Origin of the sequence: Microbispora sp. ZYX-F-249 (genome assembly GCF_039649665.1) — a bacterium.
GTDB lineage: Bacteria > Actinomycetota > Actinomycetes > Streptosporangiales > Streptosporangiaceae > Microbispora > Microbispora maris.
The window spans coordinates 1-55716 of record NZ_JBDJAW010000020.1 but is presented as its reverse complement, the minus strand read 5'-3'; the positions used below and the strand labels follow the sequence as shown (position 1 = coordinate 55716).

51 protein-coding genes and 1 riboswitch (1 of these 52 only partly in view) are annotated in these 55716 nt (G+C 72.6%); of the genes, 22 read left to right on the top strand and 29 right to left on the bottom strand.

Features of this window, described 5'->3' with window-relative positions; all coding sequences use genetic code 11:
- Nucleotides 1–1286, top strand: partial view of an aminotransferase-like domain-containing protein gene (locus AAH991_RS23270; RefSeq protein ID WP_346228010.1) — the 3' portion only. 118 nt of this gene lie to the left of the window's left edge; the window shows 1286 of its 1404 coding nt (coding positions 119–1404); its start codon lies beyond the left edge, outside the window; its stop codon occupies nt 1284–1286.
- A gap of 175 nt (nt 1287–1461) precedes the next feature.
- Nucleotides 1462–3117 (top strand): steroid-24-oyl-CoA synthetase, encoded by a 1656-nt coding sequence (casG, locus tag AAH991_RS23265; protein ID WP_346228009.1) that lies wholly within the window; start codon nt 1462–1464, stop codon nt 3115–3117.
- A gap of 69 nt (nt 3118–3186) precedes the next feature.
- Here the strand turns inward: casG and AAH991_RS23260 are convergent, their stop codons facing one another.
- The 6 genes from AAH991_RS23260 to AAH991_RS23235 form a co-directional block, all read right to left on the bottom strand.
- Nucleotides 3187–4821: a beta-1,3-glucanase family protein gene (locus AAH991_RS23260; RefSeq protein WP_346228008.1), complete on the bottom strand. Its 1635-nt coding sequence runs from the start codon at nt 4819–4821 to the stop codon at nt 3187–3189.
- A 157-nt stretch (nt 4822–4978) separates the two neighbouring features.
- Nucleotides 4979–5608 (bottom strand): PaaI family thioesterase, encoded by a 630-nt coding sequence (locus tag AAH991_RS23255; protein ID WP_346228007.1) that lies wholly within the window; start codon nt 5606–5608, stop codon nt 4979–4981.
- Nucleotides 5605–6474 carry a MaoC/PaaZ C-terminal domain-containing protein gene (locus tag AAH991_RS23250; protein ID WP_346228006.1) on the bottom strand — a complete coding sequence of 290 codons (870 nt, stop codon included), beginning with the start codon at nt 6472–6474 and terminating at the stop codon, nt 5605–5607. The genes AAH991_RS23255 and AAH991_RS23250 overlap by 4 nt, the downstream gene beginning before the upstream one ends.
- A gap of 80 nt (nt 6475–6554) precedes the next feature.
- Nucleotides 6555–8753 carry an acyl-CoA dehydrogenase family protein gene (locus AAH991_RS23245; RefSeq protein WP_346228005.1) on the bottom strand — a complete coding sequence of 733 codons (2199 nt, stop codon included), beginning with the start codon at nt 8751–8753 and terminating at the stop codon, nt 6555–6557.
- A 5-nt stretch (nt 8754–8758) separates the two neighbouring features.
- Nucleotides 8759–9931, bottom strand: a complete 1173-nt coding sequence (locus AAH991_RS23240; protein WP_346228004.1) for a steroid 3-ketoacyl-CoA thiolase — start codon at nt 9929–9931, stop codon at nt 8759–8761.
- Nucleotides 9924–11537 (bottom strand): acyl-CoA synthetase, encoded by a 1614-nt coding sequence (locus tag AAH991_RS23235; protein ID WP_346228003.1) that lies wholly within the window; start codon nt 11535–11537, stop codon nt 9924–9926. The genes AAH991_RS23240 and AAH991_RS23235 overlap by 8 nt, the downstream gene beginning before the upstream one ends.
- 195 nt (nt 11538–11732) lie before the next feature.
- On the opposite strand from AAH991_RS23235, the gene AAH991_RS23230 reads away from it, so the two are divergent.
- Nucleotides 11733–12665, top strand: coding sequence for a 3-oxoacyl-ACP reductase (locus tag AAH991_RS23230; protein ID WP_346228002.1), 933 nt, complete (start codon nt 11733–11735; stop codon nt 12663–12665).
- 288 nt (nt 12666–12953) lie between these two features.
- On the opposite strand, the gene AAH991_RS23225 is transcribed toward AAH991_RS23230, so the two are convergent.
- Genes AAH991_RS23225 through AAH991_RS23215 form a run of 3 tightly spaced genes read right to left on the bottom strand, consistent with a single transcriptional unit; the run spans nt 12954 to nt 15184 of the window.
- Entirely contained in the window at nt 12954–13730 is a 777-nt protein-coding gene (locus tag AAH991_RS23225; protein WP_346228001.1) for an SDR family oxidoreductase, read from the bottom strand.
- Between the two features lie 28 nt (nt 13731–13758).
- A complete protein-coding gene (locus tag AAH991_RS23220) occupies nt 13759–14505 on the bottom strand; it encodes an SDR family NAD(P)-dependent oxidoreductase (RefSeq protein WP_346228000.1) in 747 nt (248 codons plus the stop codon).
- Between the two features lie 49 nt (nt 14506–14554).
- A complete protein-coding gene (locus AAH991_RS23215) occupies nt 14555–15184 on the bottom strand; it encodes a TetR/AcrR family transcriptional regulator (protein ID WP_346227999.1) in 630 nt (209 codons plus the stop codon).
- 156 nt (nt 15185–15340) lie between these two features.
- Here AAH991_RS23215 and AAH991_RS23210 point away from each other — a divergent pair, with 156 nt between their 5' ends.
- A complete protein-coding gene (locus AAH991_RS23210; RefSeq protein ID WP_346227998.1) occupies nt 15341–16879 on the top strand; it encodes an FAD-binding protein in 1539 nt (512 codons plus the stop codon).
- Nucleotides 16880–16890: 11 nt separating this feature from the next.
- Nucleotides 16891–18093: an alpha/beta hydrolase family protein gene (locus AAH991_RS23205; protein WP_346227997.1), complete on the top strand. Its 1203-nt coding sequence runs from the start codon at nt 16891–16893 to the stop codon at nt 18091–18093.
- Nucleotides 18094–18144: 51 nt separating this feature from the next.
- On the opposite strand, the gene hsaA is transcribed toward AAH991_RS23205, so the two are convergent.
- A complete protein-coding gene (gene hsaA, locus AAH991_RS23200) occupies nt 18145–19311 on the bottom strand; it encodes a 3-hydroxy-9,10-secoandrosta-1,3,5(10)-triene-9,17-dione monooxygenase oxygenase subunit (RefSeq protein ID WP_346227996.1) in 1167 nt (388 codons plus the stop codon).
- A gap of 172 nt (nt 19312–19483) precedes the next feature.
- Here hsaA and AAH991_RS23195 point away from each other — a divergent pair, with 172 nt between their 5' ends.
- Genes AAH991_RS23195 through AAH991_RS23185 form a run of 3 tightly spaced genes read left to right on the top strand, consistent with a single transcriptional unit; the run spans nt 19484 to nt 21683 of the window.
- A complete protein-coding gene (locus tag AAH991_RS23195; protein WP_346227995.1) occupies nt 19484–20638 on the top strand; it encodes a 3-ketosteroid-9-alpha-monooxygenase, oxygenase component in 1155 nt (384 codons plus the stop codon).
- Nucleotides 20635–20889, top strand: a complete 255-nt coding sequence (locus AAH991_RS23190; protein WP_346227994.1) for a ferredoxin — start codon at nt 20635–20637, stop codon at nt 20887–20889. Before AAH991_RS23195 ends, AAH991_RS23190 begins: the two co-directional genes overlap by 4 nt.
- Complete coding sequence (locus tag AAH991_RS23185) at nt 20886–21683, top strand: SDR family NAD(P)-dependent oxidoreductase (protein WP_346227993.1); 798 nt, start codon at nt 20886–20888, stop codon at nt 21681–21683. Before AAH991_RS23190 ends, AAH991_RS23185 begins: the two co-directional genes overlap by 4 nt.
- Before the next feature lie 12 nt (nt 21684–21695).
- On the opposite strand, the gene AAH991_RS23180 is transcribed toward AAH991_RS23185, so the two are convergent.
- Both AAH991_RS23180 and AAH991_RS23175 read right to left on the bottom strand, forming a co-directional pair.
- Entirely contained in the window at nt 21696–22643 is a 948-nt protein-coding gene (locus AAH991_RS23180; protein WP_346227992.1) for an aldo/keto reductase, read from the bottom strand.
- An 85-nt stretch (nt 22644–22728) separates the two neighbouring features.
- Nucleotides 22729–23481, bottom strand: coding sequence for a TetR/AcrR family transcriptional regulator (locus tag AAH991_RS23175; protein WP_346227991.1), 753 nt, complete (start codon nt 23479–23481; stop codon nt 22729–22731).
- A gap of 112 nt (nt 23482–23593) precedes the next feature.
- Between AAH991_RS23175 and AAH991_RS23170 the strand changes: the two genes are divergently transcribed.
- Genes AAH991_RS23170 through AAH991_RS23160 form a run of 3 tightly spaced genes read left to right on the top strand, consistent with a single transcriptional unit; the run spans nt 23594 to nt 27736 of the window.
- A complete protein-coding gene (locus AAH991_RS23170; RefSeq protein WP_346227990.1) occupies nt 23594–24184 on the top strand; it encodes an NADPH-dependent FMN reductase in 591 nt (196 codons plus the stop codon).
- Nucleotide 24185: 1 nt separating this feature from the next.
- Nucleotides 24186–25913, top strand: coding sequence for an ABC transporter ATP-binding protein (locus tag AAH991_RS23165; protein ID WP_346227989.1), 1728 nt, complete (start codon nt 24186–24188; stop codon nt 25911–25913).
- Nucleotides 25910–27736 carry an ABC transporter ATP-binding protein gene (locus tag AAH991_RS23160; RefSeq protein ID WP_346227988.1) on the top strand — a complete coding sequence of 609 codons (1827 nt, stop codon included), beginning with the start codon at nt 25910–25912 and terminating at the stop codon, nt 27734–27736. The genes AAH991_RS23165 and AAH991_RS23160 overlap by 4 nt, the downstream gene beginning before the upstream one ends.
- A gap of 39 nt (nt 27737–27775) precedes the next feature.
- Here the strand turns inward: AAH991_RS23160 and AAH991_RS23155 are convergent, their stop codons facing one another.
- The 4 genes from AAH991_RS23155 to AAH991_RS23140 all read right to left on the bottom strand — a co-directional run bounded on the left by AAH991_RS23155 (nt 27776) and on the right by AAH991_RS23140 (nt 32101).
- Entirely contained in the window at nt 27776–28858 is a 1083-nt protein-coding gene (locus tag AAH991_RS23155) for an SUKH-4 family immunity protein (RefSeq protein ID WP_346227987.1), read from the bottom strand.
- Nucleotides 28859–28956: 98 nt separating this feature from the next.
- Nucleotides 28957–29706: an SDR family NAD(P)-dependent oxidoreductase gene (locus AAH991_RS23150; protein WP_346227986.1), complete on the bottom strand. Its 750-nt coding sequence runs from the start codon at nt 29704–29706 to the stop codon at nt 28957–28959.
- On the bottom strand, nt 29706–31178 hold the full coding sequence (locus tag AAH991_RS23145; protein WP_346227985.1) for an FAD-dependent oxidoreductase: 1473 nt from the start codon (nt 31176–31178) through the stop codon (nt 29706–29708). The genes AAH991_RS23150 and AAH991_RS23145 overlap by 1 nt, the downstream gene beginning before the upstream one ends.
- Before the next feature lie 8 nt (nt 31179–31186).
- Entirely contained in the window at nt 31187–32101 is a 915-nt protein-coding gene (locus AAH991_RS23140) for a VOC family protein (RefSeq protein WP_346227984.1), read from the bottom strand.
- Between the two features lie 52 nt (nt 32102–32153).
- Between AAH991_RS23140 and AAH991_RS23135 the strand changes: the two genes are divergently transcribed.
- A complete protein-coding gene (locus AAH991_RS23135) occupies nt 32154–32477 on the top strand; it encodes an SDR family NAD(P)-dependent oxidoreductase (RefSeq protein WP_346227983.1) in 324 nt (107 codons plus the stop codon).
- A 109-nt stretch (nt 32478–32586) separates the two neighbouring features.
- The gene (locus AAH991_RS23130; protein ID WP_346227982.1) at nt 32587–33390 is read left to right on the top strand and encodes an SDR family NAD(P)-dependent oxidoreductase; all 804 of its coding nucleotides are present in this window, start codon (nt 32587–32589) and stop codon (nt 33388–33390) included.
- A gap of 54 nt (nt 33391–33444) precedes the next feature.
- On the opposite strand, the gene AAH991_RS23125 is transcribed toward AAH991_RS23130, so the two are convergent.
- The 4 genes from AAH991_RS23125 to AAH991_RS23110 all read right to left on the bottom strand — a co-directional run bounded on the left by AAH991_RS23125 (nt 33445) and on the right by AAH991_RS23110 (nt 35603).
- Entirely contained in the window at nt 33445–33783 is a 339-nt protein-coding gene (locus AAH991_RS23125) for a TraR/DksA family transcriptional regulator (RefSeq protein WP_346227981.1), read from the bottom strand.
- Nucleotides 33770–34600, bottom strand: coding sequence for a rod shape-determining protein (locus AAH991_RS23120; RefSeq protein ID WP_346227980.1), 831 nt, complete (start codon nt 34598–34600; stop codon nt 33770–33772). The genes AAH991_RS23125 and AAH991_RS23120 overlap by 14 nt, the downstream gene beginning before the upstream one ends.
- Nucleotides 34597–34920, bottom strand: coding sequence for a TraR/DksA family transcriptional regulator (locus tag AAH991_RS23115; RefSeq protein WP_346227979.1), 324 nt, complete (start codon nt 34918–34920; stop codon nt 34597–34599). Before AAH991_RS23115 ends, AAH991_RS23120 begins: the two co-directional genes overlap by 4 nt.
- Before the next feature lie 317 nt (nt 34921–35237).
- Nucleotides 35238–35603: a hypothetical protein gene (locus tag AAH991_RS23110; RefSeq protein WP_346227978.1), complete on the bottom strand. Its 366-nt coding sequence runs from the start codon at nt 35601–35603 to the stop codon at nt 35238–35240.
- Between the two features lie 235 nt (nt 35604–35838).
- Between AAH991_RS23110 and AAH991_RS23105 the strand changes: the two genes are divergently transcribed.
- Both AAH991_RS23105 and secD read left to right on the top strand, forming a co-directional pair.
- A complete protein-coding gene (locus AAH991_RS23105; protein ID WP_346227977.1) occupies nt 35839–36297 on the top strand; it encodes a hypothetical protein in 459 nt (152 codons plus the stop codon).
- Between the two features lie 33 nt (nt 36298–36330).
- On the top strand, nt 36331–38577 hold the full coding sequence (gene secD, locus AAH991_RS23100; protein WP_346227976.1) for a protein translocase subunit SecD: 2247 nt from the start codon (nt 36331–36333) through the stop codon (nt 38575–38577).
- 48 nt (nt 38578–38625) lie between these two features.
- Here secD and AAH991_RS23095 read toward each other — a convergent pair whose 3' ends face one another.
- Nucleotides 38626–39348, bottom strand: a complete 723-nt coding sequence (locus tag AAH991_RS23095; protein WP_346227975.1) for a glycoside hydrolase family 25 protein — start codon at nt 39346–39348, stop codon at nt 38626–38628.
- Nucleotides 39349–39360: 12 nt separating this feature from the next.
- A riboswitch (cyclic di-AMP (ydaO/yuaA leader) is annotated at nt 39361–39505 on the bottom strand.
- A 364-nt stretch (nt 39506–39869) separates the two neighbouring features.
- On the opposite strand from AAH991_RS23095, the gene uppS reads away from it, so the two are divergent.
- Together uppS and AAH991_RS23085 are read left to right on the top strand one after the other, a co-directional pair.
- Nucleotides 39870–40586 carry a polyprenyl diphosphate synthase gene (gene uppS / locus AAH991_RS23090; RefSeq protein ID WP_346227974.1) on the top strand — a complete coding sequence of 239 codons (717 nt, stop codon included), beginning with the start codon at nt 39870–39872 and terminating at the stop codon, nt 40584–40586.
- Nucleotides 40583–42028, top strand: coding sequence for an oxygenase MpaB family protein (locus AAH991_RS23085; protein WP_346227973.1), 1446 nt, complete (start codon nt 40583–40585; stop codon nt 42026–42028). The genes uppS and AAH991_RS23085 overlap by 4 nt, the downstream gene beginning before the upstream one ends.
- 35 nt (nt 42029–42063) lie before the next feature.
- Here the strand turns inward: AAH991_RS23085 and AAH991_RS23080 are convergent, their stop codons facing one another.
- From AAH991_RS23080 to AAH991_RS23050, 7 genes are all read right to left on the bottom strand, one after another.
- The gene (locus AAH991_RS23080; protein WP_346227972.1) at nt 42064–43248 is read right to left on the bottom strand and encodes an acyl-CoA dehydrogenase family protein; all 1185 of its coding nucleotides are present in this window, start codon (nt 43246–43248) and stop codon (nt 42064–42066) included.
- Between the two features lie 8 nt (nt 43249–43256).
- On the bottom strand, nt 43257–44279 hold the full coding sequence (gene dmpG, locus AAH991_RS23075; RefSeq protein ID WP_346227971.1) for a 4-hydroxy-2-oxovalerate aldolase: 1023 nt from the start codon (nt 44277–44279) through the stop codon (nt 43257–43259).
- Between the two features lie 12 nt (nt 44280–44291).
- Nucleotides 44292–45185 carry an acetaldehyde dehydrogenase (acetylating) gene (locus tag AAH991_RS23070; protein WP_346227970.1) on the bottom strand — a complete coding sequence of 298 codons (894 nt, stop codon included), beginning with the start codon at nt 45183–45185 and terminating at the stop codon, nt 44292–44294.
- Nucleotides 45186–45222: 37 nt separating this feature from the next.
- Nucleotides 45223–46026, bottom strand: a complete 804-nt coding sequence (locus AAH991_RS23065) for a 2-keto-4-pentenoate hydratase (protein ID WP_346227969.1) — start codon at nt 46024–46026, stop codon at nt 45223–45225.
- Nucleotides 46027–46129: 103 nt separating this feature from the next.
- Nucleotides 46130–47164 carry a 2Fe-2S iron-sulfur cluster-binding protein gene (locus AAH991_RS23060; protein WP_346227968.1) on the bottom strand — a complete coding sequence of 345 codons (1035 nt, stop codon included), beginning with the start codon at nt 47162–47164 and terminating at the stop codon, nt 46130–46132.
- Nucleotides 47161–48819 (bottom strand): FAD-binding protein, encoded by a 1659-nt coding sequence (locus AAH991_RS23055; protein WP_346227967.1) that lies wholly within the window; start codon nt 48817–48819, stop codon nt 47161–47163. Before AAH991_RS23055 ends, AAH991_RS23060 begins: the two co-directional genes overlap by 4 nt.
- Nucleotides 48816–49682 (bottom strand): alpha/beta fold hydrolase, encoded by an 867-nt coding sequence (locus tag AAH991_RS23050; protein ID WP_346227966.1) that lies wholly within the window; start codon nt 49680–49682, stop codon nt 48816–48818. The genes AAH991_RS23055 and AAH991_RS23050 overlap by 4 nt, the downstream gene beginning before the upstream one ends.
- Before the next feature lie 228 nt (nt 49683–49910).
- On the opposite strand from AAH991_RS23050, the gene AAH991_RS23045 reads away from it, so the two are divergent.
- From AAH991_RS23045 to AAH991_RS23035, 3 genes are read left to right on the top strand one after another with little or no spacing between them, the layout of a single operon-like run.
- The gene (locus AAH991_RS23045) at nt 49911–50483 is read left to right on the top strand and encodes a flavin reductase family protein (RefSeq protein WP_346227965.1); all 573 of its coding nucleotides are present in this window, start codon (nt 49911–49913) and stop codon (nt 50481–50483) included.
- 57 nt (nt 50484–50540) lie between these two features.
- Entirely contained in the window at nt 50541–50699 is a 159-nt protein-coding gene (locus AAH991_RS23040) for a hypothetical protein (protein WP_346227964.1), read from the top strand.
- Nucleotides 50696–51139, top strand: a complete 444-nt coding sequence (locus tag AAH991_RS23035; RefSeq protein ID WP_346227963.1) for a Tn3 family transposase — start codon at nt 50696–50698, stop codon at nt 51137–51139. The genes AAH991_RS23040 and AAH991_RS23035 overlap by 4 nt, the downstream gene beginning before the upstream one ends.
- Here AAH991_RS23035 and AAH991_RS23030 read toward each other — a convergent pair.
- Nucleotides 51039–52607, bottom strand: a complete 1569-nt coding sequence (locus AAH991_RS23030; protein WP_346227962.1) for a carboxylesterase/lipase family protein — start codon at nt 52605–52607, stop codon at nt 51039–51041. The two genes, AAH991_RS23035 and AAH991_RS23030, sit on opposite strands and share 101 nt — an antisense overlap.
- A 91-nt stretch (nt 52608–52698) precedes the next feature.
- Between AAH991_RS23030 and AAH991_RS23025 the strand changes: the two genes are divergently transcribed.
- Nucleotides 52699–53319 carry a TetR/AcrR family transcriptional regulator gene (locus tag AAH991_RS23025; protein WP_346227961.1) on the top strand — a complete coding sequence of 207 codons (621 nt, stop codon included), beginning with the start codon at nt 52699–52701 and terminating at the stop codon, nt 53317–53319.
- Between the two features lie 501 nt (nt 53320–53820).
- Nucleotides 53821–55716: DUF222 domain-containing protein (locus AAH991_RS23020; protein ID WP_346227960.1), on the top strand; the 1896-nt coding region annotated here is incomplete at its 3' end.

Below are 55716 nucleotides of genomic sequence, written 5' to 3'. Positions count from 1 at the left end.
GGAACGTGCTGGTCGAGGGCGCCGCGCTGCCGCCGCAACGCGCGCTGGCCGCCGCGCTCGGAGTGTCCCGCTCGACCGTCGCCGAGGCGTACGCGGAGCTGGCCGCGCGGGGGCGGCTGACGTCCCGGCAGGGGTCCGGGTCGCGCGTGCGGCGCGGCCGGGGTGCGCGTGCGAGTGCGGGAGGGGATCATGTGGTCGAGGGACGGCTGGCGTCCTTCGGCCGCGCCCGCCGCCTCGTCGAGCTGGACCTGTCCAGCGGTGCCCTGCCCGCCCTGTCGCTGGTGCGGGACGCCGTGTCGGCGGTCGACCTGCGCGAGCTCGACGTCTATCTCGCCGATGACGGCTACTACGCCGCGGGGCTGCCCCGTCTCCGCACGGTCGTGGCCGAGCAGTACTCCACGCAGGGGCTGCCGACGGAGCCGGATCAGATCCTCGTCACATCCGGCTCCCAGCAGGCCGTCTGGCTGTGCGCGTCGTCCCTGGTCGCGCCGGGAGACGAGGTCCTGGTCGAGGAGCCGGGATACCGGGGTGCGATCGAGGCGTTCCGTACGGCCGGGGCGCGGCTGACGGGGGTGCCCGTACGGGAGGACGGCCTCGACCTCGATCACCTCGACCGGGTCGCCCATCGGGCCGCCCTGCTCTACTGCCAGCCCGCGGCGCACAACCCCACGGGGATCAGCCTGCCGGCGGCCGGGCGGGAACGGCTCAGCGGGATCGCCGGCAGGCACGGCGTGCTGACGATCGAGGACCGGTCCTGCGCCGACCTCGTCCTGGACGACCGCGGGGTGCGGCCGCCGCTGCCCGAACCCGCGAACCCCGGCCTGGTGATCCGGATCGGCACCGCCTCCAAACTGCTCTGGGGCGGGTTGCGGGTCGGGTGGATCCGCGCGGAACGTCCGGTGATCACGCGGTTGACGCAGGCCAAGGCGGCGCTGGACCTGGCCGCTCCGGTGATCGACCAGATGGTGACCGCCGAGCTCCTGACGCGGGCGGACCTGGCCCGGCGGGAGCGCACCCGGCGGCTGCGGGCCCATCTCGCCGACGCGGCGGCGGTCCTGGCCGGACTCCGCCCGGAGTGGCGGTGGACGCCGCCGCACGGCGGCACGGCGCTGTGGGTCGACACCGGAACCGACGCCGTCGCCCTGGCCGGACGCGCCCGCGAAAAAGGCGTGCTGGTCACCGCAGGCCCGGCCTTCTCCCCGGCGAACGCGCAGCGTTCCCGGCTCCGGCTGCCGTTCTGGCGGCCGGTGGACCAGTTCGCGCAGGCGGTCGAGCTGCTCGGATGACGGGTGCCGCCGGGGGCGACGGCGGCGGAGGGTCGCCCCGCGCCGCAGAACGACGGTCGCGCGTCCCGGTGACCGGGAGTCCCGGCGTGCCGCGCCCGGCCTTTACTCACAATTTCCGCCACGGACTGATGCCGGCTCGCGGTGCATCCCGGCCTGTGAAGGGGAGCTGATAGGCATGTCGACAGATCCGAGGCTCGCGGCGGCGGCGGTGCCGGCCGGGCTCACCGGCCCCGGAGGGGCGTTCGAGCTCGCGGAGGAGGAGGTCCTCGGCACGCGCATGACGGTCTTCAAGAACCGGTGCCGCAACCTCGGCGAGGTGCTCACCGCCTCCGCCGCGTACGGCGACCGCGACTACATCGTGACGGCGGACGAGCGGCTGAGCTTCGCCGGGCACGCGCGCCGGGTGGCCGCGCTCGCCGCCGCGCTGCGCGAGGAGCACGGCGTGCGCCCCGGCGACCGGGTCGCGATCAACGCCGCCAACCACCCGGGCTGGATCGTCTCGTTCTGGGCGGCGGTGGCCGCCGGAGCGATCGCGGTCGCGTACAACGCCTGGTGGTCACGCGGGGAGGTCGAGTACGCCCTCGGCCACACCGAGCCGAAGGTGCTGATCGCCGATGCCAAGCGGGCCGCGCTCGCCCCGGCGGGGACGACGGTCCTGACCATGGAGGAGGACCTCCCACGGCTGGTCGAGCGGTACGCGGGCGCTCCGCTGTCCCCGCACGCCGCCGCCGAGGACGACCCCGCGGTCATCATCTACACGAGCGGCACCTCGGGCCGTCCCAAGGGCGCGGTCCACACGCACCGCAACCTCACGTCGGTCGTCGAGTACCACCGGATGAACGACGCGCTCGGCCAGGCGTTCGGCGACCCCACGGACCCCGCGGACCGGCGCTACCTGCTGGCGCTGCCGTTGTTCCACATCGCGAGCCTGCACAACCTCGCGGTGCCCCGCCTCGCGACCGGCAGCGCCGTCGTGATGCACCTGGGTTCGTTCGACGTCGACCGGGTGCTGCGGCTCATCGAGCGGGAGCGTGTCACCAACTGGGGCGCGGTGCCGACGATGGCCAACCGGCTGATCGAGCACGGCGACCTGTCGGGCTACGACCTGTCGTCGCTGACCGCCTTCGCGCTGGCCTCGGCGCCGTCCTCCCCCGCGTTCAAGGAGCGGCTGCGCCAGGCGTTCCCGGTCGCCCGGCAGTCCCTGGTGGACAGCTACGGCCTGACCGAGTCGTCCACCGCGATCGCGGTCGCCACCCCGATGGACCTGCGGGAGGCGCCCGGCACGCTGGGCCGGCCGATCGCGACCGTGCGGCTGGAGATCCGCGACCCCGAGGGCAAGGCGCTGCCGGAGGGCGAGGAGGGCGAGGTCTGCGTCCGCAGCCCGTTCAACATGCTCGGCTACTGGCGTGATCCCGAGGCGACCGCGCAGGCCATCCGGGAGGACCGGTGGCTGCACACCGGCGACATCGGCGTGATCGAGGACGGGCGGCTGCGCCTGAGCACCCGCCGCTCCGATCTGATCATCCGGGGCGGGGAGAACGTCTACCCCGCCGAGATCGAGAACGCGCTGGCCGAGCACCCGGCGGTGGTGGAGTGCGTCGTGCTCGGCGCCCCGCACCTCGACCTCGGCCAGGAGGTCGTGGCCGTGGTCGTCACGGCGGCCGGGCAGGACGTGGGCGAGGACGACCTGCGGGCGTATCTGCGGGACCGGCTCGCCTACTTCAAGGTGCCGTCGCGGTGGCGGATCACGACCGAGGCGCTGCCCCGCAACGCCACCGGCAAGGTGCTCCGCCAGGCGGTCAAGCGCGAGCTCGGCATCGCCGACACCTGAGCCGTGAGGCGGGCGCGCTCCGGCCCGGCGGCGGACGCGCCACCGGGCCGGGCTGTCACCTCAGCGGGGTCACCGCATGACGAAGCGCTGGGCGGCGGTGCCGTTGCAGTCGTAGATCTGCAGGCGGGTGCCGTTGCCGGTCGCGCCGCCGGGCGAGTCGACGCACCGGCCCGACTGGGGATTGCGGATCGACCCGTCGGACTGCCGCACCCAGTTCTGCGCGCCGGTGTTGTTGCAGTCGTAGAGCTGCAACGGGGTGCCGTTGGCGGTGCCGCCGGACTGCACGTCGAGGCAGCGGCCGAGGGTGCGCAGCGTCTGCCCGCTCCAGGTCCAGAACTGGTCCTTGGCGTAGGACTGGCAGTCCCACAGCTGCACCGCCGTGCCGTTGCCGCCCGTGTCGTCGCCCGCCACGTCGACGCACTTGCCGCCGGGGCCGATGATGTTCGCGCCGCCCGGGCCGCCCGTGCCCCCGCCGGTGCCGAAGCTCCCGATCGTCATGCCGGCCGACGACGGGTTCGGCTGGTCGATCGTCGGGGCGAACCCGCCGACGTCGTCGTAGGAGAAGCCGTAGGCCAGGCCGTTCAGCGAGTTGGCGTGGATCGTCTTGCTGAACAGGTTCGACGCGGACTGCCCGTAGAACCTCGTCGCGTCCGTCGTCGGCTGGGTGTCGTACATGACCCGGCCGGCCGTCGAGAGCGTCGCGCGGTTGAGCGCGGCGCACACCCGCGCGCCGACCGCCAGGATGGCCGCCTGGTCGGGCTGGTTCGGCGGTTGCATGCCGCCGGAGCACGCGAAGACGTCGCTCGTGGCCGGTCTGGTGAGCGTGCCGATGACGGCGCCGGACGCGTTCCTGAACGTCCAGTTCGTGCCGCTGGTCGTGCCGGTGAAGGTGCCCAGCGACGTCTGCACGGTCAGCGGGTGCGTGGCGTAGTACGACCACACGCCGTTCACGTAGGAGTCGAGGTACGTCGAGGGGAACAGGCCCTTGGCGATGGCGTGCACGGGCGCGAGCACGCGCAGCGGAAGGCCGTCGGACGACCTCGTCGTCGTCAGGGCCGACCACGGCGACCCCAGACCGGCGAACGCGCCGAGTATGCCGGCGCGGTTGCCGGCGATGCCCTGCGTCTGGGTGGCGCCCGAGGCGTCGGTGACGCTGACCGTCACCGGGATGCTGAACATGTCGACCGTGGTCGAGTTGATGAAGATGCCCGTGCCGCCGTTGCTCGTCCGGGCGAACTCCGTCCAGTCGTAGAGGATGCCGGCGTTCGGGTCGCTGTCGACCCAGGGCGCGGGCTCGACCAGTCCGTTCGTGGTGAGGAAGAACCGCAGCTTCGCGCCCATGGCCACATAGACGCGGCCGCCCGACAGGTTCGGCGGCAGCGTGATGGTCGTGCCGGCGCCGTTGCCAGGCCCGGGGATCGAGATGTCCGGCGCGGGGACCGGCCCGTTGGGGATCGACGAGGGGAAGGAGTACGCGCGCCACGTGCCCGAGGCGTCCACGTATCCCTGCTGGCCGGTGACCGAGTTGCGGGCGACGACGTAGACGTACGTCGCGTCGCTCCGGCCGGAGTTGTTGGTGATCGTGAATGGCAACCGCGTGACGGCGGCGTCCGCCGCCCGCTGCCCGGCGGCGAGGACCACCGCCTGGGTCAGCAGGACGACGGCGAGCAGAGCCCGCCGCCATCGCCGTAAGGACATGTGCATCTCTCGGCTCCTCTGGGGGGTTCGGAGACAAGCCTTGAGAGCGCTCTCAGGAAAGTAACTTTACTGTTAACTGACCGCTCGTCAATACTTTCTGACGCCTATCTGACGCCAGGAGGAGCCGAAGCCGTGCGAGAGAGCGTTTCCCGACGAGGGGCGGTCAGCGGGGCCGGTCGAGCTGCTTGTCGATGAACAGGCCCTCGGCGCTGACGCACACCTGCCCGCCCGCGCTGATCGACCCCGTGGTGTGGATCTTGCGCCCGTCCACGGAGGTCTGCCGTCCGGTCACGGTCAGCGGCTCGAACAGCGGGGTGACCCGGTGGTAGCGCAGCGTCAGCGTGCCCGTCATCCCCGAGGTCCCCGCCCAGGCGTTCGCGACGCCCAGCGTGTGGTCGAGCAGCAGCGCCGACACGCCGCCGTGCACGCAGCCGGGAGGTCCCTGGTACGCCATGCCCAGCACGACCGTGCCCTCGATGGAGCCGTCGTCCTTGCCGTACAGGCGCAGCGGCGGGGCGATCGCGTTCTCCGGTCCCGTCACCGGGTCGTGCCGGGTCACGCCCTCCCCCCGCCACATGTCGACCATGCGCTCGCCCACCGTGGGGGCGTGCGCCTGCAGGTGGTCGGCCACGGCGTTCAGCTGCTCGGCGACCTGGGTCATCTCGACCGCCGACATGTCACCGGAGTGCAGCAGCGCGTCGATCACGCGGCGGGCCGCGGCGACCGCCGCGTCCACGCCCTCGTTGTTCGGGGTCGCCGTCAGCTCGGTCCGGTCGATCCGCGTCTCCGTCATGAAGTCTCCGCTGTCGCGTGGGTGAGCACGGCCGCGTCGCCGCGCTCCGGGCAGGTGGACCGGAACACCAGCCGGTCGCCCTCACGCCACACGCTGGTCCTGATCGTCTCACCGGGGAACAGCACCCCGGCGAAGCGTACCGACAGCCCGGTCAGCCCGGTCACCTCGCCCCCGAGTACGCCGTCCACGATCGCCTTGGCCACGACGCCGTACGACGCGAGGCCGTGCAGGATCGGTCGGTCGAAGCCGGCCGCCCGCGCGAACCCGGGATCGGCGTGCAGCGGGTTGAGGTCGCCGTTGAGCCGGTACAGCAGCGCCTGCCCGGGGGTGGTCGGCGAGTCGAGCACGAAGTCGGGCGCGCGGTCCGGCTCCGACCAGGGGGTCTCCGGCCCCGGCTCGCCGCCGAAGCCGCCCTCGCCACGCGCCCAGATCCGCATGGTCGTGGTCCACAGCGGGACGCCCTCGCCGTCCGTCGCGGACTGCTCCATCTCGATCACCGCGGCCTTGCCCTTGTCCCAGACGTTCGCGACGCGGGAGGACACGACGGCCCGCCCGGCGGCGGGCAGCGGCCGGTGCACGGTGAGCGCCTGCCCCGCGTGCAGGATCCGGCGCAGGTCGATGTCGATGCCGGGCATGCTCATCGCCGTCGGCGGCCGGTCGCCGGAGGAGACGCCCTGCCCGGCGACCATGGCGAAGGTGGGCAGCACGCGCAGCCCGCGCTCGTAGGTGTAGGACAGCTCGGGGTCGGAGGCGGCGTCCGCCCCCGCGCCCAGGCTGAGGTGGTAGAGCAGCACGTCCCTGCCGGTCCAGGCGATCTCCCGGGTCGCCGGCGGCGCCCCCAGCGCCTTGTCGACGTCGATCGGCATGGCTCAGTCCTCCTCGTCGTCTCGGCGGCCTTCGGCAGGGCCGCGTGCGCATATGCCGGCGCCCGCGGCGAACGCCCTGCTCATGCCCGCACCTCCGGGTCGCGGGGCAGGCCGAGCAGGCGCTCCCCGATGATGTTGAGCTGCACGTCGGTGGTGCCTCCGGCGATGGACATGCAGCGGGAGCTGAGGAAGCGCAGCGTGGGGTCGGACCACCGGTCCATGCCCTCGCCGGTCAGCGACTCCGGGCCGACCCAGTCCATCGCGGTCTCCCAGACCTCCTGGACGTGCTCGACCCCGATCAGCTTGGCGACGCTGGACTCCGCGCCGGGCTGCTGCCCCGTCAGCGACCGCAGCGTGGTCCGCAGCGCGAACAGTGCGCCGGACTGGGCGTCGCAGAGGATGCCGCCGAGCCGGGTCAGCCGCTCGTCGTCCATCTCACCCGGGCGTGCCGCGGCGAGGTCGAGCAGCGCCTCGCCGCCGCTGCCGAGCGAGGAGTCGTGCGACAGCGACACCCGCTCGTTGGCCAGCGTCGTACGGGCCAGCTTCCAGCCGTCCCCGGGCCGGGCGACGAGCATCTCGTCGGGGACGAACACGTCGTCGAGGAAGACCTCGTTGAACAGCGCCTCGCCGGTCAGCTCGCGCAGCGGCCGGATGTCGATGCCGGGACTGGACATGTCGAGCAGGAAGTACGACAGGCCCTTGTGCTTGGGGGCGTCCGGGTCGGTGCGGGCGAGCAGGATGCCCCACTGCGCCTCGCGGGCCATCGACGTCCAGACCTTCTGGCCGCTGATCTTCCAGCCGCCCTCGACCTTCTCGGCCCGGGTGCTCAGCGCGGCGAGGTCGGAGCCCGCGCCGGGCTCGCTGAACAGCTGGCACCACACCAGGTCGCCGCGCAGCGTCTGGGGCAGGAACCGGCCCTGCTGCTCGGGGCCGCCGTGCGCGATCAGGGTCGGCACCACCCAGGCGCCGATCACCATGTCGGCGGCGCGGAGCCCGCCGGCTCGCATCTCCTCGGCGATGACGAGCTGCGTGACCGCGTCGGCGCCCTTGCCCCAGGGTGCGGGCAGGTGCGGCGCGGTGTAGCCGTACTCGGCCAGGTACCGCAGCCGGTCCCGGCCGTCGAGGTCGAGCGCGGGCCGCAGCTCCGCGCGCACCTCCGCGCGGATCCGCCCGGCCTCCGGCGGCAGCTCGACGCCGAGCTCGCGGCGCACGCCTTCGAGGGTGAGCCGGGCCACCCTGCGGCGCCACCACGAGGTGGAGCCCAAAGTGATGCGGAGCGTCTGCGCCCGGCGCAGGTACAGGCCGGCGTCGTGCTCCCAGGTGAAGCCGATGCCGCCCAGTGTCTGGATGCAGTCCTTGGTGACGGAGAAGGCCGCCTCCGGGCTGGTCGCCCCGGCCACCGCCGCCGCGAGCGCCGCCTCGCCGTGAGCGCCGGCCTCGTCGAGGGCCCGCGCCGCGTCCCAGGCGCACACCCTGGCCTGCTCGGCCCGGGTCAGCATGCGGGCACAGCGGTGCTTGACGCCCTGGAACTGGCCGATCGGACGGCCGAACTGGTGGCGCACCTTGGCGTACTCGGCGGCGGTGGCGGTCGCCCAGTCGGCCAGGCCGGACGCCTCGGCCGCGAACAGCGCGGCGGCCAGGTCGAGCACCACGCCGTCGGCGAGGCCGTCCAGCACGTCGGCGGCGGGAACGGCGACTCCGTCCGCCCGGACCCGCGACGGGCGGCGGGTCAGGTCGTGGCCGGGCAGGTCCTCGGTCGTCACGGCCGCGCGCGGCAGCACGACCCAGGCCGTGCCGGTCCCGTCGGCCGCGGGCAGCACGAACACGTCGGCGACGTGGCCGCCGAGGACCGGCTCGGACACGCCGGAGACCGTGGCGCTTCCGTCCGCGCCGCGGGTGAGCGTGAGCCCGCCCGGCCGCAGGCCGACCGCGCCGACCGTCGTGCCGTTCGCCAGACCTTCCAGCACGGCGCCGTGCCCGGCGCGGTGCAGCACCGCGCCGGCGAGAGCCGTGGGCAGGAACGGTCCCGGGACCATCGCCCGGCCCAGCTCCTCCAGCACGACGGCGAGTTCGAGCAGCCCGGAGCCCGCGCCGCCCGCCTCCTCGGGCAGGTGCAGCCCGAGGAGGCCCTGCTCGGCCAGCAGCGGCCAGAACTTCGGCAGCTCCTCGTGCTCGGCGTCCACCGCCTGCCGCACCACGGCCGGCGTCACGTGCCGGGACGCGAAGGCGCGTACGGCGTCGCGCAGGTCGCGCTGCTCGTCGGTCAGTCCGATCGACATGTGATTCAGATCCGTTCGATGATCGTGGCCGTGGCGTGGGCACCGCCCGCGCACATGGTGACGAGGGCGGTCGAGCCTCCGGTGCGCTCCAGTTCGCACAGCGCCTGGGTGATCAGGCGGGAGCCGGTCGAGCCGACCGCGTGCCCGAGCGCGATCGCGCCGCCGTTCACGTTGACCTTGTCCATGTCGGCGTCGAGCACCCGCGCCCAGGAGAGCACGACCGAGGCGAACGCCTCGTTGATCTCGACGAGGTCGACGTCGGACAGCTTCATGCCCGCCTTGTCCAGCACGTGCCGGGTCGCGTCGATCGGCCCGTCGAGGTGGTAGTAGGGGTCGGAGCCGACCATGCCGGAGGCGACGATGCGCGCCCGCGGCCGCAGACCGAGATCGCGCGCCCGGTCCGCGCTCATCAGCAGCACGCCGGCCGCGCCGTCGCTGATCTGCGAGGAGTTGCCCGCGGTGTGGATGCCGCCCGGCATCACCGGCTGCAACCTCCCCAGCGCCTCCATGCTGGTGTCGCGCAACCCCTGGTCCCTGCTGACGACGGCGGTCTCCCCCGTCGGTCCCCCGGGTCCCATCACCGGCGCCTCGACCTCGAGGACCTGGCCGTCGAACCTGCTTTCCGCCCACGCCCGCGCGGCGCGCCGCTGGGAACGCAGGCCGAGCGCGTCGGCGTCCGCACGGGTGATGCCGCGCCGCTGCGCGATCCGCTCGGCCGCGGTGAACTGGTCGGGCATGTCCAGGGACCAGGACGCCGGGAACGGGCTGCCGGCGTCCGGGGTGACCGCGGCGCCGAGGAAGACCCGGCTCATCGACTCGACCCCGCAGCCGATGCCGATGTCGATCGCGCCGGCCGCGATCAGCCCGGCGACCAGGTGAACGGCCTGCTGGCCTGAGCCGCAGGCGCAGTCGATCGACGTGCAGGCCGTGGTGTACGGCAGGCCCGCGTGCAGCCAGGCCTGGCGGGTGACGTTGTTGGCCTGCTCCCCGGCCTGGGTGACGCAGCCGCCGATGACCTGCGCGACCGCGTCGGCGGCGAGGCCGTTGCGCTCGATCAGGGCCCGGTGCACCGCGCCGAGCAGCTCGGCCGGGTGCAGCCCGGCCAGTACGCCGTAGCGCTTGCCGACCGGTGTGCGCACCGCGTCGACGATGACGGCCCCAGTGACGGTCTCAGCCATCGTTCCTCCTGGTTTGCGTTGACAGAACGTTCCTGGCCCACCGGTAGTCCGCCTTGCCGCTGGGCGAGCGCTCGACGGTGTCGGCGACGACGATCGAGGCGGGCACCTTGTAGCCCGCGATCTGGGCGCGGCAGTGCGCGCGCAGTTCCTCCGCGCCGGCCGCCGCGCCCGGGCGCAGCTCCACCACGGCGGCGACCCGCTCGCCGAACCGCTCGTCGGGCACGCCCGCGACCAGCGCGTCCATGACCGCCGGGTGGGACTTCAGCGCCTGCTCGACCTCCTCGGGGAAGACCTTCTCCCCGCCGGTGTTGATGCAGCCCGAGCCACGGCCGAGCAGCACGATCGTGCCGTCCTCCTCGACCCGGGCCATGTCGCCGAGCACCGCCCAGCGGACCCCGTCGACGACCGGGAACGTCGTCGCGCTCTTGTCCGGGTCGTTGTGGTAACGCAGCGGGACGTGCCCGGTCCGCGCGACGTACCCCAGCCGGCCGGAGCCGGGCTCGATCGGCCGGAAGTCCTCGTCGACCACCTTGATCCGGGGGCCGGCGGCCAGCCGCATCAGCCCGTCGGGGCCGATCCCGATCGTGCCGTCCACGCCGGACTCCGACGAGCCGAAGCCGTCGTTGACGTAGAGGCCGGGGATCAGCGACGCGGCCTCCTCGCGCACGCTGCGCGACAGCAGCGCCCCGCCCGAGCCGAGCACCTTCATCGAGCTCAGGTCGTAGCCCGCGCCGTGCTCGCGGATCGCGTCGAGCAGCGGGCGGGCGATGGCGTCGCCGACCACGGTGACGATCACGGCGTGCTCGCGTTCGATCAGCCGCAGCGTCTCGACCGGGTCGAACCGCCGCAGCAGGACCGTCGTCGAGCCGGCCAGCAGCGCGCTCAACAGCGTGTAGGCGGCCGCTCCGTGCATGAGCGGAGCGGTGAGCAGGTAGACGACGGGCGTGCCCGCCGCCGCGGCCGCGGCCAGCTCCTCCGCCGTCCCGTACGGCGGGCCGTAGTGGTTGCCGCCCTTGAGCGCGGCGAAGTAGAAGTCCTCGTGCCGCCACACGACGCCCTTGGGCATCCCGGTCGTCCCGCCCGTGTAGAGCACGTAGTGGTCGTCGGGGCCGCGCTCGGCGGCCATCGGGACGGTGGCGGGCCGGGCGGCGAGCGCCTTCTCGTAGTCCACGGCCTCGACCCCGGCCGGCCAGCCGGGCGCCTGCGTGCCGTCGTCCACGACCACCACGTGGCGCAGCTTCGGGCACCGGTCCGCGAGGGCGGCGGCGGACGGGGCGAACTCACCGCCGATGACGAGGGCGACCAGGCCGGCGTCCTCGTAGATGTAGTGCAGCTCCCGGTCGGTGTACCGGTAGTTGATGTTGATCGGGACGGCCCTGATCTTCAGACAGGCGAGCAGGGCCTCGACGAACTCCACCCCGTTGAGCATGTGCACGCCCACGTGCTCGCCCGGCCGCACACCGGCCGCGCGCAGGTGGCCGGCCAGGGCGTCCGCCCGGGCGTCGAGCTCCGCGAAGCTCAGCCGCCGGGTGCCGCAGACCAGTGCGAGGCGTTCGGGGACCGCCGCGGCGACGGCCTCGAACAGCGATGCCACGTTCAGGCTCATGGGGTGAGGCTAGAAATCATTTCTGTTTCGGGCAACGGCTCAGTCCCGCTCAGTGGTGCCGCCGATCGCTCGCCACACCGCACGGACCCATCCTTGTGTCACCGAGTGGGACACCCGTGGCTGGGAGAGCCAGCGGGAAAAACTAGAATACATACTAGTTTTGACTGTGATCATCAAACGGGCAGGAGTGCGCAGATGAGCTCGAACACGAGCCTGGAGGGCAAGACCGCCGTCGTCACCGGCGCCGGGGCGGGCCTGGGCCGCAGCGAGGCCCTCGCCCTCGCGGAACGCGGCGCGAACGTCGTCGTCAACGACGTCGGCCCGGCGGCCGGGGACGTCGCCGCCGAGATCAGGGCGCTCGGCCGCGAGGCCGTCGCGGTGACCGGCGACATCGGCGACTGGTCCATGGGCGATCGCCTCGTCGAGGCCGCCGTGGAGTCCTTCGGCGGCCTCGACATCGTGGTGAACAACGCCGGCGTGCTGCGCGACAAGATGCTGTTCAACCTGACCGAGTCCGACTGGGACGACGTCATCCGCGTCCACCTCAAGGGGCACGCCGGGCTGTCGCGGGCCGCGGCCGTCCACTGGCGGGCGGCGAGCAAGGCCGCGGGCGGCCCGGTCTACGCCCGCGTGATCAACACCTCGTCCGAGGCGTTCCTGTTCGGGTCGGCCGGCCAGCCGAACTACTCCGCCGCCAAGGCCGGCATCGTCGCGCTCACCCTGTCGACCGCCCAGGGCCTGTCCCGGTACGGCGTGCGGGCCAACGCGATCTGCCCCCGGGCCCGTACGGGCATGACGGCCGGCGTGTTCGGCGACGGCGGTGAGGCCGGCGGGCTGGACGTGCTCGCTCCCGAGCGGGTGGCCACGTTCGTCAGCTACCTCGCCTCCCCCGCCTCCGAGGAGATCAACGGCCAGGTGTTCGTCGTGTACGGCGACATGGTGGCCCTCATGGCGGCCCCGACCGTGGAGCGCAAGTTCACCGCAGCCGACGGCGTGTTCTCCGTCGAGGAGCTGGACGCGCAGGTCGGCCCGCACTTCAGCGGGCGCGACCCGTACCGGACCTACGCGGCCTACTCGGTCGCGCAGCTCGACACCACCGGCGTGCAGAACGTCGCGCGCGCGAAGTGAGGAACGCGGGGCCGCGCGCCGTCGCCCGCTCAGACGGGAGCCGGCGTGCGCGGCCGGGCCGGCCGCACGACCGTACGCGCTGAAGCGGCCACGGCCGCGGCGAGAACGGGCAGACCGGTGACCAGGGCGGCGCCCCGGCAGCAAGGCGAGGAAGGGTCCGAGGCCGAGGAGGAGCAGGGCGCCGCCCGTGATGGCCACCAGCAGGGTCATGGCCGAGCCGAAGCCGTCGTAGTGCACGTCCTCGTGCGTGGACCAGGCGGCGACGACCGGGGAGCCGCGCGTGCGCCGTCAGTACACGTCGGGGCCGCGCAGGGTGGCCTCGGCGCCGCCGTCCACGAAGACGATCTGCCCGGCCATGTGGGAGTTGTCCGGGCTCACCAGCCAGCGCAGGGCGCCGGCGACGACCTCGGGCTCGGCGTAGCCGTTCAGCGGCATCGGCACCGCCCGGTCCATGACCTCGCGCATCGTCTCGTCCTCGAACAGCGGAGCCGACATCGGGGTCAGCACGACGCCCGGCGCCACCGCGTTGAGGGGGATGCCGCAGCCGGCCCACTCGGGCGACACCGCCCGGGCGCGCAGCCAGCGGGCCAGGGCCGACTTCGAGGACGGGTAGAGCAGCCGCCCCTGGCCGCGCTCGACCGCCCGCTCCGCCAGCGCGACCGCCCGCGGTTCGTCGCCGTCGAGGCAGGCGCGGACCACCTCGGGATCGGCGGGCTGGGTGGCGGAGATCGAGGCCACCGCGGCGGCGCGGGGCCGCTCCGCGCGGGCGAGCGCCGGGCGCAGGCCCTCCAGGATCGCGGTCACGCCGAAGAAGTTGACGGTGACCGTGCCCACGGCGACTCCCGAGAGACCGGCGCAGGCCACGACGGCGTCCAGCGCGCCGCCCGCCCGATCCAGCACCTCCCGCACCGCGCGGGCGCGGCCTTCGGGGGCGGACAGGTCGGCGCACACCTCGGCGTCCTGCAAGTCGACGCCGATCACCTCGTCGCCCCGCTCCCGCAGCGACGCGGCCAGCGCCCTGCCGATGCCCGAGGCCGACCCGGTCACCGCGATCGTCCGTGTCACGTCGTCACTCCTTGTCGAAGGGGGCGCGTCAGGTTCCGGAGCCGCCGTCGACCCGGAGGTTCGCGCCCGTGAGGTATCCGCCGTCCGAGGAGGCCGCGAACGCGATCGCGGCCGCGATCTGCTCGGGGGCGGCGCTGCCGAGCAGCGAGCGGATCCGCCCGAAGTACCGCAGGTCCGCGCCCTCGGGAAACTCGATGTCGCGCGTCAGCGGGGTCGCCACCGTGCCCGGGGAGATCGGCACCACGCGGATGCCGCGCCCCACGACCTCGGCGGCCAGGCTCAGCGAGAAGGCCAGCACGGCGCCCTTCGACGCGGCGTACGCCGTCATGTACGGGTTGCCCTGGGTGGCCGCGATCGACGCGACGTTCACGATGACGCCGGTCCGGTCGGGCAGGTGACGCAGCGCCTCCCGGCAGAACAGCGCGGTGCCGACGAGGTTGACCGAGAACAGCAGGTTCAGGTCGGCCACGGTCAGCGACTCGATCGGCGTCGTCCGCTGGATCCCCGCGACGTTGACGAGCACGTCGATGCCGCCGAGCCCGGCCGCCGCCGCGTCCACGGCCGTCACCACGGCGGCCTCCTCGGTCACGTCGGCCACGTGCGGGACGTACCGGCCGGAACCTTCGATCAGCGAGCCGGTCTCCGCCAGCCCCGCGGCCGCGCGGTCCACCGCGAAAAGGTCGGCTCCCTCGGCGGCGAGCCTGATCGCGGTGGCCCGCCCGATCCCCGAGCCGGCGCCCGTGAGCAGGACCTTCACCCCGTCGAAGCGGTTCATACGCGCACGCTAACGGCGCTCGGCGGGAGCGGCCCGGGCCGCGTCCCGGTCAGCGGGAGACGGGACCGGAGGGCGCGTTCGACCGGGGCGCGAGCAGCAGCCGGCAGGCGATCCGGATGTCGCTTTCGGTGTCGGGGATCGACGCCCGGCCGTTCAGGCTCGATTGGAGCACGCCGTACCAGCACTGCATCAGCAGCCGGATCAGCGTGACGTCCATGACGGTGGGCTCGGCGATGCCGAGCGTCCGCAGGACGATCTGCCGGAACGTCAGGTCGATCCGGCCCGCGTCGGCCACCGCGGCGGCGTTGGCGGAGTTCGCCGACTGCAGCATCGCGGTGGCGAGCGCGGGGCGGCGCAGCAGCTGCCTGCTGGCGAGCACGAGCACCTCGCCGACGGCGTCCTCCGGCGTCATCCCGGGCTTGGGCTGCTGGACGCTCTCGCCGAACCTGTCGACCTGCTCGGCCATCACCGCGGTGAACAGGTGGGTCTTCGAGGGGAAGTACCGGTACAGCGTGGCGATCGCGACCCCGGCCTCCTTGGCCACCTCGTGCATCTGGACCCGTTCGAGTCCCTTCTCGGCGCCCATCCGGGCGGCGGCGCGCAGGATGCGCAGATGACGGGCGCGCTGCTCGGGCGAGCTCGGCTCGGCCGGCGCCCTGACCTCGGCGATCCTCGGCACGTCTCCCCCTGACCGTTCGTGTGTCGCAACGACGATACACAGCGCTGCTCGCATCCCCGCCACTGGTCCATACCACTCAGTGGGACGAACGGGCCGGTCACGCGGCCGCTGCGCTTGCCTTTACCCACCACGATCGGCGACGACAGGAGGATCGGCATGCCGGGCGCACCCACACCAGCCTGGGACGACGAGTACGACGTGGTGGTGGCCGGTTCCGGTGCGGGAGCCCTGACCGGCGCCCTGACGGCGGCGGCGGGCGGGCTGCGCACCGTGGTGCTGGAGAAGACGGCGCTGCTCGGCGGCACGTCCGCGTACTCGGGCGCGGCCGTCTGGCTGCCCGGCACGCAGGTGCAGCGCCGCGCCGGGATCGGCGACTCGACGGAGTCGGCCCGCGTCTACCTCACCGCCCTGCTGGGCGAGGCGGAGGCCGACCGGCGGGAGGCGTTCCTCGCGACCGCGCCCGAGGTGGCCGAGTTCCTGGAGCGCGACCCGGCGATCGAGTTCGAGTCGCGCGCCTTCCCCGACTACTTCCCCGCCCCCGGACGGCTCGACGCGGGGCGGTCGTTCGTGCCGCTGGACCTGCCGGCCGAGCGGCTCGGCGATCTCGCCGCGCTGGTGCGGCCTCCGGTGGACCGCGACCGCGACGGCCGCGGCCACGGCGAGGGCCCGCTGTCGGCCGGGCGGGCGTTGATCGGGCGGCTGCTGCTGGCCTTCGTGAACACCGGCAACGGCGCCGTGCGCACCGGCGCCGCCCTCACCCGGCTCGTCGTGGAGGACGGCCGGGTGACCGGCGTGGAGGCCGCGACCGCCACGGGCGCCGTACGGCTGCGCGCCCGCGAAGGCGTGCTGCTCGCGGCCGGCGGGTTCGAGGGCGACGCGAAGATGCGGGCGGCCCACGGCGTCCCCGGAACGGCCGAGTGGTCGATGGCCCCGGCGGGCGCGAACACCGGTGACCCGATCCGGGCCGCCGCCGCGATCGGCGCGGCCACCGGCCTGATGGGCGAGGCGTGGTGGTGCCCGGGCGTGGCGCTGCCGGACGGCCGGGCCGCCTTCACGCTGGGCTTCCACGGCGGGCTCATGGTCGACGCGTCCGGCCGCCGCTTCGCCAACGAGTCGCTGCCGTACGACCGGATGGGCCGCGAGATGATCGCCGAGCCCGGCCGCATGCCCGCCCACCTGATCTTCGACTCCCGGTTCGGCGGGCGGCTCCCGGCGATCTCACTGCCGGGACGCCGCGCCGAGGAGCACCTGGAGGCCGGCACCTGGGTGCGCGCCGGCACCCTGGAGGAGCTGGCGGAGCTCATCGGCGTGCCGCGCGAGGCGCTGCGGCACACCGTCGAGCGGTTCAACGGCTTCGCCGCGACCGGCGTGGACGAGGACTTCCACCGCGGCGAGGACCCCTACGACCGGTTCTTCGCCGGGCAGTCCGAGGCGCCGAACCCCTGCCTGGTCCCGCTGGACACCCCGCCCTACTACGCCGCCCGGGTGGTGCTCAGCGACCTCGGCACCAAGGGCGGCCTGCGCACCGACCCCGACGGACGGGTGCTCACCGGGGACGGACGGCCGATCCCCGGCCTGTACGCCGCGGGCAACACCAGCGCCTCGTTCTCCGGGCGCCGCTACCCCGGCCCCGGTGTCCCGATCGGTTCGGCCATGGTCTTCGCCTACCGGGCCGTCAAGGACATGGCACGTTGAAAGGATCACCGATGTCATTCCCCCGGTCCCGTCTCAGGGCGCTGTCCCTGGCCGCCCTGACCGCCGTGGCGATCGCGGCGCCCGCCGCGGCCGCCCCCGTCCAGGCGGCCGATGCCGGCGCGGTCGCGGGCACCGTCCCTCCGGGGCTGCGCGGCACGCCGCTGTCCGCCCGTCCGCTGACCGGCGCGGCGGCGCTGCCGAGCGCGGCCCGCGACTGGTACGTCACCTACGTCTCCGAGGGCGCCTCGGGTGAGCGCGTCACCGTGTCGGGTGTGGTGTCCGTGCCGGCGACGCCGCCGCCGCCCGGCGGCTGGCCGGTGATCAGCTGGGCGCACGGCACCACGGGCACGGCGGACGTCTGCGCCCCCTCGGCCGACACCGCCGACGGGCCCGCCCACGGCTACCTGGCCTCGGTGAACCCCACACTCGATGCCTGGGTGGCACACGGCTTCGCCGTCGTGCGCACCGACTACGAGGGCCTCGGCACCCCGGGCGGGCATCCGTACATGAACGGGCGGAGCGCGGCGGCCAGCGTGATCGACATGGTGCGCGCGGCCCGCCGCGTGGACCCGCGCATCGGCCGCGACTGGTTCGCCGCCGGGCACAGCCAGGGCGGGCACGCCGCGCTGTTCACGGCCGCCGCCACCGGTGAGCGCGGCGACGTGCGGCTGCGCGGCGCGATCGCCGTCGCCCCCGGCGGCTGGGGCTACTCCCAGACCGTGGCCTACCTGAGGGCCATGCCGGGCGCGAAGGACGCGCTGGCCTTCCTGCCCACGATCCTGCTCGGCGCGGCGGCGGCCGACCCCGCGATCAGGCCGGAGGAGCTGGTCACCGACGAGGTGCGGCCGCTGCTCGACGCGGCGCGCACGGGGTGCATGGACCAGGTGCGGGCGGTCGCGGCGGACACGAACGTGAGCAGCGTGTTCCGGCCCGGCGCCGACACCGGGACCCTGACCGGTTACCTGCGGGCGCAGGAGCCGGCCGGGCTGAAGGTCCGGGTGCCCACCCTGGTCGCCCAGGGCACGGCCGACGTCCTGGTGCCGAAGCAGACGACCGACCTCATGGTCGCCGACCTGTGCGCGGGCGCGGCGAAGGTCACCTACCGGACCTACGCCGGCGCCGACCACCGGGCCTCGGTCGCGGCCTCGTTCGACGACGCGCTGGCGTTCGCGCGGACGATCCTCGCCGGGGGAACGCCCGCGCCCACCTGCTGACAGGAATGGCAAGGGCCCGGACGCGGCGCGTCCGGGCCCTTCCTCCCGCCGTCAGATGAGGTTGTCCTCGACGGCCAGGCCGAACTCGCCCTTGCCGTACATCGCGAGGGCCCGCTCGACGTCGTTGGCCACGTGGACGCTGCCCGCGTGGGCGTCACGCCAGGCCCGCTCGATCGGGTTGCCCCGGCTGAGCGAGTTGCCCCCGGCGGTCTTGAACAGGATGTCGATCGCCTCCAGCGCCCGTTCGGTGGCGCGCACCTGGTCCCGGCGCACCCGCAGCCGCAGCTCGGCCGGGATCGTCTCGCCCCGCACCGCGTGCTCGTACACCTCCCGCACGTTGCGGTCGGTCTGCAGGATCGCCGCGTCGATCTCCGACGCCGCCCTGGCGACCGCGACCTGCGCGAACTGGTCCTCGGCGAACCGGCCGCCGCCCAGGCTGAGCCGTACGCGGTCGCGCATGGCGGTCACGTACGACCGGTAGCACCCGGCCGCCATCCCGATGACCGGGGCGGTGATCGTGGTGGTGAACACGGTGCCGAACGGGATGCGGTAGAGCGGGCCGGGGTTCACCTTCTGGCCCGGGCCGCGCAGCTGCGCCATCTCGTAGTTGCGCATCACGCGGTGCGCGGGCACGAACGCGTCCTCGACGACGATGTCGTTGCTGCCCGTGCCGCGCAGCCCGATGACGTCCCACACGTCCGCGATCAGATAGTCGGAGCGGGGCACCAGCACGGTCATGAAGTCCACCGGCTTGCCCTGGTCCCCGAGGACCAGGCCGCCCACCATCGCCCACGAGGCGTGCTCGCAGCCGGAGGAGAACCGCCACCGGCCGGACAGCCGGTAGCCGCCCTCGGCGGGGACGAGCCGTCCGACCGGCGCGTACGACGAGGAGATCAGCGCGTCCTGGTCGCTCCCCCACACCTCGTCCTGGGCGGCCTCGTCGAACAGGGCGAGCTGCCAGGGGTGCACGCCGAGGACGGAGACGGTCCAGCCGGTGGACCCGCACACCGCGGAGATCTCCCTGACCACCTCGTAGAAGCTCACCGGGTCGCTCTCCGCGCCGCCGTACCTCTTGGGCTGCAGCATGCGGAAGACCCCGGCCTGGACGAGCTCCCTGATCGACTCGGCGGGGACCCGGCGGTCCTCGTCGGTGGACCGGGCCCGTTCGGCGATCTTCGGCAGCAGCGTGCGAACCGCGTCCAGGACCTCGTTGCTCATGTGGGGGCTCTCCGTGTCGCGCTCGTCGGTCAGATGCCGTCCATGATGGTGCGTGGAGCCGATGACCGCATGTCAGGGCACTCCCGGCCAATGGGACTCGACGTCCGGCGGGCCGCCGCGGCTCCTACCTTGGCGGACTGAGAGTACGTGCGTCCTGAAGGGTCGGATCAACGTGACTGCAGTAGAAGCCGGGAACGACGACATCCGCAGAATCGAGGCGGAGGCGGTCCCCACCCGGTTCGCCCGGGGCTGGCACTGCCTGGGCCTGTCGGAGAAGTTCAAGGACGGCAGGCCGCACACGGTGAGGGCCTTCGGCCAGAAGCTCGTGGTCTTCCGGAGCGGCGACGGCAGACTCAACGTGCTCGACGCCTACTGCCGGCACATGGGCGGGGACCTGTCGCAGGGCACGATCAAGGGCGACGAGATCGCCTGCCCGTTCCATGACTGGCGCTGGGGCGGCGACGGCCGCTGCAAGAAGATCCCCTACTCGCGCCGCGTCCCGCTGCGCGCCCGCACCGCCGCCTGGACCACGATGGACCAGGACGGCCTGCTGTTCGTGTGGAACGACCCGGAGGGCAACCCGCCGCCGCCGGAGGTCACGATCCCCCGGATGGAGGGCGCGACCCGCGACGACTGGACCGACTGGGTCTGGACCGAGACCGTCGTGAACACCAACTGCCGCGAGGTCGTGGACAACGTCGTCGACATGGCGCACTTCTTCTACGTCCACTACTCGTTCCCGACGTACTTCAAGAACATCTTCGAGGGCCACGTCGCCACGCAGATCATGAAGGGCACCGGCCGGCAGGACACCCGCCCGCCCGCCAAGGACGGCGAGCCCAAGCTGCTCGGCAACGACTCGGTCGCGTCGTACCACGGGCCGTCGTTCATGATCGACGAGTTGACCTACCACTACGACACCATGGACATCAACTCGGTCCTGATCAACGCCCACTACCCGATCGACGCGAACTCGTTCGTGCTGCACTCGGGGATCATCGTGCAGCGCACCGACAAGCTCCCCGGGCCCGCGGCCGACGAGATGGCCAGGAAGATGAGCACCTTCATCCTCAAGGGCTTCGACCAGGACGTGCAGATCTGGAAGAACAAGGCCCGCATCGACAACCCGCTGCTGTGCGAGGAGGACGGCCCGGTCTACCAGCTGCGCCGCTGGTACGAGCAGTTCTACGTGGACGTCGCCGACGTCAGGCCGGAGATGGTGGAGCGCTTCGAGTTCGAGCTCGACACCACCCGCCCGGTCGAGGCGTGGAAGAGGGAGGTCGAGGAGAACCTCGCCCGCAAGGCGGCGGAAGGCCGGCCGGCATGACGATCCGCCCGGACGACCGGCTGCTCGACGCGCCCATGCAGCCGCTGACCTGCCGCCGGTGCGGCGCCGGGGTCGAGGTGCGCAAGGCGAGCTGGCACCAGACCAGCGTCCAGTGGAACGCCGAGGCGGCCGGGACCTGCCAGGAGCGCCGCACCGCCGGCGCGGGAGTCTTCCCCGGCTGCGCGGCGCTGCGGGAGTCCATCGTCCAGGCCGCGCTCGACGGCGAGATCGCCGTACCGGAGGAATCGTGATCGACAAGGACGTGTACGGCCCCTGGGCCGTCGTCGCGGGCGGCTCCGAGGGAGTGGGCGCCGCGTTCGCCCACCAGCTCGCCGACGCCGGGCTCAACCTCGTGCTCGTCGCCCGCAAGCCCGGGCCGCTGGCCGAGACGGCCGAGCAGGTCAGGGCGAAGGGCGCCGAGGTGCGCACGCTGGAGCTCGACCTGACCGACCCGGGCGCGCTCAAGGCCGTCCGCGCGGTGACCGACGACGTCGAGGTGGGCCTGCTGATCTTCAACGCGGGCGCCAACAGCTACGGCCACGAGTTCGTGACCGGCGACCTCGACCGGGTGCAGGGGGTCATCGACCTCAACATCACCGCCCAGCTCGCGCTCACCCACCACTTCGGCGCGCTGATGCGCGAGCGCCGCCGCGGCGGGATCATCCTGGTCGGCTCGCTCGCCGGGTACATGGGCCAGGCGCAGATCAGCGTCTACTCCGCGGTCAAGGCGTTCAGCCGCGTCTTCGCCGAAGGGCTGTGGCTGGAGCTGGGCGAGCACGGCGTGCACGTGCTCGAACTCGTCCTCGGCGTGACCCGCACCCCGGCGATGGAGCGGGCGGGGCTGCGGATGGACCTGCCCGGGCTCAACGTGGCCGAGCCCGGCGACGTGGCCCGCGAGGGCCTGGAGCACCTCGCCGACGGCCCGGTCCGGATCGCCGGCGGCAACGAGGAGACGGCCCGCAAGCGGAGCGGCTTCCCCCGGGCCGAGATGGTCCGCAGGGCGCACGAGGCGACCAGGCGAATGATCCCCCCGCCCAGCTCCTGAGGCGTGCGGGGGTCAGGCGGCCTCGTCGAGGCGGCGGCGCAGCTCGCCGGGCAGCTCCAGCGCCACCCCGGCCAGCGCCTCCTCCAGTTGCCCGGCCGTGCTGACGCCCACGACCGGCGTGACCGGCGGGGCGCCGCCGGTCAGCCACGCCAGCACCACCTGGTTGCGGCCGACGCCCAGCTCGGCCGCCACCTCGTCGAGGACGGCCAGCCGCCGCGCCGTGCCCGGGTGGTCGTAGGGCTCCGGCAGCGGCCGGTCCTCGCGCACGTATCCGCCGTTCAGCAGCGCCGTGTAGGCCCACAGGTCCACCGTGGGATCGGACGCCACGTAGTCGAGCACCTCGTCGGTCACCCAGCCGAACCGGTGGCCCTGGTCGGCCACCCGCGCGTCCGGCCGCGGCTTGACGTACGAGTGGCGCAGCTGCAGCGCCGTCCAGTCGGCCCATCCGTTCGCCCCGGCGAGCCGGCGGGCGCGCTCCACGCGCCACAGGGCGTGGTTGGAGGCCCCGACGCGGGCGACCGTACCGGACTCGACCAGCTGGGAGAGCGCCTGGGCCGTCTCCTCGAGCGGCACCGACCTGTCCTCCATGTGCAGCCAGTAGAGGTCGACGCGGTCGGTGCCCAGCCGGCGCAGGCTGCCCTCGGCCGCCGCCTTGATCGCGGTCGCCGACAGGCCCTCCCGGTTGGCCGGCCACTCGCCGTCGCCGACCGGCTCCGCCCCCGCCTTCGTGCTGAGGAGAACGCGGTCGCGCATACCGGGCCGCCGTGCCAGCCACTCGCCGACGACCCGCTCGCTGTGCCCGCCGTGGCCGCTCGGATCGGCCCAGAACGCGTAGCAGTCGGCGGTGTCGATCACGGTGCCGCCCGCCGCGACGAACCGGTCCAGCAGATCGAACGAGGCCCGCTCGTCGAGCCGGGTCCCGAAGTGCATGGCGCCCAGCGCGAGTTGCACCTGTGTCATGCCGTCCTCCATGAGCGTTGTGGATCGGGGAACGGCTCCCGAGTGTGGTACCTGGAGCGGACTCAAGGTCAACCCGCGGGGATCGTCAGATTCCCAGCCGGGCGGCGACGCCGTCGAGCACGGACTCCAGGCCCAGCTCGAACTGCCAGTCGTCGTCGTCCTTCCTGACGCCCTCGCGGATGTAGCGCTCGAACGCGGGATAGCGGCCCGACTCCAGCAGCCACTTCATCCGCGACGAGTAGCGGTCGCGCAGGTCGTCCATCTTCTCCGCGCCCTCCTTGCGCATCAGCCGGGCCATCCTGATCCGGGCGGTGGTCGCCCCGCTGACGAACGCGTCGACCGTGTCGAGGACCGTCATCGCCGTGTCGGCGTCGAGGCCGAGGCCGTACAGCGACGCGAGCAGCCGGTCGGCGCGCGCGACGAAGTTCGGGGTCAGCGGCGCGGCCTGCGCGGTGGTCTCCACCAGCCAGGGATGGCGCAGCATGAGGGCGCGCAGCCGCAGGGCGGACCCGTGCAGCACCTCCCGCCAGTCGCGGCCCTCCGCCGGCGGCCCCTCCCCGGCGTAGACCGCGTCCACCATCAGCTCGATCACGTCGTCCTTGCCGCGCACGTAGCGGTACAGGCCCATGGTCGCGACGCCGAGCCGCTCGGCCAGCCGGCGCATCGAGACCGCGTCGAGCCCCTCGGCGTCCGCGATCTCCACGGCCGCCGCGGCGATCTGCGCATGGGTCAGCGCCGCGCGGGGCGGCCGGGCGGGCCGCTCCATCCGCTCCCAGATGGACTCGTGAACGCCATCCCCCGTGTCACCCCCGGTGTCGTCCGCTCTCTTCCCGGCCATCGTCGTGCTCCTCCCGCTTCGATGTGTACATCGTACTTGGACTTGTACACCGTACGCGCTAGCGCGTACGGTGTACTCGTTGCGTACGACGTACACACCTCGTGGAGGAACCATGTCCGGAGACGACCGGCTCAACGTGGCGATGATCATCGGAAGCGTCCGGGACGGGAGGGTGGCGCCCCTCGTCGCCAACTGGTTCGCCGGTCAGGCGGAGCGACGCGACGACGTCGCGCTCGACGTGATCGATCTGGCCGAGACCCGGCTCCCCGACGGGCTGCGCGGGCACTTCGGCGGCGAGAAGCCTGCGGAGGTCACCGGGCTCCGGCCCCGGGTGGAGGCCGCGGACGCCTTCGTCGTGGTGACCCCGGAGTACAACCGCAGCTTCCCCGCGGCGCTCAAGCTGATGATCGACAGCTACCACCGGGAGTGGGCGGCCAAGCCCGTCGGGTTCGTCTGCTACGGCGGCATGTCCAGCGGCCTGCGGGCCGTCGAGCAGCTCAGGCTCGTCTTCGCCGAGCTGCACGCGGTGACGATCCGCGACTCCGTCGCCTTCCGGAGCCCCTGGACGCTGTTCGACCCGGAAGGGAACTGGCCGAAGGACCCCGCGGGCCCCGAGGGCGCCGCCAAGGTCATGCTCGACGAGCTGGTCTGGTTCGGGCGGGCCCTGCGCGAGGCGCGGTCGGCCCGGCCGTACGGAGGCTGAGGTGAGATCCCTGCTCCGCTCCGCTCTGCGACCCCGCCGAGGCGCGGTCGCCCTGATCGGCGTGCTCCAGATCGCGCAGGCGCTCGCCGCCCTCCTGCTGCCCACGATCAACGCCACGCTCATCGACGACGGCGTGCTGCGCGGCGACACCGGGCTGATCGTGCGTCTGGGCGGCCTCATGGCGGCCGGGACGCTCGCACAGGTCCTGTGCTCGGCCGTGGTGGGAGTCCTCGCCGCCGGAACCGCCGCCGCCGTCGGCCGGGACCTGCGCGCGGCCGTCTACGCGAAGGTCCTGTCGTTCTCCTCCCGGGAGGTGGGCCGCTTCGGCGTGCCGTCCCTGATCACCCGCAGCGTCGGCGACGTGCAGCAGGTGCAGACGCTGGTCTTCATGGGCCTGACCGGCCTGGCCGCGACACCGATGATCTTCCTCGGCGGGGTGGTCATGGCGCTGCGGCAGGATCTGCGCCTGTCCACGCTGCTGCTGGTCGCGCTGCCCGCGCTGTCGGCCGTCCTGTGGGCGATCCTGCGCCGGCTCACCCCGCTGTCGCAGGCGACGCAGCGCGGCGTGGACCAGGCCAACAGGCTCGTCCGCGAGCAGATCGCCGGCGTCCGGGTCGTCCGGGCGTTCGCCGCCGAGGAGCGCGAACGCGCCAGGTTCGCCGAGGCCAACGGCACGCTGCTGGACGCGTCCGTACGCGCGGCGCGGCTGGCGGCCGTGATGTACCCCGCCGGAATGCTGATCGGCAACCTCTGCGGCGTGGCGGTCGTGTGGTACGGCGGGCACCTCGTCGACGACGGCGTCACCCAGGTGGGCTCGCTGGTCGCGTTCCTCAACTACCTGGCCGTGATCCTGGGGTCCGCCCTGCTCGCGACCTTCACGGTCCTGGCCGCGCCGCGTGCCCGGGTCTCCGCCCTGCGGGTGCGCGAGGTGCTGGAGACCGGCACGGAGCCGCTCGCGTCACCGGCCCGCGCCGACCGGATCTGGCGGGGCGAGGTGGAGGTCCGCGACGCGCACGTGCGCTATCCGGGCGCCGAGGAACCGGTGCTGCGCGGCGTGAACCTCGTCGTCCGGCCCGGCGAGACCGTCGCGATCGTCGGCTCCACCGGCTCGGGCAAGACCACCCTGCTGAACCTGGTCGCCCGGCTGCTCGGCCCGGCCGGCGGGCAGGTGCTCCTGGACGGGACCGACCTCGCGTCGCTGCCGCCGGAGGAACCGGCCGGCGTCGTCGGGCTGGTGCCGCAGCGGCCGTACCTGTTCTCCGGCACCATCGCCGCCAATCTCAGGTACGGCAGGCCCGAGGCGACGGACGCGGAGCTGTGGCACGCGCTGGAGGTCGCGCAGGCGCGCGACTTCGTCGATTCGCTGCCCGAGGGCCTGGAGACGCCGCTCGGGCAGGGGGGCACCTCGCTGTCCGGCGGCCAGCGCCAGCGCCTGACGGTGGCGCGGGCCCTGGTCGCCCGGCCCCGGGTCCTGCTGCTCGACGACCCGTTCTCCGCGCTCGACCCGGTCACCGAGCGGGCGCTCACCGACGCGCTGGCGCGGCAGACCCGCGACGTCGCCGTCCTCCTGGTCGCCCAGCGGATCTCCTCGGCACGGCACGCCGACCGGGTGGTGGTGCTCGACGAGGGCCGGGTCGCCGGGACCGGCACCCACGAGGAGCTGCTGGCCTCCTGCCCCGCCTACCGCGACATCGTGTCCTCCCAGACAGGCCTGGAGGTGGCCGCATGACAGCCCGGGAACGAGGCGTCGTCCGGCGCCTGCTTTCGGACGCCCGCCCGGAACTCCCGCTCGCCGTGACCGCCCTGGCCTGCGCGGCCGGGGCCGTGACCCTGACCGTGGCGGTCCCCCGGCTGCTCGGCGCGGCCACCGACGTGGTGCTGTCGGCCGTGACCGGGCGCCACGGGGTGGACCTCGCCACGACCGGCCGGATCCTGCTGGCCGCCCTCGCCTGCTACCTGACCGCGTTCGGCCTCTCCTTCGTCCAGCAGCGGACGACCGCGACCGTCGTGCAGCGGCTGGTCTTCCGGCTGCGGGAGCGGACGCAGGCCAAGCTCGCGCGGCTGCCGCTGGCCTACTTCGACGGGAGGCAGCGGGGCGAGGTGCTCTCGCGCGCCGGCAACGACGTCGACAACGTCGGCCAGACGCTGCAGCAGGTGCTCGGCGTGGCGGTCACCGCGCTGCTCACGCTCGTCGGCGTGCTCGTGATGATGGTGTGGACCTCGCCGCTGCTCGCCCTGGTCTCGGTCGTCATGGTGCCGCTTTCCGTCGTGGCCGCCAGGGTGGTCGGCAGGCGGGCGCAGCCGAGATTCGCCGAGCAGTTCGCGGCCACCGGCCGGCTGGGCGCCCACATCGAGGAGACCTACACCGGGCACGCCCTGGTCAAGGTCTTCGGCCGGCGGCGCCAGGCCGTGGGCGAGTTCGGCGAGCGCAACGACGCGGTGTTCCGCGCGGGGTTCCGCGCGCAGCTGCTGTCCAGCCTGATCGGCCCGTCGATGTCGCTCGTCATGAACCTCAACTACGTGCTCGTCGCGGTGATCGGCGGCCTGCGGGTTGCGGCCGGCGCGCTGTCGGTCGGCGACGTGCAGGCGTTCATCCAGTACTGCCTGCAGTTCGGGCAGCCGGTCAACCAGGTCACGTCGATGTCCACGCTCCTGCAGTCGGTGCTCGCCTCGGCCGGGCGGATCTTCGAACTGCTCGACGAGGACGAGGAGGAGCCGGTGCGCGACCCCGTCCACCTTCCGGCCGTGACCAGAGGCCGGGTGGTCTTCGAGAACGTCTCGTTCCGCTACACGCCCGGCCGTCCCCTCATCGAGGACCTGTCCCTGGTCGCGGAGCCGGGGCAGACCGTCGCCATCGTCGGCCCGACCGGCGCGGGCAAAACCACCTTGATCAACCTGCTGATGCGCTTCTACGACGTCACCGGCGGGCGGATCACGGTGGACGGGGTGGACATCGCGCGGGTGCCCCGGCAGGAGCTGCGCGCCAGGATCGGCATGGTACTGCAGGACACCTGGCTGCGGCACGGCACGATCGCCGACAACATCGCGTACGGCGCGGGAGACGTGCCGCGCGAGCGGATCGTCCAGGTGGCCAGGGCCACCGGCGTCGACCACCTCGTGCGCACGCTGCCCGACGGGTACGACACGGTGGTCGACGACGACGGCGATGGGCTCAGCGCGGGCGAGCGGCAACTCGTCACCATCGCCCGCGCGTTCCTCGCCGATCCCCCGATCCTGGTGCTCGACGAGGCCACCAGCGCGCTCGACACCCGCACCGAGGTGCTGGTGCAGCGGGCCATGACCTCGCTGCGGGCCGGGCGCACGGGATTCGTCATCGCCCACCGGCTGTCGACCATCAGGAACGCCGGCCTGATCCTCGTGCTGGACGACGGGCGGATCGTGGAGCAGGGCACGCACGACGAGCTGCTGGCGGCGGGCGGCGCCTACGCCCGGCTCTACCGTGCGCAATCCTCCGGGGCCCAACTCCCCGGGGCCCAATTCCCCGGGGCGCAGCTCTCCGGCACTCGGGCCGGTTCGGCGGCCCCGTCCTGACCGTCCCGGGGCAGCAGTGGACGTGAGCGGCCGGTCCCGCTACAGCACTCCGCCCGCCGCGTCGTGGAAGACCTCCGGCCAGAAGCGGAAATCGTCCGCGCCCGTCGACGGCAGGCAGGCCACGGGGTCGACGGCGGCGAGTGTCGCGACCATGGTGTCGGCGAGTTGGTGGTAGAAGTCGCCGCCCGTGAGGTCGTAGGGATCTCTGAGCCCCTGCTCCATGGCGTACATCCACAGCGTGAACGCCAACGTGGAGACATCGGCGTTGAGCGGCGTCAGCTCCTCGCACGTGTAGGGGGCGTGATAGATCGCACCCGTGCGTCCGTCGAGTAGCGCCTCGAGATCGTAGCCGCCCATCCCGCCGATCACGAACAGGTGATCGGCGCCGGGCGGGGGCGGGGTGCGCCCGATGGCATCGTGCAGGTGAGCGAGGCCGGGGTCCCGTAGGAACTCCTCGCGGTGCTCGAGGACCGTCCGCAGCGGTTCTCCGGCGCCGTCGGCGGAGAACAGCCGGGCGTCCGCGGGCAGCCCGACCTCGCTCAGGAAGCGCCGGGTCGGCTCGTGCGTCAGCGCGGCCGGCAGGTTCTCGGGCGCGACGCGGACAAGGCCCCGCACGCGGAAGACGTTCTCCAGCACCCTCGCGGGCAGATCGAGTCGCAGCCCCCGCCCGGGGGACGCGATCAGCGCCATCGGCTTGATGACGGCCATGATGCGCCACAGGGTCGGCAGCTCGTGCGGCCACCGCTCGGGGCCGCCCGCCGGACCCCAGCCGTCCGGCCCCCACTCCTCCGCGCGGAAGACGGCCACCAGCCGCCGGAGCGCTTCCTTCACCGGCTCGACGCCCGTGTGCCCCGCCAGATCGGCGAAGCGCCCACGGAGCCCTTCGAGCTCGGCCACGGCCGCCACCATCCGGCGCAGCGCCTCCACCGACGGCGCCAACGCGTCCAGGGCGACCAGGTCGGGCCGGTACACCTCCAGCGCGAAGACCCGGCCCGAATCGGGGTCCCGGGCCACCGCCTGTGCCTCCTGCCCCTCACACAGCAGATGCCCGACGATCTCCAACCCGGCGATGAACGGATCGACCGCCCGGACCACGGGCGCCCCCACGGTCCTGAACGTCACCAACCTCTGCCCTCGCGTCGCGATCACCACGACAGCTCATCACAGACACCGTGGCGGAAGGAGGGCGGGGACATCCGGCTGCGCGGGGGGCGGAGCGGTCAGCTGTGCGAGCCGCCGTCCACGCGGACCTCCACCCCGTTGAGGTAGGCGCCGTCCGCCGAGGCGGCGTACGCGATGGTCCCGGCGATGTCCTCCGGGCGGCCCGGTCTCCCCCAGAGGGGATAGGTGCGCGCGTACCAGGAGGTGTCGATGCCGGCGAAGGTCTCCCGGTTGGCGGTCAGCGGCGTGGCGACGCCGCCGGGCGAGATCGGGACGACGCGGATGCGGCGCGGCGCCAGCTCGGCGGCGAGGCTGATCGAGAACGACAGCAGCGCGCCCTTGGACGCCGCGTAGCCGGTCATCCAGGGATGCGCCTTCGTCGCCGCCGTCGAGGTGACGTTCACGATGACCCCGGTGCGGTCCGGGATGTGCGGCAGCACCTCCCGGCAGAACGCGACCGGGGCGAACACGTTGATCGCGAAGATCTGCCGGTAGTCGTCGAGCCGCAGCGACTCCATCGGGGTCACCCGCAGCACGCCGGCGACGTTGGCCAGCACGTCCACCCGGCCGAGGCGGGCGACGGCCTCGGCCGCGGCCGACACCACCGCAGACTCGTCCGCCAGGTCCGCCTGCCAGGGGACGAACCGATCGGTCCCGCCCGCGAGCTTGCCGGTCTCCGCGAGCCCGTCCTCGTCCCGGTCCACGGCGAACACCGTGGCGCCCTCGTTCAGCAGCCGTACGGCGGCCGCCCTGCCGATGCCCGACGCGGCCCCGGTGAGCAGCACGTTCCTACCGTCGAACCGGTTCATCACGCCTCCCTGGCGACTGCGCGGCCGGCGCGGCGGCCGAAGAACGTGCCGTCACCGAGTGACGTGCCGCTGATGTAACCCTCGCCGTGCATGCCGGAGGAGGCGCGGCCCGCCGCGTACAGGCCCGGGATGGGCCGCCCGGACTGGTTCAGCACCTCGCCGTCCACGGTCGTGCGCAGGCCACCGAGCGTGAAGCCGGCGGCTCCGGTCCCCTTGCCCGCGCTGTCGCGGTCGCCCATGCCGAACCCCAGGCGCGGATCGGCGGCGGCGAACGGTCCCTTCAACGGGCGCAGCCACTTCGGGTCCTTGTGGAAGTAGGGGTCCTCACCCCGCTCGGCGTGCCGGTTGTACACCGTGACGGTGTCCTCCAGCGCGCCGGGCGGCATGCCGAGCGACTCCTCCAGCTCGGCGAGGGTCTCGGCCACGAAGACCGGGCGCACGCCCCACAGGTCCCGTGCCGGGATGTCCTCGTAGCCCTCCTCGTCGATGATCGCCCAGTACGGCCCCGGCTGGTGCCGTACGGCGGCGACGCTGAACAGGCCTGGGTAGACGTCCTCGTTGATGAAGCGGCGGCCGAGCCCGTTGACGAGCATGCCGCGCACCAGCATCGCGGGCAGCGCCGTCATCGCGATCTCGACCTCGCCCATGCGGCGGGTGGCCGCCCCGATGGCGGTGGCCATCCGGATGCCGCCGCCGTCGTCCAGGCCGTCGCTGACCTTGCCGTGCCCGATCAGCACCGGGGCGTGGTCGGCGAGCATCTCCTCGTTGTCGACGAACCCGCCGGTGGTCAGCACCACTCCCCTGCGGGCGCGGTAGGTCACCCGCTCGCCGTACCGGCGGGCCACGACCCCGGCGACCCGGCCGTCGGCGCCGAGGACGAGGTTGGTGGCGCGGGTGTCGGTGTGACACGCGGCTCCGGCCGCCCGCGCCGCCTCCACCAGCTTCTCCATGAGCAGCCGCCCGCCCCAGCTCTCGACGGCCGGGCGGTGGCCGCGCGGCACCGGCCGCGCGAGGGTGGTGTACGGCCAGGCGTTCTCCCCCAGCCACATGAGGCCGTCGGTCGTCGGCGGCATCCAGCTCGGCGCGTCGTAGAACGACTCGTTGAACGGCACGCCCCTGGCCCGGAACCACTCGAAGTGCTCGACGCTGCCGTCGCAGTACAGCCGAAGTTTCTCCGCGTCGGCGTGCGGGCCGAGCGCCGCCGCGAGGTAGGCGAACATGTTGTCCGGGTCGTCCTCGAACCCGCAGGCCCGCTGGACGGCCGTGCCGCCGCCGAGGTACAGCTCGCCGCCGGACATCGCGGACGAGCCGCCGGGGCCGCCCGCACGCTCCAGCACGAGCACGTCCGCGCCCGCCGTCGCGGCCTCGTACGCGGCGGCCGCCCCGGCGCAGCCGAAGCCGACGACGAGCACGTCGCACTCGTGGTGGAACGCCGCGACGGACCCGGTCGCCACCGGTTCCACCGAACGCATCGGCCGGCTCACTTCTTGGGAACGAAGGTGGCCAGCGGCTCGGAGCCGGACCAGTCGTGGCCCCAGTAGCTGTCAGCCGTGATCTCCTCGGCCGTGTAGTACGTCTCGTCGACGCGCATGCCCTCGGTGCCGTACTCGATGTCCCAGCCTCCGGGGGCGCGGACGTAGAAGGACACCATCTTGTCGTTGGTGTGCCGGCCGAGGGTGGAGGAGATCGAGAAGCCCGCCTTGCGCACCCGGTCGAGCGCCATGCCCACCGCGTCGAGGCTGTCCACCTCGACCATCAGGTGCACCAGGCCGGGGTCGCCGGCGTACCCGGCGGGGCAGATCGCGAGGCTGTGGTGGCGCTCGTTGACGCCCATGAAGCGCACCCGGCGGTACGGCGGCTTCCCGCCGCCCATCTTGATGGCGCCCCGGGGCAGGAAGCCGAGCACCTCGGTGTAGAAGGAGACCGTCTCGTCCATCGCGGTGGTGGGCACCACGACGTGGCCCATCCCCTGCGCGCCGGTCACGAACCGCTGGCCCAGGCCGGTCACGACCGGGCTGTGGTCGAGCACGGGCCCGAAGAAGACCTCCACGGGCACACCCGCGGGATCGGTGAAGGCGATGACCGCCTCGGCGTCGCGCTCGGCGGACTCCTCGTCGGACAGCACCTTGACCGGTGTCCCGGACGCCTCGACGGCGCGGCCGACGGCGGCGAGCGCGAACTGGTCGCGCACCTCCCAGCCGACCGCGAGCACCCGGTCGGTGTCGCCGGGCAGCACCGCGAGCCGCGCACGGCGCTCGTCCATGCGCAGGTACAGCCCGTCCGGGTCCGGCCCGGACCCCTCGGCGAAGCCGAGTCCGTCGATGAGGAGGTCGCGCCAGCGCCCGATGTCACGCGTCTGGACCTTGAGGTAGCCGAGTCCTCGGATCTGCGTCACTTGTGCTCAATCCAATCTGCCGGTCGGGGGGAACCGATCGCCGATCCCCACCGTGACAGACCCCCGCGTCCGGCCGCCCCGGCCCTCCCGCTCAGTGAGAGTCCCCGCCGTGCCGTCCCGCCCGTACGGCCGGCCATGGCGGCAGGAAGGCCGGCAGGAAGGTGGGTACGTGGAACGCAGGCGGGCCGCCCTGGTGACGGGAGTGAGCCGGGGCATCGGCCGCGCGACGGCGCCGGCGCTCGCGCGGGCCGGGTACGACGTGGCGTTCACCGCCCGCACCGCGAGGAGGGGCCGCCCGCATCGCCGGGCGAGGGCGGCTGGGGCGTGGCCTACTCCGCGTCCAAGGCGGCGTTCGGCCGCCTGGCCGGCGCGGTGAACGCCGAGTGCCGCTCCCCGGGCGGTCCCGCTGATCGGAAGGCGACAGGCCCCCGGCGCCTCGGATGGCTAACCTCTGCCCACTTCGAGCGCGAGTGGAAGGCGGGCGAATGGGCGACGGGCGGCTGGCCGGGCGTACGGCGATCATCACGGGGGCCGGCGACGGGATCGGCAGGGGCGTGGCGCGGCGGTTCGCCGCCGAGGGCGCCCGGGTGCTGGTGGCGGAGATCGACGAGGAGACCGGGGCGCGGACCGCGCGCGAGCTGGCCGGCGAGTTCGGGGCGGACGCCAGGTTCCTCCGCACCGACGTCACCGACCGGGCCCAGGTGGAGGCGATGGTCGAGGCCGCCGCCGAGGCGTGGGGCCGCGTCGACATCCTGGTCAACAACGCCTGGGGCAGTGCCGGCCCGATCGGCCGGGTGGAGAACAAGAGCGACGAACAGCTCGGCCGGGGCTTCGCGATGGGCTATTACGGCCCGTTCTGGGCGATGCGGGCCGCGTTCCCGCACATGAAGCGCCAGGGCTGGGGCCGTGTGGTCAACATGTGCTCGCTCAACGGCGTCAACGCCCATATGGGCACGCTGGAGTACAACTCGGCCAAGGAGGCGCTGCGCACCCTCACCCGTACGGCGGCCCGGGAGTGGGCGCCGACCGGCGTGGTGGTGAACGCGGTCTGCCCGGGCGCCAAGAGCGCCGCCTTCGCCCGCAGGATGGCGGGAAATCCCGAGCTGGAGGCGGCGGCCGGCCGCGCCAACCCGATGGGCCGGATGGGCGACCCCGAGCAGGACATCGCGCCCGTCGTGCTGTTCCTGTGCGGTGAGGACGCGCGCTATCTGACCGGGAACACGCTGTTCGTGGACGGCGGCGCGCACATCAACGGCGTCGTGTGGGCGCCCGACCTCGACGCATCCTGACCCGGCCGGGCCGCTCCGCCCCCGGCGTGCGGGGGCGGAGCGGGCGCGCCCGCGTCAGCGGGCTTCGTGGCGCCGCTGGCAGGTGATGCAGTAGCGGGCCATGGGCCGGATCTTCAGCCGGCCGAACGGGATGGCCGCGGCGCAGTCGGCGCAGTGGCCGTAGCTGCCCTCCTCGATCCGCTCCAGCGCCTTGCGCAGCTCGGCGACCGCCCGCTCGGTGGCGGCGACGTCGGCGAGCAGGGCGAGCCTGGCCGCGCCGTCGTTGCCGCCGTCGACGGCGGCCCGCAGATCGCGCAGCTGCACCTCACGCCACTGGAGCTGCTCCTCCAGGTCCGCGCGCATGGCCTGCATCTGCGGCCTGCTGATGGCGGTGAACTCGTCACTGGTGGTCATCGTCGACGTCCTCTCGTCCGATGGCAGACATGCCGGAAGTGCGGTGCTCGACCGTGGACAGCAGGCAGGCCAGCCCTCTGACGGTCGCGTTGGCGGGATCGGCCGCGGGGCTGACGGTGATCCGCAGCTCCGCGCAGAGCTTGCGGGCCAGCTCCGGGTCGAGGGCGCCGCCGCCCGTGATCAGCAGGCCCTGCTGCCTGACGATTGCCCGCAGGGCGGCGGGAACGCGCGCGATCAGGTCGGCGACCATCGCGACGACGCGTTCCCGCGCGTACGGCGGGCAGCCGGCGCCCTCCGCCGGGCCGCCCACGGCGACCTGTACGGCGCCCGCGTCGGCGATCTCGCCGGCCCGGATGACGACGGCCTCGGCGATCCCCGCCCCGGCGTCGAGCAGGAGCCGGGGCCTCGGGTCGGCGATGTCCACGCCGCAGCCGACCGCCGCGGCCAGCGGCTCCTCGACGATCGTCACCCGGCAGCCGGCGGCGCTGCTGACGGCCGCGAACGCGGCGCGCCGGTCCAGCCGCGAGGCCGCGACGGGCACGCCGAGCAGGACGCGTTCGAGGGGCGGGTGCCGCTCGGTCACGGCGTCCCGCAGCGCGGTGCGGACCAGCCGCGCGCATCCGGGCATGTCGGCGACCATGCCGTGCCGCACCGGCCACCGGCGCGCCCCCGGATCGCCGCACGCCGAAGGCCGCTCCTTGATCGCCGTGCTGCCGGACAGCAGCAGCCGGGTCCGCGCGGTGCCGAGGTCGATGGCGAGGGCCGCTCCCCCGCCTCTCCTCCCGTTGACACCGGTCATGCCGGTCATGACCGTCATGCCGACATCCGGGCCTCGCCGGCGCAGGCCGCGCACTGCTGCACGTGCGGCGCGAGCCGGAGCCGGTCGAGCGGCAGGAACGCCTCGCATCGGGTGCAGGTGCCGTAGAGGCCCCGATCCATCCGCTCCAGCGCCGCCTCGATGGCGGCGACGTCGCGCCGTGCCTGCCGTACGCGCGTGTCGTACGGGTCGCGCACCCGGGCCAGCTCGGCCCGGGCCGCGTGGAGCCGCTCCTCGAGCAGCATGCGCAGTTCGGACAGCTGCGCGGTGTACCGCCGGCATTCCTCGAAGAGGAGGCGCGGCGACCTGATCTCTGCCATAAGCGGCATCACTCCAGGTGAAGGATGATGTCGGCGCGCGAGTGCGCGCCTTCGGCGCACCGGTGGCCGGTACGCGAGACGAGTACGCGGGCGGGCCCGCGGGACGGCGGTCAGGAGGCTCGGCTCAGGACGGCGCGCCGCGACGACCTCCGGGGGGAAACGGCGGCACGGCGGGGTGCGGATGCGCGAAAGCCGGCACCCCTCACCGGTCGCGTCGCCGATCGCCCGACCTGCCGGGCCGGTGTGGCCGGGTACGGGTCAGGCGCGCGACGACGAGGACCGGGATGGTGCCGCGGCGTGCTCCGAGCGAGCTTGTGTCACCCGGCCTGTGGTGGACTGCGCGAGCCGGCGGTGCGGTGCCCGGTCTGCTGCGGGCTGAGGACGATGTCCTCGTGGCTCCGGGCGGGCACCGCTACGGCGACGGGAGCCGCGGCCACGGCGACGCGCGACCGGAACGGGAACGGCAGGTGCTCGGGACCGGCCGGGCCCGCGGGCAGGGTCGCCGACTGCGGCGTCCACGCCCCCGGTGTCCACAGCTCGGCGGCGGCCTGCGGCGTGCGCTGAGCGGGATCCCCGCCGTACCAGGCGGGGGTGGAGGCGACCAGCGCGAGGGCGAGCATGAGCAGGCCCACCACCAACGCGAAGGCGGTGGACCCGCACGTGCCACGTCGTGAGGTCGCCATGAGACCGACCATAACCCACCTTCGCGAAACGGTCATCCGCGTTTTCCGCCGCCCGTTTCTCCCGATCGGTGCCTGCCCGGTTCCCGCCATTCGTTCTGCGTACCCGTTTCTCACGGGGCGGTCCCCTCCCCCACGGGTGCGTTTCCCGTTCCCGCCGGTTCGGCATGCGGCACTCACGCGCGGAACTCGCTACGGTGGCCGCAGGACCGGGCGAAGCGGAAGGGAGGCGACGATCGTGCGACGCAGGCTGACCGCCGCGCTGCTGCTCCTGCTGCACGCGATCGTCCTGACCGCCGGCGGCGTGCCCGCGTCCGCGTCCGCGTGGGAGACGCCGCATCGCGCCGCCGGTCTCCACGTCTCGGGCCCGCACACCCCGGATCGGGTGGCGGTCACGGCGAGCGGCGTTCACCAGATGGCCCTCCGCCGGGCCCCGGCGCGGGACGGCGCACGGCTCACGGACACGCGCATCTGGCCCCCGGCCCACGCGACAGGTCCTGCCCGGAACGACCCGCCCCGCGTCCAGGCGGGCCCGGGCGGCCCCGGCGTGTCCGGCGGGCCGGTCGTGCTGCCCAACCCCGCGGCGCCGCGCGGCGGCACCCGGGTCACCCGGGCCGGGCCGCACCACGACGGCGCGCCCGCCCAGTGCCCGCGCCGGGCCGCCTCGGCCCGCGCTCCTCCCTCCACCGCGTACTGAGACCTTTCCCACTCGTACGCCTGTGGAGGCTTCATGTCCCGTGCGCCCATGTGGCGCGCGGTGGCGGCGCTCGCCGTCATCGCGACCTCACTGCTGCTCGCCCTCACCATGGCCCCGCGCCTCGGCCTCGACCTGCGCGGCGGCACCCAGCTCGTCTTCGAGACGAAGGACTCTCCCACGGTCAAGGCGGACGCCGACGCCACCGACCGTGCCCTCGACGTGCTCCGGCGCCGGGCGGACGCCCTCGGAGTCGTCGATCCGACCCTGGTCCGCTCCGGCGAGAAGCGGATCATCGTCGAACTGCCCGGCGTTCTCGACCCGCGCGAGGCCGCCTCGGTCATCGGCAAGACCGCCCAGCTCAACTTCCATCCCGTGCTCGGCCCCGCCGAGGCCGGCGACAAGGACGCGATCGCCGACGAGACCGGCCAGAAGCTGAAGCTCGGGCCGGTCGCGCTCAGCGGGGCCGGCGTCACCGACGCCGCCGCGCGCACCGACCCTCAGATGGGGCCCGGCTGGTTCGTCACGATCGACTTCAAGGAGCCCGGACCCTGGCGGGAGCTGACCGGCAAGGCGGCCTGCGCGCCGGTCGGCGACCACAAGCGCCGGGTCGCCATCGTCCTCGACAACGAGATCATCTCCTCGCCGCAGGTGGACGAGTCGACCGCCTGCGAGGCGGGGATCCCCGGCGGCACCACGCGGATCACCGGGTCGTTCACCGCCGAGGAGGCGCAGAACCTCGCGGTGCTGGTCAAGGGCGGCTCGCTCCCCGTGCCGCTGGAACTGGTCGAGCAGCGCACGGTCGGCCCGACCCTCGGCGCCGACGCCATCGCCGCGAGCGCCAAGGCCGGCGTCGTCGGGGTGATCCTGACCGCGGTGTTCATCGGCATCGTCTACCGGCTGGTGGGCGTGCTGGCCGCGGTCGCGCTCGCCTGCTACGGCCTGATCTCGTACGCCGGCCTCGTGGCCATGGGGGCCACGCTCACGCTGCCCGGCCTGGCCGGGTTCGTCCTGGCGATCGGCATGGCGGTGGACGCCAACGTGCTGGTCTTCGAACGGGCCAGGGAGGAGTACGGCGAGGCGCCCCGCCGGGGTCTCAAGGCGGCCCTCGAACGCGGCTTCAAGAACGCCTGGAGCGCGATCGCCGACTCCAACATCACCACCCTGCTCGCCGCCGGGCTGCTGTTCTGGCTGGCCTCGGGGCCGGTGAAGGGCTTCGGCGTGACACTGGCCATCGGCGTGCTGGCCTCGCTGATCTCGGCCATGCTGATCACCCGGGTGCTCGCCGACGCCCTGATCCGCAGGATCGGCCCGCGGGCGTCCGGCATCGGCTCGATCGGCCGGGTCAGGACCTGGCTGACCCGGCGCGACCCGGATCTGATGCGGGGCAGGCGGCTGTGGCTCGCCGTCGCGGCCGGGCTGCTCGTGCTCGCGGGGGCGGGGCTGGTCACCCGCGGCCTGAACTACGGCGTCGAGTTCACCGGCGGCCGCATCGTGGAGTTCGGCACGAGCAGGCCCGTCGACGTCGGGGCGGCCAGGCAGGCGGTCGCGGACGCCGGGTTCCCCTCGGCCGTCGTGCAGCGGTCGGACGACGCGATCTCGGTGCGCACCGGGCAGATCAGCGCCGACGACGTGGTCCGTGTGGAGGAGGCGCTCGACCGCAGCGTGGGCGAGGTCACCAAGCAGCGCGACGAGCTCATCGGGCCGAGCCTGGGCGAGGAGCTGCGCCGCAACGCGATCATCGCGCTCGCCGTCGCGCTCGCCGCGCAGCTCGCCTACCTGGCGTTCCGGTTCCGGTGGACGTTCGGCACCGCGGCCGTGGCGGCGCTGTTCGTGGACGCGGCCGTCGTCATCGGCACGTTCGCCTGGCTGGGCAAGCCGATCGACGGGGTGTTCCTGGCGGCGATGCTCACGATCATCGGTTACTCGGTCAACGACAAGGTCGTGCTGTTCGACCGGGTGCGCGAGCTGTGGCCGATACGGCGCGGCGAGCCGTTCGGCCGCGTGGTGAACGCCGCCATCCTGCAGACCGCGCCGCGCACGGTGAACACCGGGCTCGGGGCGCTGTTCATCCTGGCGGCGCTGGCCGTGTTCGGCGGCGACTCGCTGCGGGACTTCGCCGTCGCCCTGCTGATCGGCATCGTGGTGGGCACGCTGTCGTCGTCCTTCGTGGCCGGGCCGGTGGCGATCGCGCTGGAGCGGCGCTCCAGCCAGCCGCCGCCGGCTCCCGCCGCACCGCGGGTCAAGCCCGCGCGGCGCGACGGCTCCGGCGCGGTGGTCTGAGGCCGGCGCGGTCCCCGGGACGGGACGCCCGTCCCGGGGACCGTGCGGCTACGGACGGCCGAGCGCGCGCAGCTGGGCGGGCGTCAGCGCGGAGACGTTCTGGTCGATTGGCGAGTCGGTGTACTGGTGGATCGCCCAGGACTTCCAGTCGGCGGGCGGCGTGATGTCGCCCGGCGCCTTGCTGTAGTGGGCCACCCAGAGCGGGTAGTCGCCGAGGCCGCGGCCGTACTTGTCGGCGAAGTTCCAGCCGCTGTAGAACATCGGCTTCGTCCCGGTCTTGGCCGTCACGTACTCCAGCCAGGCCCTGGCCCACTCGTTGACGTGCTCGACCGACTGGCCGTCGCTGGTCTCCAGGTCGAGCACGAGGATGTCGCCGGGCTTGCCCGGCTGCGAGCCCACCACGTCGAGGAAGTGGTCGGCCTCGGCGATGGGGTCGTTCGAGGGATGACCGTAGTGGTAGACGCCGCGGACGATGCCCTTCTTGTCCAGCTCACGCCAGTGCCGGGGGAAGGACGAGTCGACCCAGGACGTGCCCTCGGTCGCCTTGATGAAGCCGAACTGCGCACGGCTGTTCATCCAGTCGTGGTCGGCCTCGTAGCCGGAGACGTCCTGGCCGTACGTGTGCGGGTTGGCGTAGGCCGGGGCGGGCAGCGCCACGGCCGCCGTGACGCCGGCCGTGGCGGCCGAGACCGCGAGGGCCGCCGCCGCGAGGGCGGAGCGCAGGCGCCGGCCGGAGGGCCGGCGGCCGAGGGAGGGGCGATGGGTGGACATGTCGGGGCTGACTCCTTGCTTCCATGCCGCCTACCGGGTTAGCTGACGGGTTCGGGCAGGAAGTGCCCTACGGGCGCATCTGGGGGCTGCTCCCGATTCACCCCGGAGAGAAGTGGGTCCCCGGCTCCGCTGATCGCGGATTCGGCGGCCGCACGGTCATGGGACCGCGCGGACCGGGCAACGACACGGCAAGGGATCCGGAACCGGAAGCCGGTGGGTACCCCGAACCGTGTGCCCTAAAGGTACACACACCACCAGAATGGTGTAAACGGGACAAAACACGTCTTTACCTGCGACAACCCGGACCCGCCCATGGAGACGGGGGCCGGAGGCCCCCCGACCCGGCCGAGCAGGGTAAGGATCATGACTACCGACGGTAAGTAGTCATCGGATCACGATCCGTGAAAGAGTCCGTCTCCGGAGAGATCACTCTCCTCCCCTCCCCCGAAAGCAGGGCCGGGATGTCGGCGACCGACGGAAGTGACCATGTACTCCTCCCCGCGGCGGGCGATGTGAGAGGCGTGCCTCATCACGTGGCCTGCGTCATGGATGGGAACGGCCGATGGGCCGCGCAGCGGTCGCTGTCCCGCGTCGAGGGGCATCGGGCGGCGGAGGCCGCCGTGATCGATGTCATCGAGGCGGCCCACACGGCCGGCGTCGGGTGGTTGAGCCTGTACGCCTTTTCCACCGAGAACTGGCGGCGCCCGGCCGCCGAGGTCGACGACCTGCTCCGGCTGATTCGCCGCGCCATCCGCAAACACGCCTTGTCCCTGCACATGCGCGGGATCCGCTGCCGGTTCCTCGGTGTCACCGACCCGCGGATCCCGCCCGCGCTGGCCCGTGACATCGCCGATCTGACGGCGCTGACCCGCGACAACCGGCGGATGACGTTGACCGTGGCGTTCGACCACGGGGGCCGCCGCGACATCGTGGAGGCCGCCCGGTCGCTGATCCGCGACGGTGTGCCGCCCGAGCAGGTCACCGAGGAGAGCTTCGCCCGGCGTCTGCCCCACCCGGACATGCCGGAGGTGGACCTGGTCATCCGCACCTCCGGAGAGCAGCGGATCTCCAACTTCATGCTGTGGCAGGTGGCCTACGCCGAATGGGTCTTCCCCCGGGTGCTGTGGCCGGACTTCCGCGCCGGGCACTTCTGGGAATGCCTGGAGACCTACCGGCGGCGCGACCGCCGGTTCGGCGGGGTGCGGGCACCGGCCCTGACAGGAAAGGAATGTCGATGAGCCACGCCGAACCCGCCGGAACCGACGCCGATCCGCTCGGCCCGGGATCGATGCTTCACCGGTTGACCCACCAGGCACGCTGGGGGCTGGTGGCGAGCCGGGCCATCGTCCTGGAGGCCGCGTACCCGCAGATCGGCGCCGCGCTGATCACCAACTCGACCTTCGTCGCACACCCGTGGCGGCGCCTGCGCAACACCGTGCTCAGCGCGCAGCGGATGGTCGACCCCGACCCCCGGGTGCGGCAGCGGGAGGCGGCCCGGCTCAACCGCCTGCACGCCCGCATCACCGGCGCCGACGCCGAGAACCGCCCGTTCAACGCCGCGGATCCCGAGGCACGCGCCTGGGTGGTGGCGACGCTGTTCGAGTCCTCGGTCACGATGTGCCGGCTCAGCGGCGAGTCCCTCGACGGCCCCGCCCTGGACCGGCTGTACGCCGAGTTCCAGGCGTTCCTCGCACTGATGGACCCCTACGGCGGCAAGCTTCCGCCCACATTGCGGGAGTTCTGGCGCTACTACACGTCCGTCGTGGAGGAGCGACTGGAGAACACCGAAGCGGTCCACGTCATCCTCGACCGCCTGTTCGCGCAGGTACCCGCGCCCCCTCTGCTCCGCGATCAGCCGGCCGTGTGGGCGGCGGGCAGGGCGATCGCCGGGCCCACGGCCAGCGCGATCATCGTGGCGTCGCTGCCCGAGTCGCTCCGCGCACGGCTGGGGGTCGCCGAGGTGCCGGGCACGCGCACGCTGATGCAGGCCACCTGCCTGTCCACGAGTCTCGCGACCCGGCTGCTCCCCGAGTCGTGGACACGGCTGGACACGGTCATGACCATGCTCGACCCGGGCTACGCGCCCCAACGCGGCGGCGAGGCGCTGGCGGGGCTACGCCGTGGCGTGGCGAAAGCCGGGGCGCTGCTGCGCCTGCTCACGCCCGGTCAGGAGACGGCGGCCGCCGGCGACTCGGCGGTGCGCTCCGCCTCGCGGTTCTTCTCCGAGGTGCTCGACCAGACCGGCGACGGCCGCCTCGGCTGGCCCGACCTCGCCGCGATGGCGCGGGAGATCGCCACCCGGCTCGACCTGGACACCCAGGACGAGGAACGCCTGTTCGCCGCCTTCGCCGACTGGTGGCGCGAGCTGCAGAAAGAGCTGGACACCGACGGCGACGGACGCATCACCCGCGACGAGTACGCCGCCGCGGCGGCCGCCATGGCCGGCTCCGCCCTCATCCGGATCGCCGAGGTCCTGTTCGACGTCACCGACACGGACGACGACCAGGTCATCGACGCCCGGGAGTGCCGGGCTCTCTTCCGGACGGCCTTCGACCAGGACCCGGGCGGCGGCGACGCCGGCGAGCGGCTGACCCGTGGCGAGTTCGTCCGCCGGTTCCTGGACTTCATGGCCGGCCGCCGCCACTCCGGCGTCTACGACCAGATGTTCGCCCAGTCCTGACGGCCTCCGGCGCCCTCGCCGGGGAAACGGCACTCTCAGATCATCGAGCGCATCGGGCCGTGCGGCGGCTCGATGCCGAGCTGCGTCAGCGCGGAGACGTGGAAGACCGAGCCGGGCACGTGGATCGCGTGGGCCAGCCCGACGTGCGCGTCCCGCCAGAAACGCTGGATCGGGTTGTCCACGCGCATCGCGTTGCCGCCCGACCGCGCCACGATCTCGTCCATCGCCCGCACCGCGCGCCAGGCCGCCTGGACCTGGGTGCGGCGGCCCACGGCCCGCTCGTCGAAGGTCACCTCGCGGCCGGAGGCCACGATGTCGTACATCCGCGAGGCGTTGTCGAGCAGCGCCGAGCGCGACGCCGCGATCTCGGCGGCCGCCTCGCTGATCGCGTACAGGACGTACGGGTCGTCCTTGATCCTGGTGCCGGTGATCTGCACGCGGCTCCTCTGGTACGCCATGTGGTGCGCGAGCGCGCCCTCGGCGATGCCGACGACCGCGGCGGTGATCCCGAGCGGGAACGCCGCGGAGAACGGCATGTGGTAGAGCGGGTTGGTCAGGCCGGCCTCCTTGGCCTGGCTGCCGTCCACGACCTTGTTGTACGGGATCGTCCGGTAGTCGGGGACGAACGCGTCCTTGACGATGATGTCCTTGCTGCCGGTGCCGCGCAGGCCGACGACGTTCCAGGAGTCCTCGACGATCTCGTAGTCCGACCGCGGCAGGATGAGGTGCAGCGAGGCCGGCGGCTGGGCCATCTTGCCCTCGGCGTCGCCGAGCATGCCGCCCAGGAAGATCCAGTCGCAGTGGTCGGTGCCCGAGGAGAACTGCCAGCGGCCGTTGAAGACGTAGCCGCCGTCGACCGGCCGGGCGATGCCCATCGGCGCGTACGGCGAGGCGATCCAGGTGTCCTGGTTCTCGCCCCAGATCTCCTGCTGGACGCGCGGGTCGGCGAAGGCCATCTCCCACGGGTGCACGCCCACGACGCCCGCGACCCAGCCGGTCGAGCCGTCGAGGCTCGCCAGCTTCATGATCGTCTCGGCGTAGTCGCGCGGGTGGAACTCGAATCCGCCGTGGATCTTCGGCTGGAGCATGCGGATGACGCCCGCTTCGCGCAATACCTTGGCGGCCTGGTCGTCCAGCCGGCACAGGGTCTCGTTGGAGGGGCCGAGGGCGCTGATCTCCTCGGCGCGCTGGGTGATCGCTTCGAGTACCGGGTTGGCCATGGCTGTTCTCACTTCTTCGCCGCGAGGGCGACTGCGATTTCGATGAGCTGGTCTTCCTGACCGCCGATGAGCTTGCGGCGCCCGGCCTCCATGAGGATCTCGGCGCCGGACACGCCGTACTTCCTCGCCTGACGGTCGGCGTGCTTGAGGAAGCTGGAGTACACCCCGGCGTAGCCCATGGTCAGGGTCAGCCGGTCGAGCAGGCACTCGCCGTCCATGATCGGGCGGACCACGTCCTCGGCTGCGTCGATGATCTTGAGGGTGTCGATGCCGGTGCGGATGCCGAGCTTGTCGGTGACGGCGGCGAAGGCCTCCAGCGGCGTGTTGCCCGCGCCGGCGCCGAACCGCCGCACCGAGCCGTCGATCTGCTTGGCCCCGGCCCGTACGGCGAGGATCGAGTTGGCCACCCCGAGCCCGAGGTTCTCGTGGCCGTGGAAGCCGACCTGGGCGTCGTCCCCCAGCTCGGCCACGAGCGCGGCGATCCGGTCGCTCGTCTGCTCCATGATCAGTGCCCCGGCCGAGTCGACGACGTAGACGCACTGGCAGCCGGCGTCGGCCATGATCCGGGCCTGCTCGGCCAGGACCTCCGGCGGCTGGCTGTGCGACATCATCAGGAACCCGACCGTCTCCAGGCCGAGCTCCCTGGCCAGCCCGAAGTGCTGGATCGAGACGTCGGCCTCGGTGCAGTGGGTGGCGATCCTGCAGATGCTCGCGCCGTTGTCGGCGGCTTCGCGGATGTCGTCCTTGACGCCGACGCCGGGCAGCATCAGGAACGCGATCTTCGCGCGCCTGGCCGTGGCGACCGCGGCCTTGATGAGCTCCTGCTCGGGCGTGTGGCTGAACCCGTAGTTGAACGACGAGCCGCCGAGGCCGTCGCCGTGCGTCACCTCGATGACCGGCACGCCCGCCTCGTCCAGCGCGGCGACGATGGACCGTACGTGCTCGACGGTGAACTGGTGCTGCTTGGCGTGCGAGCCGTCCCGCAGGCACGAGTCGGTGACCCTGATGTCGAGGTCGGCGCTGTAGGGCATGGGTCGGTCTCCTTACGGGTGGATGCGCTGCGCGAAGCCCTCGCCGACCTTGGTGGCGGCGGCCGTCATGATGTCGAGGTTGCCGGAGTAGGGCGGCAGGAAGTCGCCCGCGCCCTCGACCTCGACGAACACGGCGACGCGGGCGAGCCCGCCGCTGACCGCCGTCGGGTCGTCGAACTGGGGCTCGGTCCGCAGCCGGTAACCGGGCACATAGGAGGCGACGTCGGCGGCGACCTCTTCGATCGAGGCCGCGATCGCGTCCCGGTCGGCGTCGACGGGGATCGAGCAGAAGATCGTGTCCTGCATGAGCATCGGCGGCTCGGCAGGGTTGAGGATGATGATGGCCTTGCCCCGCCTGGCGCCGCCGATCGTCTCGATGCCGCGCGCGGTCGTCTTGGTGAACTCGTCGATGTTGGCGCGGGTGCCGGGACCCGCCGACGGAGAGGCCACGCTGGCCACGATCTCCGCGTACGCCACCTCGGTGACCCGCGAGACCGCGTGCACGATCGGGATCGTCGCCTGGCCGCCGCAGGTGATCAGGCTGACGTTGGGGGCGTCGAGGTGAGCGCCGAGGTTGACCGCGGGCACCACCGCCGGGCCGAGCGCGGCCGGCGTCAGGTCGACGGCCTGGATGCCCAGCTCGCGGTACTTGGGCGCGTTCTCCCTGTGCACGTACGCCGAGGTCGCCTCGAAGACGATGTCGGGCCGCTCGTCCCGGCCGAGGAGCCAGTCCACGCCGTCGGCCGAGGTGATCAGGCCATGGTCGGCGGCCCGCTTGAGGCCCGGGCTGCCGGGGTCCACACCGATCATCCAGCGCGGCTCGATGTGCGCCGAGCGCAGCAGCTTGTACATCAGGTCGGTCCCGATGTTGCCCGAGCCGACGATCGCGGCGGTCGCCTTACTCATGGAAGTCCTCTTATCCGGATTGTCGAATCGAGCGGTCTTATTCGAATCGAGCGGTGACGGAGCCGAGCCCGGCGAACTCGGCGCGGAAGACGCCGCCGGGGCGTACGTCGACGGCTTTGGTGCAGGACCCGGGGAGGATGACGTGCCCGGCCTCGAGCTTGACCCCGAACGAGGCGACCTTCCTGGCCAGCCAGGCCACGGCGGTGGTGGGGTTCCCCAGCACCGCGCTCGTGTTGCCCCGGGTGACCTCGGTGGTGTCGTCAAAGGGGCCGGTTCCGTTGTAGAGCACGGCCTCGATGTCGGCCAGATCGAGGCCCTTCGGGCTCACCCTGGCGTCGCCGAGGATCACCCCGGCCGAGGACGCGTTGTCGGCGATCGTGTCGGCCAGGCGGATCCGCCAGTCCGTGATGCGGCTGTCGATGAGCTCGATGCTCGGCACGACGTACTCGGTCGCGGCGAGCACGTCCTCCTCGGTGCAGCCCTCGCCGGGCAGGCTCGCCCCGAGCACGTACCCGATCTCGACCTCGATCCGGGGGTAGCAGTAGCGCGCGGCCTCGATCGGCTCGTCCTGCGCCAGCACCATGTCGTCGAGCAGGTGGCCGTAGTCGGGCTCGTCCACGCCCATCATCCGCTGCATGACCGGGGAGGACAGGCCCACCTTGTGCCCGTACACCCGGGCCCCGGCCGCCAGGCGCCGCCGGATGTTGGCGAGCTGGATCTCGTAGGCGTCCACCACGTCGATGCCGGGGTAGGCGTCGGTCAGCGGCTCGATCGGCGAGCGGTCCCGCTCGGCGGCCCGCAGCCGCCCGGCCGCCTCCGCCCGCAGCGCCTCGTCCAGCATCGGGTCCTCCTCGTGTCCTGCTGATGGTCAAAGGGTCGCGTCACGGCCGCCGCCCCGCCCGCGCCTCTCCCGGTGAGTGGGAGCGGAGCCGCTCCGTGCGAGGTCAGGCGTCGTAGGTGATCTTGAGCCGGTCGCTGAGCGGGATCGCCTGGCAGCCCAGGATCAGGCCGTCGGCGAGGTCCTGCTTGTCGAGCACGGTGTTGTGCTCCAGCTCGACCTCGCCCTCCAGCAGCACGCACGCGCACGCGCTGCACGAGCCCTCACGGCAGGAGAACGGCGCGTCGAGGCCGGCCTCGAGCAGCACGTCGAGCAGCTTGTTGCCGCGCGGCCAGGTGAGGGTCCTCGTCTCGCCGTCGAGCTCGACCTCGACGGTGCTGACGGGACCCGCCGCGTCGAGCACCACCTCGGTCTCCGCGAACGGGTCGCCGGCCAGCGACTCGAACCTCTCCACGTGCACGCGCTCGGGCGGCGCGCCGTGCCGGGTCAGCACGTCGACGGCCATATCCATGAACGGCCCTGGCCCGCAGACGAACGCCTCCCGCCCGGCGTACGGCCGGGTCAGGGCGGCCAGGCCCGCCGCAGTGGGCAGGCCCTGCACGGACTCCAGCCAGTGGATCACCGTCAGCCGCTCGCCGTACCCGGCGGCCAGCGCGACCAGCTCGTCCCGGAAGATCACCGAGTTCTCGTCCCGGTTGGCGTAGACGAGCACGACCGAGCCGGTCCCGGCGCGCAGGCACGACTTGAGGATCGACATCACCGGGGTGACGCCGCTGCCGCCCGCCAGCAGCAGCAGGTCCTCGTCCAGCGACGCGGGGGTGAACAGCCCCGACGGCCGCAGCACCTCCAGCACGTCGCCCTCGGTGACGTTGTCGCAGATCCAGTTCGAGCCGTAGCCGCCCCGGGTGCGCTTCACCGTCACCTTGAGCTTGTCGTCGCACAGCGGCGAGCTGCTCAGCGAGTAGCAGCGTGCGGCGCCCTCCGGCCGGGTGGTCGGCACCCGGATCGTCAGGAACTGCCCCGGCTTGTACGAGAACTTGGACGGGTCCCCCTCCGCGGGCTCGAGGACCAGCGAGTGCGCGTCGGCGGTCTCCTCGACCACCTCGACCACCCGGACCTTGAGCGCTCCCCCCTGCGTCATCTCCCCCTCCGTGTCGCGGCGGCGTGCCGCGCGGCGATGTAGCCGAAGACGATGGACGGGCCGATCGTGGCCCCCGGCCCGGCGTACTCGTTGCCCATCACCGACGCCGAGGTGTTGCCGGTGGCGTACAGGCCCTCGATGGGCGCGCCGCCGGCCCGCAGCACCCGGCCGTGCTCGTCGCACACCAGACCGCCCTTGGTGCCGAGGTCGCCGACCTCGAGCCGGAACGCGTAGTAGGGCGCCTTGTCGATCACGTCGAGGTTGGGGTTCTGCAACGTCGGGTCGCCGTAGTAGCGGTCGTAGGCGCTGTCGCCGCGGCCGAAGTCCTCGTCCTTGCCCATCCGGGCGAACCCGTTGAAGCGCTGCACGGTCTCGGTCAGCGCGCCCGCCGGGACGCCGATCTTGTCCGCGAGCTCGGCGAGGGTGTCCGCCCGGAACGCGATGCCCTGGTCGTAGAACTCCTGCGGGATCGGCATGCCCGGCAGGATCTGCGCGAACGGGTAACGCGCCCGGGCCTTCGCGTCCATCACGAACCAGGCCGGGACGTGGCCGCCGGCCAACTGGTCGTGCACGAAGTTCACGTACGGCGCGGACTCGTTGGTGAACCGCCGGCCGTCCCGCGCGACGATGACCGACGGCGGGATGGCCCGCTCGGACACCAGCGGGATCGTCGCCCCGGCCGGATGCCGTACGGCCGGCATCCACCAGGCGTCGTCCATCAGGTCGAGGGCGGCGCCGACGCGCTCGCCGGCGAGGATGCCGTCGCCGGTGTTCTCCCTGGCGCCCATGCCGAAGTCGGGCCGGGCACCCTCGGGCAGGTACCTCTCCCGCAGCTGCGTGTTGTGGTCGAAACCGCCGGTCGCCAGCAGCACGCCGTACCGGCCGCGGACGCGGATCGTCCGTCCCTCACGCTGGGCCACGATGCCGGTGACCGCGCCCCCGGCGTCGGTGACGAGGTCGGTCATCGGCGTCTTCAGCCACAGCGGGATTCCGGCGTCCTTGAGCGCCATGCGCAGCCGGGCGACCAGGGCGCGCCCGCCGGTGGCCATGTGCCTGCGGCGGATCACGTTGGACGACACCCGCCAGGCCGCGACGACCGAGGCCCAGCGGCCGCGCCAGGTGCGCTTGACCATGGCCAGGTCGTGGTAGTCCTTGGCGGTGATCCACAGGCCGAGCGGGCCCTTCATGTTGTTCGGCCGCTGGTACTTCTCGTCCTCGCCCAGCTTGCGGGTGTCGAAGGGCAGCGCCTCGATCGAGCGGCCGAGCGGCCTGCCGCCCTCGTACTCGGGGTGGTAGTCGGCGTAGCCCTTCACCCAGAAGAACCGCATCCACCTGCTCTTCTCGAGCAGCTCCATCGCGGCCGGGCCGTTGTCGACGTACGCGTCGAGCCGGGCGGCCGGTACGCGGCCCTCGGTCAGCAGGTCGAGGTAGCGCCGGATCGACTCGCGGCTGTCGTCGTGCCCCTTGGCCCGCAGGGTCGGGTTGTTGGGGATCCAGATCCCGCCGCCGGAGATGCCGGTGCTGCCGCCGAACTTGCCGCCCTTCTCGACCACCACGCAGGACAGCCCGCTGTCGTGCGCGGTCAGCGCGGCGGCCATGCCTCCACCGCCGCTGCCGACGATGACGAGGTCGAACTCCTCATCCCACGTGGTCACCGCTCGTCCTTCCGGGTGAGGAAGGCCAGCACGACACTCTCCCAGGCGGCTTTCTGCTCGATCATCACCCAGTGGCCGCAGTTGGGGAAGACGTGGACCTCGACATCGGGGACCGTACGCATCGGCAGGAGCGCCATGTCGACGGGGCTGACCCGGTCGTCGCGGCCCCAGGTCACGAGAGTCTTCGCCTTCAGCTTGTGCAGCATCGCCCAGTACGGCGGGGTGTCCGACTTCGCGGCGGCCTTCTGGCCGGCGGCGAAGGCGGCCTTGCCGTACATGCGGCGCGCGGCGGCCAGCGTCTCCGGCTCGGTGGCGAGGGCCCAGCGCTCCTCGATCAGCTCCTCGGTGACGAGGGCCGGGTCGTACACCATGGAGTGCAGCCACTGGACGAGCCGCTCGCGGGTGGGCTCCTCGGTGAACTCCATCAGGAGCTTGATGCCCTCGCCCGGCGAGGGGCTGAAGATGTTGCGGCCGATGCCGCCGATGGTCACGAGGCGGCGGATCCGGTCGGGGTGGGCGAGCGCCACCTGGGTGCCCACGATCCCGCCCATCGAGTTGCCGATCACGTCGGCCTGCCGGAGTCCGAGCCCGTCCAGGAATCGGATCACCGCGCCGTTCGCGGCCATCATCGGGTGCTGGTCGGTCGGGTCGCTAACCCCGAATCCGGGAAACTCCAGCACCAGGCAGCGGAAGTGCTCGGCGAACGTCGCCAGGTTGCCGCGGTAGTTGCGCCAGCCGGTCACCCCGGGGCCCGAACCGTGCAGGAGCAGCAGCGGCGGGCCCTGTCCGGCCTCGTGGTAGCGCAACACGCCCTGGTCGGTCACGAGCTCCCGCAGGGTCGACTCGTAGGTCAGCTCCGTCATTGTCCGTCCCGAATCGCAGTGTCGGATCCCGTGACGCTAACTGGACAGACGGCGCGAACAGGGCGATCATCCCGATCAGCGAGACCGGGACGGGCAGGCCCCGTGACCTGCCCCGACCACGCCCCGCCCGTACGCGTCTTCCATTGACCGGGATCCCCTTGTGATCCGTCCCGAAGGGGGTTTGTAAGTTCGTTACCTGAGGTACCGACACGCACGCGAGGTGAGTCCATGACCGCTGCACCGGCCGACCCCGAGTTCACCGAGGTGGCGCCGCCCACGCCCGCCGAGTTCCGGCGCGCGCTGGGCATGTTCGCGAGCGGTGTGACCGTGGTGACGGGCCTCGACGACGGCGAACCGGTCGGCTTCGCCTGCCAGTCGTTCGCGTCGGTGTCACTCGAACCGCCGATGGTCCTGTTCTGTGCCGACCACAGGGGCCGCGCCTGGCCGCGGATCAGGAGGTCGGGCCGCTTCTGCGTGAACGTCCTCGGGGAGGAGCAGGTCGATCTCTGCGGCCGGTTCGGCTCCAGCAAGGGCGCCAAGTTCGCCGGGCTCGACTGGGACCTGTCGCGGTGGGGCACCCCGTCCCTGCGGGGGGTGCTGCTGCGCGTCCACGGCGAGGTGCGCGACGTGCACGTCGCCGGCGACCACGACGTGGTCATCGGCCACGTCCATGAACTCGAACCCGTCGTCACCGAGCAGCGCCCGATGCTGTTCTTCCGCGGCCGGTTCGGAGTGGACCAGGACGACCCGGCCACCGCTCTCGGCCCCAACCTGTGGGGCTGGGGCGACCACTGGGGCTGATCCCCTCCCCGTGGCGGCGACCCTGCGCCGCATCCCCCGAGACGGCCCCCACTCGGGGTGAGCATCACCAGGAGGAAGGGTGAGCCGTGGATCAGCGTGCCGCCCCTGGGCAAGCGGATCGAGCCGGAGAACCTGGAGGCGCTGAAGGAGGAGATCCGAGGAGATCCACCGCCGCTGGGGGGCGTGATTGACCTGCTGGACCTGAAGGCCGGGTGATCCGCACCGTCTTCATCTGCGACTACCTCGCCGACGAGGAACTGCGCCGCGAAATGCACGAGGGCCTGAACATGGTGGAGAACCGGAACTCGGCCAACAAGGACATCTTCTACGGCAAAGCCGATTCCGCACTGCCTGTTCGGCTGCGCCGACGCTGGTGTAGGGCCGTATCCGAAAGGCCCCGTGCTGTCCGGTGGCCAGTTGCCCGCCCACGTCGCCGGCGGTGTGATGAGGACAGACAGCCGCCACCTTGTGGGGAGATGGCGGGTCCGGCTGTCGGATCGGGATCAGCTGGGCGCGGACTCAGATCGTCGGTTTCGGTGGTCGGCCGCGAGGTGTTCATGAGGTGTCGTTGCTGGTCTCGGTGTCGCCGGGCGAGTGCTGAGGGGACGGAAGCAACAGGCGGCGCTCGCTGTGGGCGGGATCGTTCGCTGCGGTGACGAACGTGTCGAAGCGCATCGTGCAGCGGCGAAGCTCGGTGTACGCCTCCCACGCCGGGACGCCCGGGGTGTTCGGATTTCCGGTGCGGACAAAGGCTGCCACGGCCCGCCGGAAGGCGCGGCCGATCGGTTCGACGCCCGCGGGGTCGACATCGCGGAACATGGGAGAGGCCGACCAGGCTGGAAAATTGTCAAACAGCATCGGAATATCCACGGTGTGGCAGGCACCCAGGGCCGATCGCCAGTCCACCTGGTAGACGAAGCCAGGATGACCGTGACGGGCGCGCGCCTCGGCGACCTGAAGGGCCGGAAGCCTGACCAGACGATCGGTGGTGATGTCGGCCAGGACTTGAGACGCGGACGCGCCGGGCCGCCGGGCCGCGTAATGGTCATAGACGACCTGTGGGGCCGCGCCGGGCGCCAGGCGTGCAGCGAGTTGCAGGACGGCGTCGCGGGTGATGGCCGCGGACGCGGGGTCGATGGCCAGGAACGGGTTCATCTCCTCGGCCGTGGCGCCGATCAGGACGTCGATGCCGGAGGCAGCACCAGCGGCGACGGCGGGCAGAACAGGCCCGGGCAGCCCTGGGGCGCCGGCAATCGGATGCATCGGCGGGGCCGGGGCGCCGATGCGTCGCCGGCCGCCGTCGGCGACGAGTCGCTGATATCCGATGATCAGCTCTTCGGCCGAAAGGTCTCGCAAACGGTGGGCTGTCGCGATGCTCAGGCCCAGGAGACGCAGGTATTCCTCTCCGGCCTGTTCGGCTTCGTGCGGGGTCGGCATCGCGATGCCGACGGGGCCGCTTTGGGCGAAGACCCGATGGAAGAGGCCTGCGGCTGAGGGGGAGCTCAGCAGCGCCACGGCGGTCACCGCACCTCCGGACTGACCGGCCACGGTGACGCGGTCGGGGTCGCCGCCGAAGTCGGCGATGTTCTCCTGCACCCAGCGCAGCGCCGAGATCGCATCCAGAAAACCCATGTTGCCCTCGGCGATGCCCGGGACACGCAGGAAGCCCAGCGGACCGAGCCGGTAGTTCGGCGTGACGACAACGATGTCCTCGGCGGCGGCCAGATTGTGGCCGTGGTAGCCGGGCCAGGCGCTGGAGCCGCTGAGCCAGCCGGAGCCGTGGATCCATACCAGCACGGCCCGGGGCTTGCCGGTGACGCCAGGGGTCCAGACGTTCAAGGTGAGGCAGTTGTCCTCGGCCTGGCCCAGCGTGGGCGAGCCGGTGAGCAGTTGCATCGCATCCGCAGGTTCGGCCGGGTTGGCGGGTGGCTGCGGAGCGGCAGGGCCGAAGGCGGTCGCCGGACGGACGCCTTGCCACCGGGCGGGCGGCTGCGGAGCAGCGAAACGCAGCTTGCCGATGGGGGCGGCCGCGAAAGGCACGCCGAGGAAGGAGGCAACGCGCCCGTCCCAGCTTCCCTGAACAGCGCCCTGCTTGGTGGTGACCACGGGGTGGCGATAGTTCATGACCATCCTTGGGAAGGAACGTTCGTTCTCATGACTTCAGCACATCCCGGGCACGGTTGACAAGAACGAACGCTCATTCCACCCTCGGAGGGTGCCCGTCTCACACAGTCCAGCCGCGGACACGCGCCGTCAGCACGTCCTGGCGGCCGCGCGCCGCTGCTTCCTCGCCAACGGCTTCCACGCAACCTCCATGCAGGACATCTTGCGTGAAGCACAGATGTCGCCCGGCAACCTCTATCGGTATTTCCCCGGCAAGGACGCCATCGTGCTCGCGATCGTGGAAGCCACCTTGGCCGAGGTCACCGCCGCGTTCGAACAAACGCTCCTTGACGAGCCGCCCTCATTGCTGCAGGCGCTCACCGAGATCCTGCGTGCGATCGAACGGCTGGACGACGACGAGGGCACGCCACGACTCGCGATCCAGATCTGGGGGGAGGCCCTGCGAAACCCGGCGATGGCCTCACTCTTCGCCGAGGCCATCACACCCGTCAGACAATGGTTCGCCCAACTCGTCGAAGCCCACCAGCATCGTGGCCTCACCTCCGGCCAGGTGTCACCGGAGCGCCTGGCCAATGTCCTGCTTGGCGCCATCCACGGGTTCATTGTCCAAAGAGCACTGCTCAAGCTCGATGCAGCCAGCTATGCCGAGGGGCTGCGAGGCCTGGTCGCGGTCCCGGCCGGCCCGCCAAACGATGCAAGCGGAACGTCTTGACCTCCGGTTCCTCACCGACCGCGGCCGCGAATCGGTGAGGCCGTCCTCCTGGACGACGAGGGAACGAAGTTTCCCCTGAGCGACAGGGCTACGTGGGTAGCGGCGCCTTCAATAAACCTTCGTTTTCTGAAGATAACGGCCGGCGCGAGATCGGCTTCACCTCGCTGCACGAGAACCTCGACACCACCCCCGGTGGCCGGCTCACCTTCCACGTCTTCGCCGGCCCCGCGACAACGAACCACCATGCCGTTTGCTCAGTCCGCGGCAGCCGCGCGGCGCGGACAGCCTTCCCTGCGATGACCAATCTCGTGATCACGCAAAGCGACAACTGCTACTCAGCGTTACTTTGCGGCTGGCGACGCGGACCCGAGCGGGGGGCCGAGACCACCGCATCCTTCCCTCACACCTGTAACTCCAGCTAATCGTGCCGTCGGGTTGCTCGACGGTCCGCAGCTACGGGAGAATTCATACAGGTTTTCGAATTGAGCGGAGGGAGACGCGGTGGAACCATCTGCGATTGACACCGAGCACCCTCCTGGTTCGAAATCGTCTGAACCGGATTGGCGCGACCGGCTGACAGCCGGCTCTCCCCTTTGGGGGTCCGCCTCGGACAAGGGCACGGATACCCCCTGTGACAGCCACTGTGACGGTCCCGGCGTCGACCACGATGCAGAGCCTCCCGGTCGCGACCGGCCTCGTCCGTCATGGGTGCTGGTGGCCTCGTTGCGGGAGTCGGCGCAGGCGTTGGCGCTGGCGCCGGTTCCGGACGATGCGGACATTTGCCTGGCCGAGGCCGAGGAGTTGTTGTTCGCCCGGGATCGGATCACGTGTGCTCTTGCGGATCGGGTGGGTCGGGTGCATCGGGCGGGGCAGGCCAGGCGGCATGGTCATGCCTCCACCCGTAGCTGGCTGCGTACCACGGGCGGGATGACGGTGGCGGGTGCGGGTCGGCTGTTGACGTTGGCGGTGGAGCTGGCCCGCCTGCCCCTCGTGCGGGAGAAGTTTGCCGCCGGCGAGTTGGCGGCGGGGGTGGTGGAGGCCATCTGCGCGGCCGTCTCCGGGTTGTCGGATGAGCAGGCCGCGCTGGCCGAGCCGATCCTGCTGGAGCTGGCGGCCAAGGCGGGCGCGGCGGAGGTGGCCAAGGCCGGCCGTTATCTGCGGGCGGTACTCGACCCCGACGGCGAGGACCGCGATGAGCGGGCCGACTACGGGCGGCGGTTCCTCCGGGTCCGCCCCGGCAAGGGCGGCGGGCTGGAAGGGGAGTTCTATCTGCCGCGTGAGCATGCCGCCCGGTTGCAGGCGCTGCTGGACGCCTACGCCAAACCGCGGGCGGAGGGTGATGACCGACCGCTGCGGGTACGCCAGGCCGATGCGTTCATGGCATTGCTGGAGGAGAAGATCGCCGCCGAGCTCCTGGTGCTGGTCAACGCCGAATCCCTCCCCACCGACCCCGTGGCCGGTCCCGCCCCCGACACCGAGCACCCCGAGAGCCCGCAGCACTCCGGGACCCCCGAAGACCCCCAGGACAGCCACGGCACCCAGGACAGCCACGGCACCCGGCACACCGAGGGCGTCCGGAACACTCAGGGCGCCGAGGCGGCTGAGTACGGCCGAGACGCCCGGCACGCCGAAAACGCCGAAAACGCCGAAGACGCCGAGACCGTCCGGCGAACCGAGGACGCGCACGCGGAGACCAGCCACCGGAGCGAGCCGCATCAGGAGCCGCAGCAGAGCTCGCCGAAGCAGAGCCCGCCACAGCCGAGCGGGCCGCAGCAGGGCGAGTCACGGCGAAACTCACGGAAGCAGTGGGAGTCACAGCGAAGCTCGCCACACCGGCAGGAGCCGCACTCGCGCGAGTCACGGTGGGGTGAGTGGCAGTCGCCTGATCCTCCCGGAGACACCTCTACCCCTCGCACCCACGCCGGGCCTCGGCCTGCGGGGGACTGCCGCCACGCGCAGGCCACGCGCGTAGACGACGGCCGTCAGCACCAGTGGCACGGCCAGGGTGCGTGCGGGTGCGGGAGGAGCACGTGGTGCTCCTCCGGCCAGGACGAGCGCGGGTGCGGGGATAGGGCGCAGTGCTCGTCCGCCATGCCGGGAACGCTGGAGGCGCCCGGCGTGCTGGGACCAGAGCCGGGGTCGCCACCGGGACCGGAACCGGAGGCGTCACCGGGAACAGAACCGGGAGCGCCGGCCGGAGGGCTGGCGGGAGATCAGGTGGGGGCGCTGCTGGGCACGGCGTTGAGGACCGCGTGGGGAACGGCGCCGGGGTTGCTGCTGGCGACCGGGCAGGTGCTGCCCATCTCCAGCCTGCACCGGCTGGCCCGCACCTCCACCCTCGTGCGCCTGGTCATAAACGCGGAGGGACAGGTCCTCGACATGGGCCGCAAGGTCAGG

What these genes read in the sequence shown, in the direction of transcription:
- casG (WP_346228009.1), top strand. Translation starts at nt 1,462, where the DNA reads ATGTCGACAGATCCGAGGCTCGCGGCGGCGGCGGTGCCGGCCGGGCTC.
- AAH991_RS23260 (WP_346228008.1), bottom strand. Translation starts at nt 4,821, where the DNA reads ATGCACATGTCCTTACGGCGATGGCGGCGGGCTCTGCTCGCCGTCGTC.
- AAH991_RS23255 (WP_346228007.1), bottom strand. Translation starts at nt 5,608, where the DNA reads ATGACGGAGACGCGGATCGACCGGACCGAGCTGACGGCGACCCCGAAC.
- AAH991_RS23250 (WP_346228006.1), bottom strand. Translation starts at nt 6,474, where the DNA reads ATGCCGATCGACGTCGACAAGGCGCTGGGGGCGCCGCCGGCGACCCGG.
- AAH991_RS23245 (WP_346228005.1), bottom strand. Translation starts at nt 8,753, where the DNA reads ATGTCGATCGGACTGACCGACGAGCAGCGCGACCTGCGCGACGCCGTA.
- AAH991_RS23240 (WP_346228004.1), bottom strand. Translation starts at nt 9,931, where the DNA reads ATGGCTGAGACCGTCACTGGGGCCGTCATCGTCGACGCGGTGCGCACA.
- AAH991_RS23235 (WP_346228003.1), bottom strand. Translation starts at nt 11,537, where the DNA reads ATGAGCCTGAACGTGGCATCGCTGTTCGAGGCCGTCGCCGCGGCGGTC.
- AAH991_RS23230 (WP_346228002.1), top strand. Translation starts at nt 11,733, where the DNA reads ATGAGCTCGAACACGAGCCTGGAGGGCAAGACCGCCGTCGTCACCGGC.
- AAH991_RS23220 (WP_346228000.1), bottom strand. Translation starts at nt 14,505, where the DNA reads ATGAACCGCTTCGACGGGGTGAAGGTCCTGCTCACGGGCGCCGGCTCG.
- AAH991_RS23210 (WP_346227998.1), top strand. Translation starts at nt 15,341, where the DNA reads ATGCCGGGCGCACCCACACCAGCCTGGGACGACGAGTACGACGTGGTG.
- AAH991_RS23205 (WP_346227997.1), top strand. Translation starts at nt 16,891, where the DNA reads ATGTCATTCCCCCGGTCCCGTCTCAGGGCGCTGTCCCTGGCCGCCCTG.
- hsaA (WP_346227996.1), bottom strand. Translation starts at nt 19,311, where the DNA reads ATGAGCAACGAGGTCCTGGACGCGGTTCGCACGCTGCTGCCGAAGATC.
- AAH991_RS23190 (WP_346227994.1), top strand. Translation starts at nt 20,635, where the DNA reads ATGACGATCCGCCCGGACGACCGGCTGCTCGACGCGCCCATGCAGCCG.
- AAH991_RS23180 (WP_346227992.1), bottom strand. Translation starts at nt 22,643, where the DNA reads ATGACACAGGTGCAACTCGCGCTGGGCGCCATGCACTTCGGGACCCGG.
- AAH991_RS23175 (WP_346227991.1), bottom strand. Translation starts at nt 23,481, where the DNA reads ATGGCCGGGAAGAGAGCGGACGACACCGGGGGTGACACGGGGGATGGC.
- AAH991_RS23170 (WP_346227990.1), top strand. Translation starts at nt 23,594, where the DNA reads ATGTCCGGAGACGACCGGCTCAACGTGGCGATGATCATCGGAAGCGTC.
- AAH991_RS23160 (WP_346227988.1), top strand. Translation starts at nt 25,910, where the DNA reads ATGACAGCCCGGGAACGAGGCGTCGTCCGGCGCCTGCTTTCGGACGCC.
- AAH991_RS23150 (WP_346227986.1), bottom strand. Translation starts at nt 29,706, where the DNA reads ATGAACCGGTTCGACGGTAGGAACGTGCTGCTCACCGGGGCCGCGTCG.
- AAH991_RS23145 (WP_346227985.1), bottom strand. Translation starts at nt 31,178, where the DNA reads ATGCGTTCGGTGGAACCGGTGGCGACCGGGTCCGTCGCGGCGTTCCAC.
- AAH991_RS23130 (WP_346227982.1), top strand. Translation starts at nt 32,587, where the DNA reads ATGGGCGACGGGCGGCTGGCCGGGCGTACGGCGATCATCACGGGGGCC.
- AAH991_RS23125 (WP_346227981.1), bottom strand. Translation starts at nt 33,783, where the DNA reads ATGACCACCAGTGACGAGTTCACCGCCATCAGCAGGCCGCAGATGCAG.
- AAH991_RS23120 (WP_346227980.1), bottom strand. Translation starts at nt 34,600, where the DNA reads ATGACGGTCATGACCGGCATGACCGGTGTCAACGGGAGGAGAGGCGGG.
- AAH991_RS23115 (WP_346227979.1), bottom strand. Translation starts at nt 34,920, where the DNA reads ATGGCAGAGATCAGGTCGCCGCGCCTCCTCTTCGAGGAATGCCGGCGG.
- AAH991_RS23110 (WP_346227978.1), bottom strand. Translation starts at nt 35,603, where the DNA reads ATGGCGACCTCACGACGTGGCACGTGCGGGTCCACCGCCTTCGCGTTG.
- secD (WP_346227976.1), top strand. Translation starts at nt 36,331, where the DNA reads ATGTCCCGTGCGCCCATGTGGCGCGCGGTGGCGGCGCTCGCCGTCATC.
- AAH991_RS23095 (WP_346227975.1), bottom strand. Translation starts at nt 39,348, where the DNA reads ATGTCCACCCATCGCCCCTCCCTCGGCCGCCGGCCCTCCGGCCGGCGC.
- AAH991_RS23085 (WP_346227973.1), top strand. Translation starts at nt 40,583, where the DNA reads ATGAGCCACGCCGAACCCGCCGGAACCGACGCCGATCCGCTCGGCCCG.
- AAH991_RS23080 (WP_346227972.1), bottom strand. Translation starts at nt 43,248, where the DNA reads ATGGCCAACCCGGTACTCGAAGCGATCACCCAGCGCGCCGAGGAGATC.
- dmpG (WP_346227971.1), bottom strand. Translation starts at nt 44,279, where the DNA reads ATGCCCTACAGCGCCGACCTCGACATCAGGGTCACCGACTCGTGCCTG.
- AAH991_RS23070 (WP_346227970.1), bottom strand. Translation starts at nt 45,185, where the DNA reads ATGAGTAAGGCGACCGCCGCGATCGTCGGCTCGGGCAACATCGGGACC.
- AAH991_RS23065 (WP_346227969.1), bottom strand. Translation starts at nt 46,026, where the DNA reads ATGCTGGACGAGGCGCTGCGGGCGGAGGCGGCCGGGCGGCTGCGGGCC.
- AAH991_RS23060 (WP_346227968.1), bottom strand. Translation starts at nt 47,164, where the DNA reads ATGACGCAGGGGGGAGCGCTCAAGGTCCGGGTGGTCGAGGTGGTCGAG.
- AAH991_RS23050 (WP_346227966.1), bottom strand. Translation starts at nt 49,682, where the DNA reads ATGACGGAGCTGACCTACGAGTCGACCCTGCGGGAGCTCGTGACCGAC.
- AAH991_RS23045 (WP_346227965.1), top strand. Translation starts at nt 49,911, where the DNA reads ATGACCGCTGCACCGGCCGACCCCGAGTTCACCGAGGTGGCGCCGCCC.
- AAH991_RS23030 (WP_346227962.1), bottom strand. Translation starts at nt 52,607, where the DNA reads ATGAACTATCGCCACCCCGTGGTCACCACCAAGCAGGGCGCTGTTCAG.